45 protein-coding genes are annotated in these 46,531 nt (G+C 54.6%); 17 read left to right on the top strand and 28 right to left on the bottom strand.

The window, feature by feature from the left end:
• Positions 1 to 51 precede the first annotated feature (51 nt).
• Together GOB83_RS12635 and GOB83_RS12630 are read right to left on the bottom strand one after the other, a co-directional pair.
• On the bottom strand, positions 52 to 420 hold the full coding sequence (locus tag GOB83_RS12635; protein WP_165926294.1) for a hypothetical protein: 369 nt from the start codon (positions 418 to 420) through the stop codon (positions 52 to 54).
• 167 nt (positions 421 to 587) lie between these two features.
• The gene (locus GOB83_RS12630; RefSeq protein ID WP_165926332.1) at positions 588 to 2,555 is read right to left on the bottom strand and encodes a ParB/RepB/Spo0J family partition protein; all 1,968 of its coding nucleotides are present in this window, start codon (positions 2,553 to 2,555) and stop codon (positions 588 to 590) included.
• A gap of 341 nt (positions 2,556 to 2,896) precedes the next feature.
• On the opposite strand from GOB83_RS12630, the gene GOB83_RS12625 reads away from it, so the two are divergent.
• Both GOB83_RS12625 and GOB83_RS12620 read left to right on the top strand, forming a co-directional pair.
• Positions 2,897 to 3,142: a type II toxin-antitoxin system CcdA family antitoxin gene (locus tag GOB83_RS12625; RefSeq protein WP_165926331.1), complete on the top strand. Its 246-nt coding sequence runs from the start codon at positions 2,897 to 2,899 to the stop codon at positions 3,140 to 3,142.
• Positions 3,143 to 3,448 (top strand): CcdB family protein, encoded by a 306-nt coding sequence (locus tag GOB83_RS12620; RefSeq protein WP_165926330.1) that lies wholly within the window; start codon positions 3,143 to 3,145, stop codon positions 3,446 to 3,448.
• A gap of 296 nt (positions 3,449 to 3,744) precedes the next feature.
• Here GOB83_RS12620 and GOB83_RS12615 read toward each other — a convergent pair whose 3' ends face one another.
• The 6 genes from GOB83_RS12615 to GOB83_RS12590 all read right to left on the bottom strand — a co-directional run bounded on the left by GOB83_RS12615 (position 3,745) and on the right by GOB83_RS12590 (position 14,926).
• Positions 3,745 to 4,323 carry a hypothetical protein gene (locus GOB83_RS12615; protein WP_165926329.1) on the bottom strand — a complete coding sequence of 193 codons (579 nt, stop codon included), beginning with the start codon at positions 4,321 to 4,323 and terminating at the stop codon, positions 3,745 to 3,747.
• Between the two features lie 596 nt (positions 4,324 to 4,919).
• Entirely contained in the window at positions 4,920 to 6,038 is a 1,119-nt protein-coding gene (locus GOB83_RS12610; RefSeq protein ID WP_165926328.1) for a hypothetical protein, read from the bottom strand.
• Positions 6,039 to 6,611: 573 nt separating this feature from the next.
• On the bottom strand, positions 6,612 to 7,367 hold the full coding sequence (locus GOB83_RS12605) for a hypothetical protein (RefSeq protein ID WP_165926327.1): 756 nt from the start codon (positions 7,365 to 7,367) through the stop codon (positions 6,612 to 6,614).
• A 335-nt stretch (positions 7,368 to 7,702) separates the two neighbouring features.
• A complete protein-coding gene (locus GOB83_RS12600; protein ID WP_165926326.1) occupies positions 7,703 to 8,371 on the bottom strand; it encodes a hypothetical protein in 669 nt (222 codons plus the stop codon).
• Between the two features lie 367 nt (positions 8,372 to 8,738).
• Positions 8,739 to 9,713, bottom strand: coding sequence for a phosphoadenosine phosphosulfate reductase domain-containing protein (locus tag GOB83_RS12595; protein ID WP_194301394.1), 975 nt, complete (start codon positions 9,711 to 9,713; stop codon positions 8,739 to 8,741).
• 83 nt (positions 9,714 to 9,796) lie between these two features.
• Entirely contained in the window at positions 9,797 to 14,926 is a 5,130-nt protein-coding gene (locus GOB83_RS12590) for a DEAD/DEAH box helicase family protein (RefSeq protein ID WP_165926324.1), read from the bottom strand.
• Between GOB83_RS12590 and GOB83_RS12585 the strand changes: the two genes are divergently transcribed.
• Positions 14,925 to 15,206 carry a hypothetical protein gene (locus tag GOB83_RS12585; RefSeq protein WP_165926323.1) on the top strand — a complete coding sequence of 94 codons (282 nt, stop codon included), beginning with the start codon at positions 14,925 to 14,927 and terminating at the stop codon, positions 15,204 to 15,206. The two genes, GOB83_RS12590 and GOB83_RS12585, sit on opposite strands and share 2 nt — an antisense overlap.
• A 98-nt stretch (positions 15,207 to 15,304) precedes the next feature.
• Here GOB83_RS12585 and GOB83_RS12580 read toward each other — a convergent pair whose 3' ends face one another.
• The 4 genes from GOB83_RS12580 to GOB83_RS12565 all read right to left on the bottom strand — a co-directional run bounded on the left by GOB83_RS12580 (position 15,305) and on the right by GOB83_RS12565 (position 20,083).
• Positions 15,305 to 16,171 carry a ParB/RepB/Spo0J family partition protein gene (locus GOB83_RS12580; protein ID WP_165926322.1) on the bottom strand — a complete coding sequence of 289 codons (867 nt, stop codon included), beginning with the start codon at positions 16,169 to 16,171 and terminating at the stop codon, positions 15,305 to 15,307.
• Entirely contained in the window at positions 16,164 to 17,201 is a 1,038-nt protein-coding gene (locus GOB83_RS12575) for an AAA family ATPase (RefSeq protein WP_165926321.1), read from the bottom strand. Before GOB83_RS12575 ends, GOB83_RS12580 begins: the two co-directional genes overlap by 8 nt.
• Before the next feature lie 110 nt (positions 17,202 to 17,311).
• Entirely contained in the window at positions 17,312 to 18,262 is a 951-nt protein-coding gene (locus tag GOB83_RS12570; protein ID WP_165926320.1) for a replication protein RepA, read from the bottom strand.
• A gap of 357 nt (positions 18,263 to 18,619) precedes the next feature.
• On the bottom strand, positions 18,620 to 20,083 hold the full coding sequence (locus GOB83_RS12565; RefSeq protein WP_165926319.1) for a site-specific integrase: 1,464 nt from the start codon (positions 20,081 to 20,083) through the stop codon (positions 18,620 to 18,622).
• Positions 20,084 to 20,374: 291 nt separating this feature from the next.
• On the opposite strand from GOB83_RS12565, the gene GOB83_RS12560 reads away from it, so the two are divergent.
• Genes GOB83_RS12560 through GOB83_RS12550 form a run of 3 tightly spaced genes read left to right on the top strand, consistent with a single transcriptional unit; the run spans position 20,375 to position 21,698 of the window.
• Entirely contained in the window at positions 20,375 to 20,788 is a 414-nt protein-coding gene (locus GOB83_RS12560; RefSeq protein ID WP_165926318.1) for a hypothetical protein, read from the top strand.
• Positions 20,785 to 21,492 (top strand): hypothetical protein, encoded by a 708-nt coding sequence (locus GOB83_RS12555; RefSeq protein WP_165926317.1) that lies wholly within the window; start codon positions 20,785 to 20,787, stop codon positions 21,490 to 21,492. The genes GOB83_RS12560 and GOB83_RS12555 overlap by 4 nt, the downstream gene beginning before the upstream one ends.
• Positions 21,489 to 21,698 (top strand): hypothetical protein, encoded by a 210-nt coding sequence (locus tag GOB83_RS12550; RefSeq protein ID WP_165926316.1) that lies wholly within the window; start codon positions 21,489 to 21,491, stop codon positions 21,696 to 21,698. Before GOB83_RS12555 ends, GOB83_RS12550 begins: the two co-directional genes overlap by 4 nt.
• Here the strand turns inward: GOB83_RS12550 and GOB83_RS12545 are convergent.
• The 5 genes from GOB83_RS12545 to frmR all read right to left on the bottom strand — a co-directional run bounded on the left by GOB83_RS12545 (position 21,691) and on the right by frmR (position 26,890).
• Entirely contained in the window at positions 21,691 to 23,484 is a 1,794-nt protein-coding gene (locus GOB83_RS12545; RefSeq protein ID WP_206752418.1) for a GmrSD restriction endonuclease domain-containing protein, read from the bottom strand. The genes GOB83_RS12550 and GOB83_RS12545 overlap by 8 nt on opposite strands.
• Before the next feature lie 666 nt (positions 23,485 to 24,150).
• Complete coding sequence (gene fghA, locus GOB83_RS12540) at positions 24,151 to 24,978, bottom strand: S-formylglutathione hydrolase (RefSeq protein ID WP_003618986.1); 828 nt, start codon at positions 24,976 to 24,978, stop codon at positions 24,151 to 24,153.
• Positions 24,979 to 25,002: 24 nt separating this feature from the next.
• On the bottom strand, positions 25,003 to 25,404 hold the full coding sequence (locus GOB83_RS12535; protein WP_003618982.1) for a VOC family protein: 402 nt from the start codon (positions 25,402 to 25,404) through the stop codon (positions 25,003 to 25,005).
• Positions 25,405 to 25,463: 59 nt separating this feature from the next.
• Positions 25,464 to 26,573: an S-(hydroxymethyl)glutathione dehydrogenase/class III alcohol dehydrogenase gene (locus GOB83_RS12530; RefSeq protein ID WP_165926314.1), complete on the bottom strand. Its 1,110-nt coding sequence runs from the start codon at positions 26,571 to 26,573 to the stop codon at positions 25,464 to 25,466.
• 41 nt (positions 26,574 to 26,614) lie between these two features.
• Entirely contained in the window at positions 26,615 to 26,890 is a 276-nt protein-coding gene (frmR, locus tag GOB83_RS12525; protein ID WP_025829448.1) for a formaldehyde-responsive transcriptional repressor FrmR, read from the bottom strand.
• A 689-nt stretch (positions 26,891 to 27,579) separates the two neighbouring features.
• Between frmR and GOB83_RS12520 the strand changes: the two genes are divergently transcribed.
• The 4 genes from GOB83_RS12520 (at position 27,580) to GOB83_RS12505 (ending at position 29,598) form a co-directional block, all read left to right on the top strand.
• Positions 27,580 to 27,870 (top strand): hypothetical protein, encoded by a 291-nt coding sequence (locus tag GOB83_RS12520; RefSeq protein WP_165926313.1) that lies wholly within the window; start codon positions 27,580 to 27,582, stop codon positions 27,868 to 27,870.
• 72 nt (positions 27,871 to 27,942) lie between these two features.
• On the top strand, positions 27,943 to 28,185 hold the full coding sequence (locus tag GOB83_RS12515) for a type II toxin-antitoxin system RelB/DinJ family antitoxin (protein WP_165926312.1): 243 nt from the start codon (positions 27,943 to 27,945) through the stop codon (positions 28,183 to 28,185).
• Positions 28,182 to 28,472 carry a type II toxin-antitoxin system mRNA interferase toxin, RelE/StbE family gene (locus tag GOB83_RS12510; RefSeq protein WP_165926311.1) on the top strand — a complete coding sequence of 97 codons (291 nt, stop codon included), beginning with the start codon at positions 28,182 to 28,184 and terminating at the stop codon, positions 28,470 to 28,472. The genes GOB83_RS12515 and GOB83_RS12510 overlap by 4 nt, the downstream gene beginning before the upstream one ends.
• A 1-nt stretch (position 28,473) precedes the next feature.
• Complete coding sequence (locus GOB83_RS12505; RefSeq protein ID WP_165926310.1) at positions 28,474 to 29,598, top strand: hypothetical protein; 1,125 nt, start codon at positions 28,474 to 28,476, stop codon at positions 29,596 to 29,598.
• 44 nt (positions 29,599 to 29,642) lie between these two features.
• Here GOB83_RS12505 and GOB83_RS12500 read toward each other — a convergent pair whose 3' ends face one another.
• The 5 genes from GOB83_RS12500 to GOB83_RS12475 all read right to left on the bottom strand — a co-directional run bounded on the left by GOB83_RS12500 (position 29,643) and on the right by GOB83_RS12475 (position 33,738).
• Positions 29,643 to 30,092, bottom strand: coding sequence for a hypothetical protein (locus GOB83_RS12500; RefSeq protein ID WP_165926309.1), 450 nt, complete (start codon positions 30,090 to 30,092; stop codon positions 29,643 to 29,645).
• Positions 30,093 to 30,995: 903 nt separating this feature from the next.
• Positions 30,996 to 31,427: a hypothetical protein gene (locus GOB83_RS12495; protein WP_165926308.1), complete on the bottom strand. Its 432-nt coding sequence runs from the start codon at positions 31,425 to 31,427 to the stop codon at positions 30,996 to 30,998.
• A 278-nt stretch (positions 31,428 to 31,705) separates the two neighbouring features.
• A complete protein-coding gene (locus tag GOB83_RS12490) occupies positions 31,706 to 32,107 on the bottom strand; it encodes a type II toxin-antitoxin system VapC family toxin (RefSeq protein WP_165926307.1) in 402 nt (133 codons plus the stop codon).
• Positions 32,104 to 32,376, bottom strand: coding sequence for an AbrB/MazE/SpoVT family DNA-binding domain-containing protein (locus GOB83_RS12485; RefSeq protein WP_165926306.1), 273 nt, complete (start codon positions 32,374 to 32,376; stop codon positions 32,104 to 32,106). The genes GOB83_RS12490 and GOB83_RS12485 overlap by 4 nt, the downstream gene beginning before the upstream one ends.
• 813 nt (positions 32,377 to 33,189) lie before the next feature.
• Positions 33,190 to 33,738 carry a hypothetical protein gene (locus GOB83_RS12475; protein WP_165926304.1) on the bottom strand — a complete coding sequence of 183 codons (549 nt, stop codon included), beginning with the start codon at positions 33,736 to 33,738 and terminating at the stop codon, positions 33,190 to 33,192.
• Positions 33,739 to 34,066: 328 nt separating this feature from the next.
• Between GOB83_RS12475 and GOB83_RS14835 the strand changes: the two genes are divergently transcribed.
• From GOB83_RS14835 to GOB83_RS12465, 3 genes are all read left to right on the top strand, one after another.
• A complete protein-coding gene (locus GOB83_RS14835; RefSeq protein ID WP_206752417.1) occupies positions 34,067 to 34,354 on the top strand; it encodes a hypothetical protein in 288 nt (95 codons plus the stop codon).
• A 60-nt stretch (positions 34,355 to 34,414) separates the two neighbouring features.
• A complete protein-coding gene (bamE, locus tag GOB83_RS12470) occupies positions 34,415 to 34,801 on the top strand; it encodes an outer membrane protein assembly factor BamE domain-containing protein (protein WP_165926303.1) in 387 nt (128 codons plus the stop codon).
• 96 nt (positions 34,802 to 34,897) lie between these two features.
• On the top strand, positions 34,898 to 35,524 hold the full coding sequence (locus GOB83_RS12465) for a hypothetical protein (RefSeq protein WP_165926302.1): 627 nt from the start codon (positions 34,898 to 34,900) through the stop codon (positions 35,522 to 35,524).
• A 29-nt stretch (positions 35,525 to 35,553) separates the two neighbouring features.
• Here the strand turns inward: GOB83_RS12465 and GOB83_RS12460 are convergent, their stop codons facing one another.
• Both GOB83_RS12460 and GOB83_RS12455 read right to left on the bottom strand, forming a co-directional pair.
• Positions 35,554 to 36,525 (bottom strand): Fic family protein, encoded by a 972-nt coding sequence (locus tag GOB83_RS12460; protein ID WP_165926301.1) that lies wholly within the window; start codon positions 36,523 to 36,525, stop codon positions 35,554 to 35,556.
• A 6-nt stretch (positions 36,526 to 36,531) separates the two neighbouring features.
• Positions 36,532 to 36,747, bottom strand: a complete 216-nt coding sequence (locus tag GOB83_RS12455; protein WP_095350041.1) for an antitoxin VbhA family protein — start codon at positions 36,745 to 36,747, stop codon at positions 36,532 to 36,534.
• Positions 36,748 to 36,980: 233 nt separating this feature from the next.
• On the opposite strand from GOB83_RS12455, the gene GOB83_RS12450 reads away from it, so the two are divergent.
• The 4 genes from GOB83_RS12450 to GOB83_RS12435 are packed head-to-tail and all read left to right on the top strand — an operon-like array spanning position 36,981 to position 42,582.
• Positions 36,981 to 37,769, top strand: coding sequence for an ImuA family protein (locus GOB83_RS12450; RefSeq protein WP_165926300.1), 789 nt, complete (start codon positions 36,981 to 36,983; stop codon positions 37,767 to 37,769).
• Positions 37,753 to 39,183, top strand: a complete 1,431-nt coding sequence (locus tag GOB83_RS12445) for a DUF6504 family protein (protein ID WP_165926299.1) — start codon at positions 37,753 to 37,755, stop codon at positions 39,181 to 39,183. The genes GOB83_RS12450 and GOB83_RS12445 overlap by 17 nt, the downstream gene beginning before the upstream one ends.
• Complete coding sequence (locus tag GOB83_RS12440; RefSeq protein ID WP_165926298.1) at positions 39,159 to 39,434, top strand: GNAT family N-acetyltransferase; 276 nt, start codon at positions 39,159 to 39,161, stop codon at positions 39,432 to 39,434. The genes GOB83_RS12445 and GOB83_RS12440 overlap by 25 nt, the downstream gene beginning before the upstream one ends.
• Positions 39,427 to 42,582 carry an error-prone DNA polymerase gene (locus GOB83_RS12435; protein WP_165926297.1) on the top strand — a complete coding sequence of 1,052 codons (3,156 nt, stop codon included), beginning with the start codon at positions 39,427 to 39,429 and terminating at the stop codon, positions 42,580 to 42,582. Before GOB83_RS12440 ends, GOB83_RS12435 begins: the two co-directional genes overlap by 8 nt.
• Positions 42,583 to 42,586: 4 nt before the next feature.
• Here GOB83_RS12435 and GOB83_RS12430 read toward each other — a convergent pair whose 3' ends face one another.
• The 4 genes from GOB83_RS12430 to repC form a co-directional block, all read right to left on the bottom strand.
• Complete coding sequence (locus GOB83_RS12430) at positions 42,587 to 43,078, bottom strand: MucR family transcriptional regulator (RefSeq protein WP_198912011.1); 492 nt, start codon at positions 43,076 to 43,078, stop codon at positions 42,587 to 42,589.
• Between the two features lie 375 nt (positions 43,079 to 43,453).
• Positions 43,454 to 43,885 carry a hypothetical protein gene (locus GOB83_RS14800; protein WP_198912010.1) on the bottom strand — a complete coding sequence of 144 codons (432 nt, stop codon included), beginning with the start codon at positions 43,883 to 43,885 and terminating at the stop codon, positions 43,454 to 43,456.
• Between the two features lie 25 nt (positions 43,886 to 43,910).
• The gene (locus GOB83_RS12420; RefSeq protein ID WP_165926296.1) at positions 43,911 to 44,690 is read right to left on the bottom strand and encodes a hypothetical protein; all 780 of its coding nucleotides are present in this window, start codon (positions 44,688 to 44,690) and stop codon (positions 43,911 to 43,913) included.
• Positions 44,691 to 44,734: 44 nt separating this feature from the next.
• Positions 44,735 to 46,063: a replication initiation protein RepC gene (gene repC, locus GOB83_RS15195; RefSeq protein WP_165926295.1), complete on the bottom strand. Its 1,329-nt coding sequence runs from the start codon at positions 46,061 to 46,063 to the stop codon at positions 44,735 to 44,737.
• Between the last annotated feature and the right edge of the window lie 468 nt (positions 46,064 to 46,531).

Raw genomic sequence — 46,531 nt, 5'->3', positions numbered from 1 at the left:
TATTCTGTTTTTTCTGATTGCAGGCAGGCGGTTGTGCCTCCCTGCATTGGCTTAGGCAGCAAAACGGCGGGCTGGAGGCGCACCACTCAGCACCGCGCGAGCGTGGAGTGTGCGGCTCAGAGAAAGCTTCAGGGGCTTGTCGTGGCGACCATCCCAGCTCAGCCCTTCACAGGGGATCAGCACCCCTGCCCTGCGCGCATCCTGATCACGCTGGAAGCACACACGCTCGTTCCCGCCTTCTGGACGGCAGCAGGGTTGGCCCACAGGCGCCCCGCAGCCGCGACACGCCATCTGGTAGGCCGGATCACCATCAGGCCATTCGTGATGGCAGCGCCGGCACGTTACGGAAGCATCGACACAGGCCCAGCGTGACGGAGCCTGCAATTTGTGCGCAGGAGGCAGGAAGGTAATCGGACGCATGGCATTCTCCTTTTCTGAATACCTGCTGCCTGCCGGGACGGCGGACACGCGCTCAAACGCGGCGCGCAGCGCCGGGCGCGAAGCCCCACCGTTTGAACGCGCGGCCCCGTTCTGGCAGGCGCGCTGTTCGTCTGTGTTTTTGAGTTTTGGTCTGAAGCCGACCGCCGTCAGGCGGCGATCCGCACCACCTCAAGGTGACTATCCAGATGGGCTTTGACCGCGGCCCGCGCGTCAGGGTCGGCATCATCGGGCACCAGAACCCTGCCTGCCTGTTCAAGCAGGGCGTCTTTCACCTCAGCTGAGTCTTCTTCCCGTTCTTCTGGGTCATCGGCCTCGCATGCGTCAGCGGTTTCTCTCGGCGTTGTTTCAGCCTCGTCCGGCCCTTCCTGACCAGTTTCGTACAGTTCTTCTTCAACGGTAAGCAGGTGATCAAATTCACCCTCTTCCTCATCGTCGGCCTCATGACCACCTCTCAGAGAGGCCAGCCTTTCAGCGTTACGCACCATAGCGGTCAGTTCCGCTTTCCACTCATCGATCGCAGGACCGAACCCTGCCTGTTCGGGCACCCAACGACCGTCCGCTCCCACATGCGCCATGATGGCAGTCCGCATCTCCTTGCCGGTGTTGCGAGGCAGGAGTTTCAGTGCCTTGCCTGCCTCCATGATGGCAGGTTTGCTGAAGCATTTGAGGAAGTCGTCGAACGCCATATTGGGCATCTGCGCATCGGCGTCGAACAGCAGCCCCATGAGCTGGGCCGTTAGACCACTGCCGCTGTGCTGGCTGATCGTGCAGTTTGCGACGTTCTTGAGCACGGCCACCGCTTCCTGTCGTAGGAGTGCAGGCTCGCGGATCAACACACCTTCGGGAAAGAGCGTGGCCAGGGCGGTCTCCCGCCGGGTCATCTGACCATAATGTTCTTGTTCAGGGGTATGCACTTTGACATTCTGCCCCCCAAGGGCGAGCAGCAGGGCCGCAACCAGATCCCACGGGTCTACGTCCTGAGCAACCGCATCAAGTGCCGCATGCAACGCCTGTGTGCGGATCAGACCCAGCATGGTCAGGCCTGTGCCAGAAATGGCCGCACGCTCTTTGGGAGCCACAACGCTAGCAGGCACAATGCTGCGCGGGGGCACAGTCCCTTCCTGTTCTTCCAGCGCCTGCGGCCGCAACGGGATTTCGTCGATCTTCAGGGTGTTGGGGTTGAGGAAATACCCCATCACATCGGTTTCCTCTGCCGTCATCCAGTTCAACACCCGTTTATAGCCATCTGGCGCGGCCGCCTGCCCGTACTCGCCGGTCTCCATCCTGACCCCACCCTCGGGCAGACAGTCGGCAAGCCACTGTTCCTGTGCTGCGGCATAAGCTGAACCATCCTCGGTAAAGCGGTTATCCTTCCCACCCTCGGCAAACAGGTCTTCGGTCCAGACCACGCCACAGGCTTTGGCCATGGCCTCATCAAAGCGGGCATCCACCGCCATATAGCGCGTCTGTTTCAGGAACCGGGCAAGATCACGCCAGGGCACAACGTCCTCGGGGTCTTCGGCATTCAGACGATACTCGGCCGGGTCAGCATCGTCCTCGACCATATCCTCAAACATTTCTGCCCATGCCGCGCGCTGCTCTTCCACTGGAGCGGCGGCGATCACCTTCAGGTCGTTGAAGTCCGGACCACGGCCCATGTCGATCGCGTGCAGGATCGGTTCGTGCAGACCCGCCAGAAGCGACAGCCGTTTCAGATAGGCTGGTGTAACCATCAGCGCGCGGGCAATCTGTGCGTCTGTATGCGATTTATCGCGGCGGGCCTTATCGACAAAGCGCCATTGTTCGCTCTGGGTCATTGCTTCGCGGATGATGTTTTCGGAGCCGGCCGCCAGACCATCCAGTTTTTCGTCGGCAGACGTAACAATAACGTGCATTTCACGCATTTTCGCGAGGACACAAGCGCGACGGCGGCGATGGCCTGCCACGATCATCAACTGGCCGTCGGGCAGTTCGCGCACCAACGGGGCATGCAGAAGCCCCACCACCTTGATATTATGGGCAAGGCGTCGGTCGGCCTCGACATTGGGGGCTGAGGTGCGGGGGTTTTGGGGATTGTCGAGAAGGGTTTTCGGATCGACGACGCGCAGTTCCATGGAGAGGCTCCTGATCATGGGGAAAACTGGCAGGCGATTGCGTCTGAGCTGATCTGCTCTTTTTTCAATCTCCTGATATTTTCCGCGCGGTCGCAGCTTGGGCGGGCGGGCAAGGCCGCGCCGTCAGGCGCGCAACGCCTGGCGCTTGCGCGCCCGCCCAAGCTGTGGCAGCCGTTCCTGTCTTTTTATCTTTCGGTTATGTCTGCTTACGCCCTTATGTCAGACGTAAGAGGAATTGCTTGAGTTTTCGGAAAGCGGCCATATATCGGGATGATAATATGCACATGGAAATGTGCATACGCATGTGCTAAGCTCCGGTTTCCAGGACATGGAGTAAAGCTATGGTTCGCCTGCATTCCACCAGCCCATCACGTCGTCCGACTAATGTGACGTTACCGGTTCAGTTACTCGAAGAAGCCAAATCGCTTGATCTCAACATATCGCAGGCCTGCGAACAGGGGTTGAAGTCAGCGATCGCTTCAATCCGTGCTCAACAATGGCTCGCAGAAAATCGCTCCTCCCTTGAAGCATCCCGACAGTATGTCGAAGAGAATGGTCTTCCTCTCGCGGATTATCGGAACTTCTGAATGGCCCGTTTTGATGTATATCGTTTGGCCGGACGAGGTGAAGCGCGTTTCGTTTTAGATGTGCAGGCAGACCTGCTTGACGAGTTGGGCACCCGCATCGTGGTGCCACTTTTATCACAGAAAGTGGCACCCAGGCCGGCAAAGAGACTGAATCCGGTTTTCGTAATCGATGACCAGTCGTTCGTTATGATGACACAGTTTATGGCTGCTGTGCCTGAACGTGATCTGAAGAAAGTCGTGACTACATTGTCTCTTTATCAGGATGAAATCGCCCAGGCTATTGATCTGCTTTTAACTGGTTTCTGAGAGACAGCCTTAGTCGGTTTTCGCCTCATGGTAGACGCTCAAGCTCTCTTGAGCCTATCTCAAAAGCGGACTTTCGTTTGCGCCCGGCCACCCAGCGTCGCTGCGACCATCATAAACGAATTCGGGATATTGGCGAGCACCGTCCGCATTACTTTTTTTGCCGAGAGGAGGCGCACATCCTGCTGTGATCTATTACGTTTCCTGACGCTAGTCTTAGGATTTTGGTAGCGTATTGACCTTGTGCCCCAGTCATCAGTGATTTTGGCCCGCAGACGAAGACATAATACCTTTTCCTCCTAGCCATCTTCGGCATTAGAACTGACAGTCAAAGTGTGATCACGAACGAAGCGTATCTCCGACATGCTTTGCACTTGTTTAAAGAGACGTTTTCTAGTCGCCGATATAAGGGTGCTAAACCACGCAACCAACGCCTCCCGCTCAGCAAAAAATGCCAGCGCATCGTCGAAGTCCAAACGTGGCATCATCACCTGCTTGTTTTCCCAACTGAAGCATTCGGTTGTGAAGCTAATGCGCTGCCGATCAGCGTCGGAGTGAGCTACGACCTTGTTACGTCGCTCTAACAGTCGCTCATGCAGAGCACGTTCGTCAGGGTTAGGGCTAATATTGATCTGTTTAAAACTGAGCATAGGTAAATTGTTAGCATTTGCGAAGGCGCGCCCATAGGCAATTACAGCAGTGTCTTCAAAACATCGGTAGCGCCGTCGCTCGACGCGAGTGACGAGGCGATCCTCGTCAAGTTCACACATAAATTCTACGGCGCTGTATGCCATCTGGAAATCAGCGAGAGACTGAACCAACCTGATCTGCCGCGGCAGTAGTTGTTCTGCGACGCCGTCTCTTATATTTTTTTCCAATTACATTCCCCATCTAGCACCGATAGAATAGATCTTCTTATAGGATTTAAGGAATAAGACCGGAAAGCCAATGGGAATAATTCACCCGACACCAGACTGCCCAGATCAATGTGAGATGGTTTTTTCCGCCCTCATGGCTGACAACCAAGCGGGGGTGACGGTTTCCTGAAAACCGACATTTCCCCAAGCAAACCGTTCTTGCCACGCTATATGCGTGGGTGCAGCAAGAACAAAAAGTGTTGCAGCGCCGCCTAGGCCGCCAATCGATTCTAATTTTGTTGGTCGCCTGACTGAATAGGAGTAACTCTCACCGGTAAGCGGCGGATCCATCTGTCGTCGCACCGTCAAGATAATTGGTGCACCGCGAGAGTGGAGAACCTGCAAGAAGCAAATTCAAGAATAACGACTATCATGGAGCCTGTCGGGTCGCTTGCAGGATCGCCTTGCCACGTAAAGCATTTGTTTCAGAAAGAAGGCGCGGTGGATCGTGTTCTATCCCTCAATGATCAGATGATTACAGAAAATAGGAGGACTGTCCAGATTTCCGTTTTTGATGCCTCAAAATACAAATAACATTATATCTCAATACCATACCTTTATGCGCAGTTAAAGCCAAACACGCACGGGGCATCATTCAACCCTCCATCCCCCGCCTTGGACACAGCCGCACGTAATGTTTCCTGCTGTTCTAGGGGCATACTTTTGAAGTATTTTGGATTTAAATACCAGCAATCAGCTTTACTAATAGTAAATTTCTCGATAAATTCAATGCACTGCGCGTCAGAAGCAAGGTCACCGATAACCGTATTAGCTTGACTCACATCACCACTTGTGCATACAAAAATCATCTCCTGCTTTCCATTGTTTGGAATGGCAACAACAAGCAAAATTTTAAAATCACCTTTATGATTTGGACCCCAAATAAATATCCCACTTACAGCAATAGGTAGCTGCTTGTTGATGGTTTTTCTTGAAACAAATAAGTTTTTTGGAGGTTTTTTAACGTCAGAGTCTGCATACTGACGAAGTTTTTCACATATTATAGATATTTTATTCGAGATTCTAGGAGATTCCCCAAACGTTTCAAGACGCAGTCTCGCGGAATCGGAATCAATCCAGAACTTCATATTATTGGCACGTTGTTCAAACCACGAAAGTTCATCAAGTGTGGGAGCGAAAGTATCAGTAAAATCAAGTTTTAATTTTCTTATAATGTCTTCCCTTATCTCGGATACGGCATTTTTCATAGCTAAAGATGCATTGTCTCGAATAGATAGTTCTCGGCACGCACATCGGTAAGCTTGTAAGATGAAGTGTTTTTCATCAGATAGAGTTCCATGGTCTTCAAACTCATGAAATAAACGATCATGTTCCTCGCAAAAACCTGCAAATGTTGCCTGTGCTCCATTAGATATTTCTTTCAAACATACGTGCCCTTTGGTTTGATCAAAGTGAGGTATCATAGTTAACCCGTCACAGGACACTGTATTCATTACAGCACCTATCGTCTTATTGCCCCTCTGGAATATGTGTGACCGTATTGCATTATGACGACATCCTGGGAACAGGCATTCATAATTCTCTTGAAATCTTGCTCGCGAAAAGTGTGTTCCCAATAGATATATTTGTCTTTTTTTTTCACCTTCGGATCTGTTTTCCTTCTTTGCTTGGCCTGTTAGCCATCTATCTATCTCATCAAATCTGCTGCTAGCCATACTGCCTGACCTTATCCTACGATTTCGGATTAACACCGCATCCATGTCGTCATGCTATTACGAAGATTATATGGTTAAAAGAGAGATACTTACAAACTTTGACCAATGGCGTGTCACAACCTGATACGGCCAGCATCTGCGCTCGACACTGCTGGACGCACGCCCGATGAGGCGTATCTCAGGGGGCCGTGCCGTCAGAATAGTGGTATAACGACAACCGGGTATAGCTTATTCATTCCCAAAAACTGTCCGAACGGATGGGGCCACCTCTCTACCTCATTGGAGGGGTTTCGTGGGCCAGGCGGTTTTGCTCGAATCCCAGTCGTTCAGGGACTTTGGCCGAGTACTCTAGGACAGACATTCCAATAGTGTGATCGTCTCTTGATCACGGGGCGAGTGGGTGCCCACGGTTGCCATGTAGCTGCTTCTAAGTTCAATCCTGTAAGCGACATTAACCTGCGCAATAAAGGGTTCTTATGGAACATGATCCACGGCTCGCGTTCAAACCCAATGAACGGAATAAGAGAGCACTTACCACTTGCAAAAGTTGTCGCTCAGCACTCAGGTCCGTTTCTAATTGTAGCGAGACGGCCAAAATAAATCATGCATGAGAAAATATCGTGTGCGAGTTATGATCGTTCGAAGATGACTTGCGGAAATTGAAAAATGAGATGGATCCAATGAGAGCCCCATCTCCATAAATGTCTCAGTGAGGGCCTTATCAAATGATTGTCTATTATGCGGATATTGAAAGGCTTTTAATTTGGCCGTAACTTTGAGCAATTCCTCATACTTATGCTCAAGTATTTGATTTCTTGTCGTGGCTGGTGGGGTATTTTTTACTTTACAATTAACAGTCGTAACAAAATCTCTCTTATAGAGAGTTCGTCTGAGAGATCCTGGTGAAATATGTCCATTCGAGGAATTGATTGGCAGTTTTATTGTCTCTTCAAGTATTTTGAACACCAATTGCGAGCAATAGCTGCCGGTATCAAGCGGTCTTTCTTTCACTAACTTACCAACAAGTTTTTCCGCTAAACGAGGAAAGCGTCTCAGACCGATCATCAACGGGAGGAAGTCAACTAATTCAGGATATCTGAAAGCAATATGGTTACTTATCGATGCTAAAATCTGTACTGTCGTAGGAGGATTATCGAGTCGTAATACATCGAATTTGATGTAGGGTAGCTCAGCTATTATCTCACAGTGACCTGTCAGATTGCCATAGGCTTTCACACTTTCAATCCGTTTGAATCCGGAGCCCGCACCGTCGGTTTCAAACCAAACATCCGGGTACACTACCAACATCGCATGGGAGAACATGCTCATTGTCAACGCTGATATCGCTAGCGACGAAGGAGCTGGATAAAGGGAGAATATTACGTCACCGGGCCTCAATTTCGTAATGTCTATTGAAATCATCTTCGCCTTCAAACTCTCTAGAAAATACCTACTATAATGAACATTGAATTTTTACGTCAATTTTATTCACGACCGAGGATCACCGTCACGACTCTGGCCTCAGAGGCATGAACGAGTGATCATTCTGGGCGGATACCACCTAAGCCCACCTTGATGGTCTATTTACTAGCAAGTAGGCTAGGAATGGTTCAACGGGAGGTAAAACCCTCAAGCCCTTTGCAGACACCGCAAATCGAAAGATTTCATCGGCGCTCGACTCGTACGACGCTATCCGTCTCCAAAATCCTTTTGAACGAGGACATACGTACTACAAGGTCACGGACCTTAATGCCTAAATCGGGCGAAGCTGCGCTATTGACGATCTCATCCTGCCAATTAGAGTTTTCGTTGCTCCATTGCAGGAATTGATCAAAGTTTAGAACTCCGCTTATTGGCTTGTAATTGTTGATGAGGAGACCAGGAAGATGACGCGAGACATAATTAGCAGCTCCCTCGCCATGAATTTTAAAATACATTCTGCATGCTATACTTACGTTGTCGATTTTTCCCTCTTTAATGAAGGCTCGCAGAACATCCAGAATTGATCCGGATGGCGTAATCCACCTCTTGTCTCCACGCTCAAACATTGCCACGAGAATCTTGTTGAATTCCTCAGCACGGATATTTTCACGATCCGACAAATCAAAACCGAATTCCGTCAGACGATCGATTTCGTTGAGATTTGCGGCCAATATTTTGTGTAATTCTTCTTCGATACCGTGTGGAATGGAGGACTCACCGTTCAGCCAGCGTCGCATTGTCCGATCGACAACGCCTAGTTTTGTCGCAAGTGCGGTCTGCCACCGTTCCCCATAGAGTGCACGTCCCAACTTGGCGAGTTTGTCGGCCGACATCCGGTGATCTGAGTTCATGTATCAGAGCCTCCTGCCCAATCTAGCCGAACCCAAGCGCCCGCACTATGTCCTAAATCCAGGACATAGTGCGGGCGCTGTCAACACACGACGCGATTCAGACGAAATGCGTGGGACACAAACAAAAGAAATTTGAACCGTGTAATGGCCTGAAGGACCACACCCCCTGAAAAGAGCGAAAAGATCCTGAAGCAGGCCTCCATGGGATCAGAACCAGCAGAATGATTCGGGAGAAACAAGCGGTAGGTCTCAGTCCACCGTTCTTCAATGTAGCAAGTCGGCTTTCGGCCATTCTTACCGGATGCCCATGTCCGGCTTTTCGTGATACGGCCCGGAACCGGACGGACGGCTTTCCCCCCAAAGCCGCTTATCCCGGCCCCACGCTTTCCCCAAACGCTCCAGCGGGCAACGCCCAGCGTGACGTAACAACCGGCCCGTGCCACTGATTTTCCAGTGCACAGGCGACCAGATCCGGCCTCGCCAGTGTCGCCGCGTAAACCCGTCCCCTGTCTGCAAACTGATGAAGCCCACACTCGCGTTTCATTGTGCATCCAAACGTCTGCTCCAGCACAGCCAGTGCGTCAAAACGCTTGGGCATGATGTGCCGCAAGGTTGCAGCCTGATCCACACTCATAAACACGCAGAGCGCACAGGAGAGCCTCCCAAAACCAAGCTGGTAAGGAAGGGCCGGGATCACGCCATACCTTTGCAGGATGGCCCAGATTTGTGCCTCTCTCCATGCATGTACGGGCCTGTAATGATCGACATGCCTGCACCTGCGCCGACTGTCGCGCGTGTCCGTGCGATGCGCGCCAAACACTGCGTAACGGGCACGGTTCGGACTTTCCTCGGCCCGCTCCCCTGTCACGAACAGCGTGCGGTTCCCGAGAAACCGATCCTGCGCACGCAAGGCCATGTCGGCCACATCGATCTTGGCGGTCGCACTGCAATAGCGCGTGCTGAGGCTGGCACTCACCTGCGGGAACCGCAGGCGGGTACCAACAGGACCTGCACCGCCCCGGCGCACCAGCCCTGCGGGGGTTTCACACTGCACTGCAGCGGTGGGCACACCATTGCGCAGGATCTCGCCTTTCAGGCCACCTTCGCGCCATGACAGGTAACAGGGAATTTCAAAGTGGTTCGCCAAGGCGTGGACATAGGACGTGGTGGACGGCCAGTCCATGAAGGATGGTCCCTGCCCGTCCACATCGTGGTGCCATAGCTCCATACGGTTTACCGGCGCACCGCACTCCAGAAGATGCAGCAAGGCAGCGATACTATCCTTACCACCGCTACAGGCAATAATAATCCGGTCATAGCTGGTGAAGTCGATCCGCTCCATTCTCCGGCTCCTTTGAGGGCTTATGATCCACATCTGTTTCCAGTGTGCCGCCCGACGTTGTGACGCCGGACGGCCCGCGTGGCTCAGGCTGCGTCCCTGAGCGCGTTGGCGGCATCGTCCTCTTCTGTTGTGGGCGGGATGTCATCGTTGGCCGGGGCCTCTTCCTCCCCTTCCCTGCTGGTTGCAGCAAGATCGGCTTCCAGCTCGGCCAGCGCGTTGCGTTTCTCATCGAGCAGCGCCTGATCGCGGAAGGGTGCTCCCAGCCGGGCCTGATAGGCGGGCAGCCGTCGTGTGGCCTCATCACGGGTTTTCTGGGTGTCGGCCAGTTCCCCATCAAGACGCAGCACGAGGTTTTCGATGCGGGCCACCAGTCCCAGAGGCTTCGTGTCCTGGTCCACGGGAATGTCCACCGTTCCATGCGCGAATGCCACGGACAGCCCCGCCTCTGTCACCACCTTGTCCTCGGTGAAACGCTGGCGGCTGACGGCATCCAGCGTGATGGCAAATCCGCCGATACGGCCCAGCGTCCACTGGCCTTCCTGCGCATTCCTGACCGCCAGACGGTGCTGGGCCAGCAGGAACGCCCCCGCCTTCTCACGCTCGGTGATCACGCCACGTTCAGTCTCGAAGCGGAAGGCCTCACCGCGCGTGGCCACCCGGGTCCCCAGATCAGCTTCAATCAGCGGGATGCGCGTCTGCGCCCAGGCTATCTCGCGCTCGGCCTGCTGGACAGCCCGGCGCACGGCGAACTGATCATCGTAATGGGCGGCATAGAGGCGTTCGAGCCGTGCGAGTTCGGCCTCCAGACCGGCCTTCTGCATGAGCCGCATATCACCCGAGGCCAGCGCCTTGGCCATGGCGAACTGGTTGCCATCACTATCCAGATCTTCCACACGCCGGATGGACCGATCACCGGACATGGCCATGGCGATGAAGCGCAGTTTGCGTTCAAGCAGCTGCCAGTTGGTGGCATCGACCGAGCCTTCCTGCGCGTAGGCGTAAATCCGTATTTCGGGGTTCTGGTTGCCCTGACGCTCGATACGCCCTTCGCGCTGGATGATGTCAGAGACCAGCCAGGGCACATCCAGATGGTGCAGGGCCAGTAACCGCTGCTGTGCATTGACGCCCGTGCCCATGGTCTGGGTGCTGCCAATCAGGATACGCTTGCGGCCTGCATTGAGGTCGCCGAACAGACGCTGCTTGGCTTCAGCCTTCTTGTAATCCTGCATGAAAGCGATCTGCTCGCGCGGCACCCCCATGCGCACCAGCTCGTCACGCATCCACAGATAGGCGGAGAAGCCCCGCTTACCTTGTGCTCCCACGGTGCCCAGATCGGAGAAAATCATCTGCACGGCACCGGGCTGGGCGTAAGGCTGGCCAGTCTCGGGATTGGTGTACCGGTTCTGCGCACTCTCTTCCCAGATAGCGAAGACATTGCGGATCATCAGATCAAGCTTGCTGTCCTCCCCCTCCCCTGCCCTGCCCCAGCCGACAAAGCGCAGATCAAGAGCCGCATGACGGGCGTCCCCCATGACCGAGAGCAGGATGTCGTCGCCCCTCTGGGGTTTGCCCTTGCGGCGCTCGATGGCGGTGATCCGCTCCGCCAAAGTCTTCTGGTAGGCGCGGAAGCGTGCATGGACTGGTGCTACGACGATCTGGCGGTGGCCTCCACGCACGGCTGGCAAATTGACATAGCGGCGCAGATCGTCCTGCTGGACCACATCGGCGAAGTCACGATAGAGGGCCATGAGGTCCGCAACATTGACGAACTCGGTAAAGCGCGTGACGGGCTTGTAGAGGCCACTGGGCTGCAGTTCGAGTTCGGTCCGGGTCTCCCCGAAATTGGCGGCCCATGCGTCGAACTCGTGCAGGCCGCGGCTACGCAGCGCATCGAGCGCCATATAGCGCTGGACCGAATACAACTCGCCCAATGTGTTGGTAATCGGACTGCCAGACGCCAGCACCAGCGCGCGGCCGGGATTGACCCGCTCAAGATAGCGGGCCTTGACGAACAGGTCCCACGCGCGCTGGGAGCCCTCTGGGGCCACCCCCTTGAGGTCGCCCTGATTGGTGGCAAAGCTCAGTTTGCGGAACTGCTGGGCCTCATCCACGAGGATCTGGTCAATCCCCAACTCCCCCAGATGCAGCAGGTCATCCTTGACGCTCGCCAGCCCTTCGAGCTTCGCTTCCATGATTTCCTTCATGTGCTCGATACGCTTGCGCGACAGCCGGTCGTCTTTATCCATGTCGCAGAGCAGCGTGTCATAGGCGTCGATCTGTTCATCGATCATGCCGCGCTCAAAGGCCGCCTCTACGGCAATGAATTTGAAGGCGTCATGGGTGATGATGATCGCATCCCAGTTCCCCGTGGCCGCGCGGGCCAGAAACCGCTGGCGTTTGGCCTTCGCGAAATTCGTCTCATCCGCGACAAGGATTTTGGCAGTCGGATAGAGCATGAGAAACTCACGGGCCATCTGGGCCAGACAATGCCCTGGCACAACGATCATTGCCTTGCTGATCAGCCCCAGCCGTTTCTGCTCCATGACGGCGGCACACATGGAGAAGGTTTTGCCCGACCCCACGGCATGAGCGATGTAGGTGCTGCCCGCGGCGATGATCCGCCAGATCACCCGCTTCTGATGTTCGCGCAGGGTGATGACTGTGCTTGCACCGGGCAGACGCAGATGATCGCCATTGAAGGTGCGCGGCACGAGATTGTTGTAGGTATCGTTATACAGCCGCACCAGACGGTCAGCCCGCTCGGCGTCCTGCCAGACCCAGTTCTGGAAGGCCTGACGGATAGCGGCCAGCTTCTCCTTCGCCGCTTCGGTTTCCTGCGTGTTCAGCACCCGGCTATCGCTACCGTTGGAATCCCTGATCGTGTCCCAGATTTTTGGGGAGGCCTGCGTGAGCGCGTCTTCGAGCAGTTCACCAGCGTGTCGGCGTTCCGTTCCCCAGACTGACGTCGCTTCGGCCCGCCCAACAAAAGCACGTTTCTCGACACTCCAGCAGGCCACCTCGGCGGTATGGTGGATGACAGCCTCAACCCCCAACACCTCGCGGGTGAAGGCCATGATGTCGCTCACTGGCAGCCAGGGCGCACCCAGGCGGGCCGTAATGTCAGATGGCCTCAGATCCTCGGGCTGGGCCCGTTCCAGCGCTGCCGCCGTGCGGGCAAAACGCGGGTCGTTCTGTGCTGCGTCACGGGCTACCACGAGTTTGGTGCGCACGGCCCCTGAGAGCAGCTCGTCCGCCGCCACCCACACATCGCACCCCGGACACGAAGCCTCGGGATCGAGATAGACGGCCTCGCCCAGTTCGTTCAGGGCCTCATCCACGCTACAGCCGGTCAGCTCGGCGATCAGGGGTAGATCGACACGCCCCGCGTCATGCAGGCAGACCGCCAGCGCGTCATGAGCGGAATGGATTTCGGGCTCGACCGGCGCATGGATGACGCGCTCGGTAAACAGCGGCCCCGGCCGGGCTGTCTGGGTCGCCTCGTCATACTCTTCAATGGAGGAAACCAGCCAGACATCGGGATCATCATAGAACGGCTGAAGGTTGGGCCTGCGGCGGCTTTCGGTTTCCTCACCAGTGGTGGCGTTAACCCGGACCGTGGTGTTGGTGAGATTGATCGGCCCGAACTGGCGGGTAAAACTCTGCCACGCCTGCCGCAGCCGATGCTGGTGCCGCCCAAAGGGCTGATTGTCCATCTGCGCGCGCAGCACGGCCTTTGCCGCGTCCCGCACCGGGATCAGCGCTTCAATAATGCGCGCATGTTTCTGGAACAGACCTTCTTTTTGGTCACCCTTGCGGATGGGCACTTCCTGGCCGGCACCACCAATGATCTGATGCAGGATACGGTTGTGCAGATAGTAGCTGCCTTCCTTCAGGTCAGCGCCTGATGCCGCGGTGCCCACGCGCAGGCCATCCAGTTCTGGCCGCGTAATGCGCTGCTCAACAGGCGGAAGAAACCGGCTCTCGGGGGCAATACGGGCCAAAGCTTCCGGCAGAGCAGCGTGAAGGTCCACGCCCGATACCGGCAGGCAGCAGTAATCAAGTCCGAACTGGCTGCTAGCCCAGCCATGCCGCCCCAGAACCTGAGCGGGATTGTCGAGGAAATAGCGGTTAATGCTCAGCGGACCACGACCTTCATCGCTGTCTGGCACGGTCCCGGTTTCCAGCCAGCCCTGATCACCGGGCAGATCGCCGATGATGCGTTTGCGGAACACCAGCAGATCAAGCACAACCTCGGTACCGGCATCCGCACTCATTGCCCCTGCGGGCAGACGCACGGCCCCCAGCAGGTCAGCGTCTTCGGCGATATGCTGACGGGCCTTCTGGTCAGCCTTGTCCAGTGTATGGCGGGACGTGACAAATGCCGCGAAGCCGCCTGGGCGCAGGGCAGCGATTGAACGGGCGATAAACCAGTCGTGGAGACTGAACCCCCGCAGCTCACGGTGATCCGCTGCATTGACCTGGCGGTTGGAGAAGGGGGGATTGCCGATCGCCAGATCATAGGTGGTCGCCAGAACTGCCTTTGTGAAGTCTTCGTGCCTGATCCACTGTTTAGGGAAGAGCTTGCGGGCAATCCGTGCGGCAATGCTGTCCATCTCAATGCCCGTGAAGGCGATCTGACCTTCGAGACGCTCGGGCCTGAGGGCAATGAACTGGCCAACACCACAGCCGGGTTCCAGGACTGACCCACCCTGAAAGCCACGCTTCATGAGCATGTCCCAGATGGCAGTGACGATATATTCCGGCGTGTAATGGGCATACTGGGTGGAGCGGGCGAGGGCGGCATGATCCGTCTCGCTGCAGGCAGCCTCCAGAGCCTTGCCGAGACTTTCCCATCCTGCGCGGTAAGGTTCTCCCGCACGGGGGAAAAGGGCGTTGGCCAGTTCACCCGCCCCAAAGCCAATGAAACGGCTCAGCACAGCCTGCTCGTCGGGGGTTGCATTACGGTCTTCGGTTTCAAGCGTTCCCAGCAGCTTGATTGCCGCAATATTGTCCCGCGCACGGTCTTTCCAGCTGCTGGCAAGGCCACGGGTGCCCATCAGGCGGAAATCGGTCTGGGGGATGACCAGTGGGGTTTCTGCGACGGGGGAGGGGAGGGGGCTGTCTTCGCCTTCAAGCTCACCCCAGAACAGGTCTGCAGCACCACAGAGGGAAGAGGAAGAGAACAGGCTGAGCTGATCATCGAACAGGGACATGGAAGGCTCCGGGCAAACGCCGAACGCCGCCTGCGTCTGGGACGAGGCGGCGTTCGGTAAGGATGGACAACAGCAGGGAAGGGGACTGATCGCTGTGTTGCGTCAGATTTTCTTCTGCATGCTGTCTCCGGAACCGGGCCTGGGTGGCGCGGGCAAAGGCGGCGCCTGCGCCGGGATCGGGCTGGCGTCAGACAGACCGACCCACCCTTTGCGCGCGACGCTCAGGGCTGGTCGGAGTTTTATTTTTTGCGGATATTTTGTTGTTAAGTTTTCAATCTAATTTCCTATGTCACGTGACATAGATAATTAGGTTGGAGCTATGTCACGTGACATAGGTGACATCTGGGCTATGTCACGTGACATAAATAGATGAGGAAACTACTTACCGATCGTTGCTAGAATATCGTTAATTGCGTCCATACTTTGATGTAGCAGAGCAATTTCCTCATCCGTAAGGCTTTGGGACCTTTCCTTTATAACGCTGATATTTTTTATAAATTTCTGAGCCGTATTAACGTAGCTTTTCGAAAACTTATCCTCATCACTCAATTGAGTACGATACTTTTTTTCTGTTCTGGCCGCATGTGCTGCGAGAACAGTTAGACCGCCCACAAGCGCTTTAGCCATCATCTCATCCCGAACCTGCGATTGGGTTTCACGAGAGATCGCGACCAATGTATTGAGAGGTAACTTTTTTTCAGCGGCCTTCACTAAGAAATCTTCTGGAAGATCAAGTATATGAATCAGCTTATTAACACGAGACTGCGGAATACATAGCTGTCGCCCCGCTTCGCTTTGAGACCATCCATTGTGGGAAATTAGCTTTTGGACCCCTTGCGCCTCCTCTACCGGGGACAAATCTTCCCGCAACAGATTTTCTACCAAATTGGCACTGATGTAGTCCCCATCATATTCTATTGCGGGGATATGCTCCCATCCGAGCGTCGAAACTGCACGCCAGCGTCGTTCGCCTGCCACAATTATCCAGCCATTTGGCCGACTATCATCCTGGCGAACAAGGATTGGTTGAAGCAGGCCTCTTGAGTCTATTGATCGGGCAAGTTCAACAATTTCATCGTCGTCGAATATCTTCCGCGACTGCTGCGGGTCTGGCTGGATGTCAGCTACTATAGCTTCAAAAGTGTGTTTGAACTGACTGTCACGCAGGAACGGCGTTGCTAAAGTTTTTGTTGCTGCAGCCTGCCTATCTAGAAAAGGTGACGTTCTGGGTTTGAATTTAGCCATTACCCTCTCCCACATTCCCAAGCTGTTCTATAATTTGTGCGGCGATAACAGGTTGGCTCTTTGTAGAAATAGCTTCAGCTAAACGGATGTAAGGCTGCACAGCGGGATTACGCGGCGCAACCTCTACCGGTATTTTCGATTCCCATGCAGCATTACTGTATGCGGTGCTATTGGGTACAGGTTCAAGAATTTCAGCCCTCCCAGCTAGAGCCGAAATCAAGTGATTAACAATACCAACGTCAACATACTGGGTGGCTGAAAATTGTGTGGGGATGACACCACCGACGCGCAACCTCGGGTTTGAACGACGGTTAACTTTTGCAATTGTATCCAAGATTAAATTGACGCCCATTACATCGTAAGGCTCAGTTCTTACTGGTATGTAAACAAGATGCGCCGCAGTAAGAGCCATCCAGGTTAAGAAGCCGAGGTGAGGCGGACTATCAATTATGATATAGTCATAGTCAGTCTTGATTTTAGCTATCGCTTCACGAAGCAGACCTTCGGTTCCCGGTTCTCGCCGAACGTCCACTTCAGCAAGATCAATATGACTACTTATCAAAGAAAATGGGAGCGTGCGGCCATCCGATAATTCATAATCTTTTGGCAGGATTATATCGGTTATTGGCTCATCCTTAAGAAGAGCAGCGTCCAAAGTTTTCTTATTTCGATACAAGGATACGATGTCAGAGCCGACTAACGCCGACGTTGCACTCGCTTGTGGATCTGCGTCAATTAGAAGAACACGAAAATTCAAACGTGTCAGAGCAAAAGCGATGTTTAAAGCGCTGGTAGTTTTGCCGACGCCACCTTTTTGGTTCGCAAATGAGATCACTGTAGTTTCGCGAGGATCTCGATTTATCAATAGTTCCAGTTCGGTTGCTACTTCAGCCGGGATTGGCTGCTTTCCATTTTCCCAACGGGAAATGGTGTGTCTGTCGTAGTTCCGGCTCAAACGTTCGTTTAGAAGGTCTTTTAACTGAGATTGGGAAAGGGACAGCCGATCTCTATATTCTTTGAATCTGTGCATGATGATGCTCCAACCCGTGAGTCTGGTCCAAAGCTATACACACAACTATCAACAGTCAACACCCAACAGCAACACTCAACAGGGTAAGTGCTGGACTTTACTCACGCTGTTCAATCTAGCGCTCCAAGTTGAGGCCGAGCTGTAACCGCGTAGAGGCGGGGTTGAACCGGGGAAGGAGACGGGTGGAGAGTAATGCCCGTTTTTTCGTCAATTTGGACGATTGCTTCTGGATAGACAGACAACGCCAAATTCAATGACGGCATAATATCACGTCTAAAGAATCTGAGTTCCTTGTATTCTGGTCCGAATTGGCTTTTCAGAGCTGCCCACGATATATGTAAAGGCTTCATAAGAATATGTAATCTGTATGCCAACCAAATATACAAGTCTATTGCTAGGGACCGCGTGGATATTTGTTTAATAGCAATTTCCCTAAGTGGTAATGGATGATCAATGAGAGATTGGTAAAAAGATTCGTCAAGCCGCACAACATCAAGCCAGAGAGACTTCTGGTCCGTTTTTGAGTCGTCGATAGGAAATATTGCATCTCGAACGAAGGCGCCGTTACTTACAAACTGCGTTCCACCTTCAGTTCGGAAAAACGTAAGTCTGCAGCGACTGATACGCCGACTTTGCTCACGGACTAGTTGATATGTTTTTCCGCCCACAGACAAGTTCATTGCCGCGAGCCAGGCGTTCATTGAGGCGCCTAATTCTATTTCTCTGCTTTTGTTTTTGACTGCCTGCGTTTGTAGATAAAGTAGTATGAGGCGCGCGACGGATCCATATGGTACCCCGATGGGAGTTTTATTGGAGTCCAGACCACTTTCTACTAGCAATTTAACGGGACCACCGTCTTTTTCCCAGACTGGGGAAGCTGTTTTCTTATGCGGCAAAGCAGCCATTGCAAACCCTGCATGAGCGATACCGATGTCTTGTTTCTCATCGGTTAGGATTGCGTGAGCTGCATCCACGCAGCTTCTATCATTCTTACTTGAAGCAAGAATGCGTCGCGTCTCTTCTACGCCATACTGCAGGAGCATCTGGTGGATTTCAGCCATAACCAATGGTGAGCTACTATGCGACCTCGCGTCAACTTGGACTTTCCTCACGCTACATTGTTGGACGGTTGGACTTTTCTCACGCTCTGGTTGGACTTTCCTCACACAGCTATTTGTTTTTTTATTTTGTTTTTGTTTATTTGCTTAGTGAGAAGAGTCCAGTGGAGAATGCCGATTCTCGTGAGAGTGGTCCAGAGATCGCCGTTAGAAGAGTCCAGTAGATAATTCTTCCTTTGGTGGGTCGATTTGCGGGACCTTGTGAATAAAAAATATCGGCTGACTGCCCGTGAGGAAAGTCCAACCAACCCGAATCGGCACACGACATCGACGCTGGCATTCGCTTGTTACTCTTCGCCGTTAGTCTGACAGGGAGGTTAGTGGTGGTGTGCCCCTATGTAGAGCATGCCCATCAAAGGGGTCTCCCAGTTCGAGGTAATCGCCCAGCGCAGCATACGTTGCGTGTCGTGCAAGGCGCTTGAGTTTGACGGGGTGTGCGCCAGCATCCATTCCGGTTGTAAGCGCACCCCTTTTCAGACTGTGCCCCCCAAAGGTTTTTCCATCCAACCCGGCAGCACTGGCACGGCTCTGGATGATCCGGGCGACCGAGCGATCTGTCAGGGGCTGCGGTCCAATTTCACGACCGTTCCCGTCAGAGGCAGCTGTGCTTTCCTTACGAACGCGCCGGAAAATAGGGCCAGCCTGTATGCCAGACACCGCTAGCCAGGCTCCGTATGCCTTTACCGGACAATACTGATCATGGGTGTAGGGGAGGGCGATCTCCACCCCCTTGCCTTGTCTATCACCCTTTGACTGGGGAAGAGTGACAAGCAGTCCTTTACTGACCAGGGTTACGTGGCGAACATCGATGCTGGCCAGCTCAGAACGCCTGAAAGCACCATAGAACCCCATAAGGAGCAAAGCCCGATCACGCATTCCAGATAACTTGCTCAGGTCTATCGTATTGATGATTGTTGCCAGAACATCTTGTGTCGCCGCGGCCTTACGGCGCGGTGTAAAGCCATCCTTTGCAGCGGTGCGCCTGATCCCGGTCATGGTTTCGCCAATAGTGGCGTCAGCAGTCGGAACGGCGCAACCTGCCAGACGATGAAGATAGGTGATTGCGGCCCGCCGCAACTCCAATGTTGAGGGGGCAAGGCCCCGACCTCTTTCGTCTGCCAGAAATGCGGCAATGTCGGCCGAACGCGCGGGGAGGCAGGGAAGGGCATGACGATCCGCCCAGGCACACCATGCCCGGACACCGGCACGATAGGCTTTGCGTGTGTTATCTGCCTTGGCCTGCAAAGCGTAAGCTGAGGCGCTATCACGCGCGGTTTCAAGCGACCCATCGCGTTGTGGAACGGCCCTCCCAAGAGAGGCGTCAAACCATCGGATAATGACGCTTGGCGTCTGGCCCGCAGGAGAGGGTAGGGGAGGGAGCGCGTCAGACTGTGCAATAGTGTCTCTGCGTGCTTGTCTGTAACGCGCCAGAAAGTACGGAACTGAACTGAGATGCAGGGCGAGTGTCAGTAAGGGATCATCTGGAGCTACACCGATCCGCTCTGCAGCCAGTGCACGGGCACGGGCGGCGAACGGCACATCATGAGCAATCACCAGATCGTCAGTCTTATTTCCTGGTAGTCTGATACCAGACAAGCGGAGCTCCAGTCCCGGGGACAGGCGGGCCGTGGCAAGAATTCCCGGTAGAGTGTCAGATGCTGAACCTGCCTCGGTCAGACGGTGCCGGGTGGTCCGGTCACACCGCTCGAACAGAGCAGCAAAAACCCGATCTTTTCGGCCGTGGACAACAACTTCAACCTGCATGAATGGTGCCTCGAGCTTGCTATTACCCTAAGTATCTAACTCCCAGTGTAGTAGGTCATGGCGCTGAGCGAGAACCGTATTTTTCAGCTCATACTGCTTTTTGTGAAGACCGATATGCGGGAAAGCTGAATGACGGTTATCGAGCAACTCACGCTGTTGGACTTCATGGCTGGATCCCATCAGCCGTTCAGACGATGAAATATCGCGACAAGGTTCTTCCAGCTAATGCACAATAGAGGTAAGACTTAGGCTCTATTGTTGTGGAACAGCACGGCGAATCAGGAGGATGGTGTGGGTGAGGACGACTATCGCGCGGTGATCGATGCGCTGGTGGCTGAGCTACGCAATATCGGTGCGCCCGACATCGCCGACCAGCGCCACTACAGCGAGGAAGAGTCGGAGAGAAGCGAGCGCCGGCTGATCTCCCCGCAGCGGCGGCTCGTCGAGATGTTGCGCGGGTTCGAGCGGTTTCTCGCGATCCAAGACCGCCAGACCTACGAGGCGGCAATGGGGCGCATGGCCAACGCACTGCGAGGCGAAGGGCCAAATGCCGTCAGCGTGATCCAAACCACCGATGGCGAGCCACGAGAGTATTTTCTCTCCGAGGCACCCAATTTGCGAGAGGTTCGAAACGACGTGCAGGCACTTATCGACCGATTGCTTGATGGCGACCTGCGTCCGGGTAGTGAGGGGGGGCACCGATGAATCCGACCGCGCGCGCTAACGCAATCGCCGAGATCCAGCGGATATTCGCCGCCTATCGTGCTGCGCAACCGACAGACGCTGCGAACTTGGCGGCGCTAACTAACGGCAAGCTTTACGAGCTGTTCGTACTATCCGACTTGCTGGTCGATCTCGCTAGTCGCGGCTTCGCCTTGGTCTTCGTAGGTTCGAGAGCGCCGTCGGGTAGCGCCGCGACGTCGCACTCAACGCTTAAATTCAAGGCCGGACCTGGCAAAATCAAATTGACCGATTCGCATTTCGAGGTGCGATCGCCTCAGTCGACAACTGTCGTTTTCCGGATATTCGTCGACATCGAATTCGATACGCTCGGCCACAGCCGGAGCACTGTGGCCGACAACAGCCGACGCCACGAGCTCGACATTATCGTGACGACGGCGACTAACGACTATCCCGCCCATGACGAGATCGCGCTCGGGGTCGAATGCAAGGCGGTCGCCAATTTCGGGAAGGGGATAATAAAGGAAGCACTGGGTGTGCGCCGCGAGCTGAGCCTGCTCCATAAGCCGGTGAACTCGATGCTAACTGCGGCAGGCGGATCACCGGCCTTACGCGTGCCAGCCTACCCGCCGTCCGAATTCCGACTTGTATTCATCGATCCCAAGGGAAGCAATTATGCCCAGAGCCCTGGGGTCTACGGTATCGAATTCAAGCATCTCGAGCCTTGAGCGACGCTGTGGGTGAAGATATTTCTCTTATCGACGCGATGATTAAGCGTGCGCTCACCCCGATCCTCGCGCTCGAATGGATCAGCCAGGCAGCAACCGTCCTCAACTCGACCGCTCTGCGCAGCCATCAACAAGCGAATGAATCGCCGCGAACTCTCTGCGGACAAGCGGACGGCCCCTTGCCCTATACAGGTCTATTTACATAAAGAGCTTGGTCACTGCAGCGATCTGAGGACCAGTTGCCGTATGGGTGGCAGTGCCAATTCGGACAAAGCACTCATTCTTTATAAAAGACACTGTTGTTTGCTTCGGTATCCGCACCCGCAGAACGGAATGCCCTTTAAACTTTACGAGGTCCAAGGAGCTTAGAATTTGGGTTTTGAGCGGATCGCTCATCTCTGAATTGGTAATAGCATCCTCAATTTTCCGGAGGTAATGATCGAATTTTAGCCCTAATACCTTCGCTTCACGGTCGAGGCCTACGATCTGAACATGCTCAAAATTAACGGGCTCAATCCCATCGAGCTCTTTGATTCGCTCTGCATCCCTCGGTTTGTCAGCGATGCCGAGAAAAAGATAACCATCGGCACCCGGTCCTGTATTGGCTATCGCACACATGGTTTCCACCATTGATTTAAGCAAAACATCGTCTACACCGCGAGTGTTGTCGAGCCGGACAATTCCCTGCTTGAATTCGTAACGGGGCGTCTCAGTCTTAGACCTGCGAATGGAATTTTCCAAATCGAAACTCATTCCCGGGCCGTGCGTCAAGGCCGTCACATCTTCCTTTACGAAGGATCTGCGGAGAAGCCCATTGACGACAGCGATGTTTTCTTTCCGGTCTTCCGACTTGATGTGCTTCTGCCCTACTTTGATCCGATCAGTGAGATTGTTTAGGGATTTTACGATTGCATCTCTGTTTGCCGGAGTCATACGTTCTTTGATGATAAGCCAATAAAATGCCATGAATACAGCAAAAAAAGGGGACTTTTGCGCGTTCGAAGTCGGCTTTGGGTAAACCGTTGAGCGGAAGAAAAAACGCTCAGTGGACGTAGCTTCCAGCGTCTCTCGGATCATCGAAAAGACCGTTTTCACATGCTGGATAAGGTTCTCTCGTCCATAGACATTCAAACGAGTGTTAACATCTGTGTGCTCCGTGGTATCAGGGTTGTAAAGCTTGTCCAGAAAATCTCCTGACGCCTCGACAGGCTCTTCGAACAAGATCGATGCACAGATGTCAGCTAGAACCTGCTCATCATCGCTGTCACGCAGATCCCCGGTACGAAGAATGCCTTGGTAACACCAAAAAATGTCCTCAGCTTTGAGCTTATACCCGTGAGAGTTGCGGCTGGTCTCGATGCTAATCTCGGGCATCTGGCTGAGGACAAGGGTCTCCTGAGATACGTCTCCACGAATTTCAGCTGCCAACGTCCTGATCGTCTCGGCAAACGGGGTAAGAATACCGGCTTGGCGCCGTTCCTGGTTGCTAAGTTGCTTGCCTCCGGAATTAATTCGGCCGAAGACCTGTGTGATACGTTCCGGTTGCTCGCCAGGGAACACCGTTACTGCCAACTGATAGTCCAGTAAATTGGCGCAGGACTTGCCCCCCAAACGCTTCACATCGTCGCCAAAGGGAATAAAGAGGCCTGATTCTGCTGCCTGCCGGGCCCGGGTAAATTCCGCAATGTCGAAAGCTTGATCTTCCCAAGTAAATCCGTGTTCAATATAGCTAAAGATGGCATTTAAGCGCTGCATACCGTCGATGATTTCCATCACGGCCTTCCCTTCCGGGGTCGTAATTTCTGCGAACAGGAACAGAGGAAGCGGGTAATCTTTGAGCAGACTGTCGATCAAGCGCTGTTTCTCATTTACAGTCCATACTAGCTTGCGCTGATATTGCCGGTTCACAAGCAAACTTTGATCGCGATAAAGCCGATATAGGGATTGAATGCTTATCCCTTGTGGCGAAACAGTCATTTTTTGCTCCAGCATGACAATCGAGTTGCGTGGTATTACAAGGAGTAATCTTCCGGCTATCTCCTGGTACCCCAACATCGTCGGAAACTCGGAAGCCTTGCCATACTATAACCTACATTTTGAAGTGCGCCAAAAATCCGGCCCATAGCGAGAAGTGGTTGGTCACACTTTTCGGCGGCCTCATGGCCAGAAGCAGACTGTCGGCGATCCCCCCAAGATGAACATGGAGCGAATCCTCGGCATGGAAGCCAGTCCGACTAAGAACGGGCTTTTAACCTAATTAAGGGACTCCTTGTAACCTGATTAAGGTTACTTTTGGTGGCGTTGGGCGGCGTAGAAGCCGGGATTTTTCTAATTAAGGAATTTCGACATTTGTCGAAAACCAGCAGATAATGATAATTCGAATGCTGTTTTATCAGTGAGTTATGAATCCATTTAATATGGATAATATTCTATTTGGCCGAGAAAAAACCACTGATTAGTGATAAAAACAGCAAGTGAAATTTGAGAGTTTATCTCTTTAGCGTTTATGTCAACAATGGGGGGCAAACGGAATGTCTGCTTCCGGACAAAAGATGCAGAAAGCCGCCAGTTAATTCCACAGTTTCAAAGACGCCCCTAACAGATTTCGTCTCCACCCGAAGCCAGAAAAGCGCGGATCCAAAAAATCTGACAATCTGTTCATCGTAGTTTACTCACGAAATATCTAAGATGATCTGCAATAAAACTGGCTACAAAATAATAGCTGTGATCGTAATCAGGACGAAGATTCAGGATGAGTTCCTGCCCTGCATTCTGTGCGGCTTCCTGGAACAGTTCTGGTCTGAGCTGTTCTTTCAGAAACTGGTCCGCCAGACCCTGATCTATCAGAACAGGCAGTCTTTCCTTCGCTGTCCGCACAAGTTCAAGCGGGTCATAGGCTGCCCAACTGGCACGATCCGGACCCAGATAAGCACTGAATGCTTTTTCACCCCATGGTACCTGCGTTGGCGCCACAATGGGTGAAAAGGCTGACACAGAACGATAGCGGCCAGGATTACGCAGCGCGATCATGATGGCGCCAAATCCACCCATCGAATGTCCCGCAATGCCTCGCTGCTGCGTAACCGGAAAGCTCGCCTCAATCAGCGCAGGAAGTTCCGTGACGACGTAATCATACATCCGATAATGCGCAGCCCACGGCTCCTGCGTCGCATTGAGGTAAAATCCGGCACCCTGTCCAAGATCGTACGCATCGTCATCAGCCACACCCACGCCCCGTGGACTGGTATCCGACGCGACAATGGCGATGCCCAGTTCTGCGGCCACGCGTTGCGCGCCAGCCTTGCCAATGAAATTCTGCTCCGTACATGTCAGACCGGAGAGCCAGTAAAGAACGGGAACCTTTTCAGTTTTTGCCTGCGGCGGCAGGTAGATCGCGAAGTTTGCTTCCACACCCAACGACACGGACTTGTGTCGCCAGACTTCCTGCACACCCCCAAAAGAGGCGTGTGTTTCCTTGCGTTCCATGGCTCTCACTGCCTTTTGCGCATGTCAGTTACCGTCCGTGAAGGTATAACTGCAGATCTTGTTCCCTGCCGGATCCCGGAGATAGGCAGCGTAAGCGCCCGGTAAGTGGCTTCGCGGGCCGGGTGCGCCTTCATCGGTTCCCCCATTGGCAAGACCTGCGGCATGAAAAGCCTCCACTTCGGCGGGTGTCGCTGCTGCAAAACCGATGGTGACACCGTTGCTTGAGGGCGCTTCACCGTTGCCTGGACGTGCAATGATGAAGGCTGGCTTTTCGCGGCCATACAGAATCCACCCATGCCCGAACGGCCCCAGGTTTTTTATGCCCAGAGCCGCAAGCGCGGCGTCATAGAATTTCGCGGATACCGCAGTATCCACTGCCCCAAGAAAAACGTGAGAGAAAACACCGTCACCGGAAATAACTGCCATGATCGTTCTCCTGTAATTTCCAACCATTGGAAATGATGTTGCGCGGTGAGACGCAGACCTTAGAAATGAATGACGGAACGGATGGATTTTCCTTCATGCATCAGATCGAAGGCCGTATTGATGTCTTCGAGCGGCATGGTGTGGGTTACGAAAGGCGCAAGTTCGATATCGCCACGCATGGCATCTTCGACCATGCCGGGAAGCTGGCTGCGTCCCTTGACCCCACCGAAAGCCGAGCCGCGCCACGAACGCCCCGTCACAAGCTGGAAGGGACGGGTCGAAATTTCCTGACCGGCCCCTGCCACCCCGATGACGATCGACTGCCCCCACCCACGATGCGCGGCTTCTAACGCCGCGCGCATGACGTTGACGTTTCCGATACATTCAAATGTATGATCAATACCCCAGCCGGTCATTTCCACAAGAACCTGCTGAATCGGTTTGTCATAATCCTTGGGGTTGAGGAATTCCGTGGCGCCGAATGCTTTGGCAAGTTCAAACTTTTCCGGGTTGGTATCAATAGCGAAAATCCGGCCAGCCTTTGCCTGTCGCGCTCCCTGAATGACCGCCAGACCGATCCCGCCCAGACCGAAGACGGCAACCGTATCTCCCGGCTGCACCTTGGCCGTGTTGTGTACCGCACCAATCCCTGTGGTGACGCCACATCCCAACAGACAGACATGCCCTGGATTGGATGCGGGATTGATTTTTGCCAGAGAAACCTCGGCGACAACCGTGTATTCGCTGAACGTCGAACACCCCATGTAATGATGGATCGGCTGACCTTTGTAGGAGAAGCGTGTCGTGCCATCCGGCATCATACCTTTACCCTGTGTGGCGCGCACTGAAATGCAGAGATTGGTTTTTCCCGACTTACAGAACAGACATTCACCGCATTCCGCCGTGTAAAGCGGAATGACATGGTCGCCGGGGGCAACGCTGGTTACGCCTTCTCCGACCTCGATGACAATTCCCGCGCCTTCGTGACCCAAAACGGCTGGGAACAGTCCCTCGGGATCATCCCCTGACAGGGTAAACGCATCAGTGTGGCACACACCCGTATGCGTGATCTGCACGAGCACCTCACCAGCACGAGGAGGCGCTACATCGATCTCGACAATCTCAAGGGGCTTACCCGCCTCGAAAGCAACTGCGGCCCGTGATTTCATGATTTTTTCTCCAAATAACCTATCAGCCAGCATCGAGGGCATTACCGGAGATAGGATCGAACGAGTGACACCACATTCTCGATCGAACCACTGGCAGCATCACGATCACCGGCACACTCAACAAATTCTTCCCGCAGATGGCTTTCGAGGACACCGGCCATTAATCCGTTGATCGCTCCCCGGATAGCCGCCACCTGTTGCAGCACCGGACCGCAATCAGTTCCCTTCTCCAAAGCCTGTTCCAGCGCATCAAGTTGCCCGCGAATACGGCGCACGCGGGTCAGAACGCGCTTTTTCTCAGCTGGTGTGTGCGGCACGAACGCTTACTCCCGAATATACTACCCTTGAGTATCCTTGTCATACTATAGGGCAGTATGACAAGGATATAAGGGCGTGCTTGTCATATGATCCGATCACAATTCCGTATCGCTGAAATTTTCATCGCAACGTCCATGGGTTGCCCGTCTGTGTCTTGGGATCATTCAAGAGGTACAATTAGTGAGATCCAGACAATCTCTGCAACGAGGCTTTAAAGCGCTGATGTCCGCTATTTGGCAAACAACCTTGTGGTCCAAACGACCGACATGAGGCGATACCCGACCGTCTCCCTCCTACGAGACTGACTAGAAGACGTTGCGCTGCATTACTTTCCCTTATGATGGGAACGCATATGTCCGCTTTACGAAAAGACAAAGCCTTACCCTGTGTCCGAGAAGCAGGCGAATGCAGCGTAGTTGTTTTCGCGCCGTGTGACAGCATAGTATGGAGGACAGCCGCCATTATATTGGATGCAGGAGCAGTCTGATTGGAAAGCAGCGTTTCATTATACACCCGCCATGCTGCCTGTAGCACTGGCCGCTGGCATCCTCATGCTGGCTTCGATCCTATTGTCCGATGAGCAGTTTTTTGAAGAGCTTGTTTTCTGGGATCCTCTAGAATCCCAGATTCCGAATGAACCGCTCACGGCTGATAATTATGTGGTCTGGCTACACCCTAAGGTGAGGACATGGGGACGACAAATCGTCACGGCACCGTTTGGCCCGTAGCAGCTTGTGCTTCTTTATCATCAATCAGTGGATTTTTATCATTATCTTCTGCATTTTTATCGCGATTAAGTGGTTTTTTCGGCGACAAAAACGGCAGTCAGCGGCGGATTATCATTATCTTCTGGTTTTCGACAATCGATTGGTTTTTTGCCCGGTTTGGTTACGTCCGACAAGGGAACTTATCGGACATAAAAACGGGGGAGGGGGCCAAAAACGGAAAAAGACGTGTTTTCAAGTTACCTGCTATTTAGCTTGACTCGGAAAGTCTTGCCTTCACGTTTGTGAAGGCGTATTTTTAGCATGTCTGGCAAGGAGCAAAGAGTATGGCGTCCATCAATCTGAGGATCGACAGCGTCCTGAAGGATCAGGCCTATGCTCGTCTCGCGGAGCTCGGTGTGACACCGTCCGACCTGATCCGTCAGACGTTCGAATATGTGGTGGAAACTGGAAAACTGCCGGTGGCGCGGCGTGTCCTCTCCAGCGAGGATGCGGATCTGCTGCAGATCGTGCGCGAACGCCTGGCCGCACCGCAAGCGCCCGTGACGGTGACGCTGGAAGACCTGTGAGCCGCTATACACTCCAGTTTGACCCCCGCGCCCTGAAGGAGTGGCGCGGTCTTGATCGCACGATTCAGACGCAGTTCAAGAAAGTTCTCGCCAAACGGCTGGAAATGCCCCGGATCGAAGCCTCCCGCCTGTCAGGACCGCTGAGCGATTGCTACAAAATCAAGCTCAGGGCCAGTGGCTACAGGCTGGTCTATCAGGTGATCGACAGCCGGATCGTCGTCCTGGTTCTGGCGATCGGGGAGCGCGACAAATCCAAAGCTTACGAACAGGCCGGGAAAAGGCTCTGACATGCGTGGGGAACGTCTTGCAGCCCGTCCAGAAGACGTCGTGCCCGCACTGACCCGCACGGCTTTGGCTTTTGGTGCCCTGGACCAACAGCTGAGGCGCCATCCTCTGCGCGAGGCTGTGCTGTTTCGGGTGCGGCTGGAAGCGGCCCGACAGTGCGCGGCCATGGATGGTTTCCTGATCGACCCCTGGCAGCTGGCCGCGAGCCTTGAAGGGCTGCGACCGCGTATCCGCGGTCATGACGCCTATGAGCGTGGTAGCGAAGTTGATGCCCTGCGCTATGCCTTCGAGCAGTATCAGTGGCTTGCCAGGGCGACGACTTCGCAAGAAGAGCGGATCACTCAGGCGCTCGCTGTCGCCGCAGGGCCTATAAGCCGCATGGGCGTTCTGTGGGGCAGCGCTCTGGCCTTTCGGGAGTGGATCGAGGCCGGTGATGCCCGTGCCCCCTTCCGTGGAGCTCTGGTGCGTCTGTGGCAGAAGGAAGGAGTTTTTAGCGGCCTGTATCCTGTAACCGGAGCAGCGGCATTTCGTTCCGGCACGTCCTGGGATGAGCGGCGCTGGCTCCGGGCATGGCTGAGGGCATTGGAGCAGGAAGCGGCCGGGATCAGGGATATGGTCCACACGCTGGAACGGGCCTGGCGCGATGCGCGTGCGCAGGCCGGCAATCAGCGGCGCAATTCCAAAGCAGCCCTGGCCATAGACATCATTGCCGCCCATCCGGTGATTTCAGCTACGACCCTGGCCGCCCGGCTGTCCGTATCCGTGCAGGCCGCCTGTGTCCTGCTGGAGCGGTTTGTGGAGCGTGGACTGGTCATCGATGTCACGCACCGCTCCGCGCGGCGTCTCTTTGCCCTGAAGGATCTCGTGCCTCTCCGGGAAGCCGTCAGGCAACCGAAAAAACCCGTTCCGGGGCGTAAGCGGGGGCGGCCTCGTTTGGGAGAGGAGGCTGATCCTGATGGTCAGAGTGTTGCTGTACCAGAGAAGATGTTTCCGCCGATGCCGCGATGGAAGCCTGACTACACGGCGTTAGAAACGGCGATAGCATTTGCAGATGGTCTCATCCTGAGCACTGGGAAGGCGTCAAAGATCAGCGTTGATGCGCGGCGTGAGTCTTCCTCAACCGGGTAGGCATCATGCAATGATTGCAGCAGCTTATGGAGAAGTCCGAGTATTCACCACAAGTGCCAGATTAGCCCACCAATTATAAAAGCTCCTACTATCAAATGATTATGCTTTGCCCAAATGGTCTTCGTAGCAAACCAGACAGGATGGTCAAACGCATGAGTTATCTCTGAATATAAATTTTCAATTTGTCTTTGGTGCGCTCTTTGATCGAGCTGTGTCTTCGCCAAACATTCTTCCTGCTCATCCAAGAACTCGTCCAGCCTCATGACGCAGAGGTTGTTCGGCAATTGGGTCCATGGTGTCAGGGAGCGGGCTTGCATCGGCCGAGCAATACCTTCGGCGTGAGTATTGTCCTTGTAATCGAACCTGATTCCGAACTGCTCGTAAAATCGGTTGCGGCGCAATTTATTCTCGCCGCGTCCCTGATGGGCAAAAAGTTTGATCTGATTGATTTCGGCATCTGGCCAATGGGTCGCCCATTCAACAATTTTATTCATAATGAACGATCCGACTCTATTCCCTTGGAGGCTGTCCGGCTCCAGAAAGACAGCTCCCTGGAAAGGGCTGGATCCTGTAAGGCATATCCTGCCACCCTCTCCGCAACTTCGGACGTAGCATGCCGGGAATTCGTATGTCTGTTTTCTTCCTCCCGATAAGGCCGCTTCGATAACGCGGTAGCAGATGCGTAAGTGAGCTTCCTCAACTTCCCCGTCGGCACCATATTTTTGGGTTTCGTTAAGGTTTATCAGAAGCTTTGTGACTACTCTCCCAGATGGATCGAGCCGCGAGCGCACAATGAGAATATATGATTCCATGTCTGTAAACTACGTACTAACGGGCTGGTGGGAAAGATAATAACAGCTAATTTGGTCGTTTGCTTATCAGTCATCGTTAGCTCCATTCAAACTGTGTGTGGCCGCTTTGATGATTCCGCGGCGTCCACGTCGCAATAAACGAGTTCAGCGCGCTAAAATGTGACGCGAGCGCGAACAAGGTGATGTCGAGCACCACGCCCGCGAGCCAGGTCCCCATTGTTAGACTGCCTTTCCCGGTCGGCTGCACGTCATTATCCAGCCTTCCTCTGAAAGAGGGGTACTGTTTCAGATATAAGCAGGAAGTACCCCCGTTGACCCGAAAAGTGCACACAACACAATGTTGATTGTCGTGGTTTTCTCCACAAAAGGGGAGCGGTAATCAAACCTCGGTCGTGTGATTGTTAGGAATTTGTAGTTACTCCTATCGTGAGGAAATTTGATCCAGCATGAATTGGTTCGGGATTTTTGCCATAAATCCAATAAACGCCCGTCTTTCACTCCCAGCCAATGGGCCAGTTTCTTTACAGTCGCAGGATATGAACCAGATTAAAGTTGAGGCGCTCTAGTTCAATTATGTCTATGGACTCATGGCCAATAAACTGCGGCTTTGACAAGAATTTTGAGATTACCCCTCATTGTAAATTGTTTCTGAAAGGTAGTGATTTGTTTGATCCTGAGGTTTACCCATCCGGATGGACAGTGAATTTTAAGAAATTTTATTAGGTCTTTGTATGATTTTGATTCCGCGGCATTATCAACATCAAATGTCACCTCACCCTCTCGTGTCATTGCTGCATCATTATAGCCTACAACAGCTGTAATGCTTGAGAAGGTGCGAATTTCTACCTCCCCAGGAAGTTGCAAACCGTCTATCGACATTTGAAACCCTGAAAGCGGAAGGCGTTTCCGTTTTATAGGGTATTCCCAATGGCTACCATCGTGAAAATAGATAACCAAGGTTTCAGGATCTTTTTCAGATTCTGTGCGAAGAGCGGATTCGAACTCATCTTGTGTCATTTTTCATTACCCATTCGTACTATTTATACACACTATTTTCTCGGCTTCATGATAGCTCGTCAGTCATGCTCTATCTCCTTTTGGGTGCCGCTGCTGATAGCGTGGGCCGCACTGATCGCTGTGTCCGCTTCGACCTGCATTTCGGGAGGCCAAAACTCGTCTTGCAAGAGCCGTCTGGTCCTCTTTCTATAGTGGCATGCTTCGTCTAAAATTGGCCGCAGAGCTTCTTTAGGCGGTCGTTTTGATGTCAGCGTTCATGTTAAAATTCGCTCTGTCGGTTAGCTGTGAAGCAGCCGCGTCTTTTCGCCCCGTTTTTTCAGCAGTGAGACTGCCTTTTTGTCGAAGGAAACGAACGTTTCTCCGCCCAGCCAGGCGCCTTCGTGTGCGATGATGCCATCGGCAAAGTCGCCGCCGGCTTCGAAAAACGCGAGGCCGGCTTCGACCGCCGGGCGGTTCATGACCACATTGCTGGTCTCAAGGAGCGCACGGATTGTCGCGGCCACGTCTTCTTTTGGCAGCTTGGCTCCCTGCCGGAGTATCCACACCAGTTCACACAGGGAAGGCAAGGAGACCGCGATCAAAGATGCGTCGGTGAGAGCCTTTCTGGCCGCCTGGCACTGTGCGGCGTCGTCTTGGAGGACGGCGCGCGCGAGAACATTCGTGTCGGCGATAATTTTCATTGCTCGGCCAGTTTTCCTGCCCAACCGGCCGCCGTGATCTCGTTCATCTCCTCGATCGTCAGCGGCGTCTTCGCAGTCATCTTGCCGTCCAAAGCATGCAAAAATTTGTCGATGCTACCAACGGTCCGGGCAGCGCGAACTCTGACCTCACCGCCAGGCATCTTCTCAAAGGCGACGCGATCGCCAGGCCGAATACCGAGGTGGTCAAGCAGCTCTCTCTTGAGGGTTACTTGACCTTTTGCGGTAACAGTTAATGAAGCTGACGCCACGGGCACCTCCTATTGCAACGCCACCAATGTAAGGCATATTTACCTTACATTCAACGAAAATTAATCGCCCTCATGGTCGTATCGTTGTCAGATATTTGTGATGTTTTTTCTTTTCTTGTACAATTATTCACTTCACGGTAACTTCCCGCAAGAGCATCCACACTGGAGCTTTACCCCCCTCAATCCGACAAGAAAAAGTGGTGTCCGCTGCTGTTTGAACGATGTTGACCTCGTTCTCTCGTGACAGTCGTGAGCCTTCCGGTCCCGAGATAATGATCCCCCCGTATCGGTTGTCTGCCTCCTGAGGATGAACACAGTTTGCATCGGAATACGCCTCGTCAAGCAGCCTGTGGAAATAATCTTGTCTGTGGGTGCTGATGCAAAATTTTTGCTTCATTTCAAAGCTCCATGATCGTTTCGTGTTGGGATCGTAAACCCAAAGATCACAGCGCCCCCACCTATGAGGCCGTCCCCGGCCCGGCCCACGTTTAGTGGTGATATACTCGTTTAGCGCCAATAAGCCCGCACGACTTGCCGAAGAGGCGAGCAGACCACAACTGGTTGTCTCATTGTACATTAACGGGTCGTCATCCATATGTGAAATGAACTCGTCGCGCAGAACGGGGATAAGACCGAACCATTTTTTCCATACTGACGCCTCGATCCGCCGCTGATCTGATTTTAGCCATTCGACACGATGCGGAGCATGCACGGCTACCACCTTCTTCTGAGTGCCTTTAGTGGGAATGTCTGGTTAAATTCGAACCAATTTATAGAGCAGGCTTAATTATCGTCTGGTTGTCAGTCATGGCTCTACCCCGTCACGTCATTCGTAAGGTTATTCTTGCAAGAATAAGTATTGATAATCAGTTTGTCACCAAATAAGATTAAAATAAATGCGGAAATTAAAATAATTAATATTCCTGTTAAAGAATTATTCTTATCGCTAATATGGTTTATGTATAATCCAATTTCTCCAATGCTATAGATCGTACTAATTCCTCCAATTTCAACTACTCTTTTTCCAATCCAGTTCCCAAAAACATTCCGTTTTCCTAACAACCAAATAGGTAGCGGATCAATAAAATAAGCGAAAAAAAGGTATAGAAAAAAATTATGTGAAAAGGTGTGGGTTACCAAGGGAATAGGAAATTTGTTCAATAATTCTTCTATAATTGGCGCGCCCAGATTCAATTTAAAGTAAAAAATAATAAAAACTATTAGGCCCATTAGGTAACTTTTGATGAACCAGCTTTTACAATATTTTGACCGGGGGTAAAAAAAAGAATAAATTAATCTGCGCACTGAAGCTGATTTCCACTTATTTGTGACAGTATTGGTCGTTGTATGTTTGTCAGTCATTGGCGCTATTCTTTCGCATATTCCTAGCTCTCCGATAGATGGCTTGCCGGGTCACCCCATAATCTACTGCGACCTGTATAAAATCATCAATCTATCTTGATGTGGTTCATGCCGTAAATATCTGCAAGATGTTTGGCCTGTTGGAATTGGCTCCAATAATGACGACACCGATATAACAAGTGAGGCCGTTTCATAAGTAACATTCTAACCCCAGATTGGAAGACATCGTTATACCCGATGTATATTTATCTTTTGATCTGACCTTTAAAGTCTCATGATCAAGTAGCTTAAACGTCTCAACAAACGGAAAGCGCCCCAAAAGGAAATTTTGGATGACTACTATCATGACGCAATCGTTAAAATGCTCAAACGATCTGATGAAAACCTTTCATCCCCTCCATATGTTTCCTTCGTTCAAAATGGGCATTACGATGAATTCGATGCTTGGCGCCGAAGGCGTAACGTCATGCCAAGCGAGAAGAAAATGTATGATTACGAAATTACCAAGCGTACCGGACTAATGTATCGAGATATGGCTACTGACGGGCAGAAATGGCCGAAAAACATTATCAAAAGTAAGCTTATTATTCACAGAAAATCCATATATGTGCTATAAAATTGCGGTGGTTCTGCCTGCGGAATCTTTAATTAGAAATTATGCATTGAAGGTAAGTTTATGAAAAATACTACCCTGGCTGGATGCCTGACTGCTCTTCTGGCTCTGTCAGCCTGTGCTTCAAGCGGGAATGAATCCATCAAGAACGAAACTGGCGCGACAGTCGACCAGAAAATTCAGGATGGCGTTACAACCAAAGATCAGGTTCGTGCTCTATTTGGTGACCCAATGGATACCAGCTTTACCGATAGTGGTCATGAAGTTTGGAAATATGCGTTCACCAAATCTAAAGAGGACGGGACAAATTTCATCCCTTACTATGGCATGTTCTCCTCTGGCTCCCACGGAACTGAGAAACAGCTTTCCATAATCTTTAATGGGAATAAGGTCTGGCATCATTCCCTGTCGAATTCCGCAGTGAAATCGCACGGCGGCCTCGGTAGCTGATTTCAGGACTATAAAATCCAGCCTGATGACATCAGGCTGGTTCCCACTGTCGAAATATAACTGCGAGTTGAAGGTGATTGCAGTCGGAACTGTGAAATGAGCGTAGATAATCCTGTTCAGGTCGGTGCGGGTCTGTCTACTCCAGTCCGCCGCCTCGGTCGTGAAAAACTGGCGGAGCGGACGGTTGAAACAGTCCTTCAGCTCACCCCGGACACCGAGACTGTCGCCGTAACACTCCATGGCGCTGGACTACGTTTTTCCCGCAAAGCCGAGACTGTCAGGCGGGAAGCTACCCGTACTGTCCGAACCGAAGCAAAAGGGTTCGATTTTTCGATATTCGCAGATTTAGACGAACTCCAGGAACAGGCGCGGCTTTCCCTGCAGGAAGCGGTCGATACTTTTCTGCACCTGCTGGCACAGGCAGAGGATGAGCGGTTTCAGATTGAGCAGATCACGCAAAATACAACCGTGGAGCAAAGACTGAATGATCCAGCTTTCCGTGCCAGACGGGAAGCGGCGGGCAGGGTTTTATACCAAGTCTGGCATGGGGGGCACTGGATAACAGGCGCATGGGAGGCTTTTGGCAAGGTGTTCGATGCCTACCGTAAAGCCAACCCTGCACGTCCGGCCGCTCTTGCCAGCAACGACACGGGACATGCCCGTCAGGATTTGGTCGCGCGCAAGATCGTTTCTCTCGATGCATGGAAGTCGGCCGATCGGTGAGACAGTCATAAGGGTGTCAGACAGGACTGTTAATCGGGTTCTGGCGTAAGCCCGCTACGGGACGGCCGTTGCGCCTGAGCTGACAAGTGCTCGTGCCGCTGATCTATTGTGGCCGACCGACCGTGATCGGGCAGGGCACCTGGTGGGGACCAGGACGCTTCAAAGGCAATAAATCGCCCCGGTGCAAGATCCTTGCCATGCTGGGGAAGGTCTCTGGTCCAGCCAACGTATAGGCCATCACTAGACGCGAACAGAAACTCCTGTCCACTTTTCCCGATCAGCTGACCTTCGTAAGCCTGCCCGGGTGCTGTTGTTGCGATGAACCGCTCCTGCCAGTCAACCGGACTTCCCTTTTTACGGGCGTTCTCCAAAAACGTGATGGCCCTTTGCAAGGCAGTGCGTCTTACTGGTTCAATGGCGTCAGAAAGCATGTGGACTACCGATGCGGTGTTACCCAGTTCGTCTGCGATCGACACCGCAATCATGCGTTCACGTGAAATCATCGAAAAGGACAGATCATGCCCGGCATCCCGTGCAATTTTGCGCCAGAAGAGTGTCTGTGTACGGCCATTCCCTTCCCGGAAGGGATGAATATGATTCAGGGTTACGAAATGCGGCGTCAGCCGCTCGACAAAGAGAGCTGGGGGAAGATTTTTCAGATTGTCCTGAGCGGCAAGCCGTTCGAAAAGCTGCCCCAGTTCCAGCGCCAGCCGTGAGGGAGGCGAGAAGGTCGTGGCGTCGTCACTCTGGGCAAATGCCTGTTTCGAGAGATTGACCTGCCTGAATTCGCCCGCCCACTCATACACATCCTGATAAAGATGCCGATGAATGGCCTTGAGAAGCTCAACGCCCTGCTTGTCGGGATAACCAGTTCGGCGAATTTCAGCTTCACGAGAAATAGCATAATCGGCTTCGACTTCAGCAAGGAGTTGTGGGTTGCCAACGATACCAAGCTTGTTGGTTAACGTCGCTCCATCGGACTGAAGGTAGAGATCAGCCACCTATGGCTACGCTGCTTTGGTGGCTTTTTTATAGCGCGGGTCAGCGTGCAACCTTGCCAGAATGCGACGGCGAACTTCGTCTGTGGTTATTTCACCCCGCGCATACGCTTCCATATCAGCCTCAGTTTTCGGAGAAGCTGGTTGTCCTTCTCGTGCAGCGCTGGCCAGAGCATCCTGAACGTCCTGCTGCCGGCGCATGATGTCTTCATGAGTGAGCGTCATGATCGAGAGTTCCCCTGATTACAGAACGCAATTTACCACATCTGCCTCACTCTGTCACCGATATTGCTGCCCGTGCAGACACCTAAAGCACCCGCATCGAGTCACTCAGGGCATGCTGTATCAGTTTCCCCGGCAGATCAGACGGATAGCGACATCGGGCCTCGCGCGGACCGGAATTTCCTTGCGTTCCTTTTTTGTTCTGTTGTAGCCATTAGGGGTAAAGGAGCGACCCCATGCACCAGAACAAGACTGATACGCTGGATCTTCTGCGCGAGAAAATCCGCCGGATGGAAGCCCCCCAGCCCACGTTGGCCGACCGGCTACCAACCGGGTTTACAGCCATCGACACGCATCTGGACGGCGGCCTTGCACAAGGCTGCGTGCATGAAGTGTTCAGCGCCGGACGCGATAGTGCTTTCTCTTCCCGCTCAGCAGCCTTCGTCGCTCATGTGCTGGCCCGCACCACTGGGCCGGTGATCTGGGCCAGTGAGGATTACCCTGACCTGTCCGCACCGGGCATCCGTCAGTCCGGCCTTAATCCCGGTCGCCTGCTCTGCGTCACCACCCGCAAGGGTGGTCTGGAAGCTTTGTGCGAGGACGTGCTGAACGAACGCGGGGTCTGTGCCCTGGTCGCGGATATCCGTACACCGCTTACGCTCACCCAGTCCCGCCGCCTCGTGCTGGCTGCCAGTCGAAGCCATGTCAGTGGCTTCCTGCTCTGTCGCACGGCAGGGGCTCAGAATGACCCGCCAGCCAGCGCCAGCATGACCCGCTGGCGGATCGGGGGCAGCCCCTCAACACTACGCACCGATCTCCCCTCTCTTTCTCCGGTTGCCGGCGCAGAGCGCTGGGCTGTCGAACTGCTGCGTCATCGCGGTGGACCTGGCGGCACCTGGATCATTACCCCGACACGCCATGACCCGACGTATTCTCTCCCTGTGGCTGCCCCTCTGGCCGATCGAGCGACACCAGAAACAGCAGCCATCCCCTTCACGCAGCGGACTGGTGCTCTACGCGCCTGAGCGTGGCCGGCTTCTGGTGACAGCAGCCGATCCCATAGCCCTACGACTGGGGATCTGCCACGGGATGCCATTGGCACAGGCCAGGGCCATGCACCCAGAGCTGCACGTGGCGCAGGCCGAACCTGCGACCGATCAGGCCGCACTGAAGGCGCTCACACTGTGGTGCCAGTGGCTGTCGCCCCTCACAGCCACCGATGGCGCCGATGGCGTGTGGGTGGAGACCACTGGCTGTGATCATCTTTTTGGAGGTGAGGACCAGATGGCTGAACACCTGCTGACCCGTCTTGCAAAGGCCGGTTATTCGGCCCGGATCGCGATCGCAGATACAGCGGCCATGGCGGCGGCTGTCGCCCGCAGCAGCCACCGGTCCATCACTCTCATTCCCCCGAGGGGGCAGGAGAGTGTCCTGCGCGAACTACCTCTGGCCAGCCTGCGACTTGAACCTGAGACACTGGCGACCCTGCGCCGTCTGGGCCTGGTGCGTGTCGGCCAGCTGCTGGATATGCCTCGCGCGCCTCTGGCACGCCGCTTTGGGCAGGCCCTACCCGACCGGCTTGATCAGGCGATGGGACGCCTACCTGAACCCCTTTCCTTCAGGACAGCACCACAGGCTTTCCGTGCTTCCGGCACACTGGTTGAACCAATCAGCACGGCCCCAGCCATTGCCCGCGCTCTGGAAAACCTCGTGGCGGAATTGGCAGGCACCCTGAGCCGGCGGGGGCACGGCGCACGCCAACTGCAGGTGCAGTGCATGCGGGTCGATGGCACACTCCAGAGCCTTCAGATTGGACTGTCGAACGCCAGCGCCGATCCTGTCCGGCTGAACCGGCTTCTGGCCGAGCGGATCGAAACCATCGAACCGGGCTTCGGGATTGAAGCCTTTACCCTCAGTGCGACAGAAACAGCCCCACTGGACGCCCCGACCAACCGGGACTGGCTGACACCCGCCACCGATCCCGCAGGCCTGCCTGCCCTCCTTGAGCGTCTTGGGGGACGGGTCGGGATTCAAAGCCTCTCGCGCCTGCACGATGGAGCCAGCCAGTTTCCTGAATGCGAACAGGCTTATAAGGGGTGTGAGCGCGTGCAGGGTATGGCGGAACACTTCTCAGTCGGTCCTCATGGGCCACGACCTGCCCGATTGCTGCCGACCCCCGCTCCCCTTACCGTTACGGAGCTCTGGCCTGACGGTGCGCCCAAAGCCTTCCGCTGGAGGCGTGCCACGCACACCATTCGCGGGTTGATCGGCCCAGAGCGGGTGTGGAGCGACTGGTGGCATGACCCCCAGAGTGCTTGCGCGCGCGATTACTGGGTAGCCGAGACGGCAGAGGGCGAACGCTTCTGGTTGTTCGTCGCTCATGATGGCACGGGTCCGGCTAAAGGGCGGGCCGTATGGTTCCTGCATGGGCTTTTCTGATGCAGCGCCCGCCAGACCTTCCCGGCCTGCGTCCGGCCCGTACAGACGACATCGCCGATGCCCTCATGCACGCGCTATGTCATGATGGCCGCCGCCGGGTGCATGATGCGGACGAGCTGATGGCCCGGCTGGTTGCTGAGCGGTTGGTCGCCCATCTCGAACGCTGTGGCTTCATCCTGTGCCGTGCGCAGGATACAGGCAGCCACACAGCTTCAGCCCATCCGCACCCGACCGAGGCCCGCTGTGAGTGAGGCAGGCTATGTCGAGTTGCAGGTGGCGACCTGTTTCTCGTTCCTGCGCGGGGCCAGCCATCCCGGTGAACTGATGCAGCAGGCCAGAGCGCTGGGCTACACGACACTGGGTATCACCGATTACAATTCGGTGGCCGGGCTGGTGCGTGCCCATGACGCGGCGACTGAGCACGGTATCCGCCTCATTCCGGGGACACGGCTGGAGCTGGAAGAGGGCGTGAGCCTACTCGCCTATCCACGGGATCGGGAGGGTTGGGCTTCGCTGTGTCGGCTGTTGACGCTGGGTGCGCGCCGTGGCCCGCATGATGCGTTCCAGCTCCGCTGGCAGGATCTGACGCGCGAAGCTCGTAATCTGATTCTGATTCTGCTCGCCACGGATAACCAGCGCCTGCCGGGTGACATGGAACGGCTGGCAGAACTGGCCCGACAGAAAGAAGACGGCCCGGCCTATGTAGCACTTACACGCCGTTTCGAGGGGCATGAGAGCGAACGATTGGCGTGGATTGCGCGGCTCTGTGTCCAAAATGGCGTGCTCCCCGTCGTCACGGGAGATGTGCTGTGGCATGCCCCGTCCCGCCAGACCCTTCATGATGTGATGACAGCTATTCGTTGCCACCGCACTCTCGAAACACTGGGAGCGGAACGCACCCGGCATCTCTCCCGCCACCTGCGCGGCCCGAGCGAGATCCGTGCCCTGTTCCCCGGCTATGAGGACGCTCTGGTGCGCAGTCAGGAGATTGCCGCCGCTTGTCGTTTCTCGCTGGAGGATCTGCGCTACCAGTATCCTGATGAGACTGACGGAAGCGGTGAGACACCGCAGGCCGTTCTAACCCGCCTCGTCAGGGCCGGCGTGCCTTATCGCTATCCAACCGGCACACCTCTCGATGTCCGTCAGCAGCTCGATCACGAACTGGCCCTGATCGAACGTCTTGGCTATGCGCCGTATTTCCTGACGGTAAATACCATTGTCGCCTATGCCCGCTCCCGCGGCATCTTATGCCAGGGCCGCGGTTCGGCCGCCAATTCTGCCGTGTGTTACGTGCTGGGGATCACGGCCATTGATCCCGTCCGCTCAGGCCTCCTGTTCGAACGCTTTGTCTCCGAAGAGCGGCAGGAGCCACCTGACATCGATGTGGATTTCGAAGCCGACCGGCGCGAGGAAGTCATCCAGTGGATCTATCGGCGCTATGGTCGCTCCCATGCGGCCCTGTGCGCCACTCTGATGCGTTTCCAGCCTAAAGGGGCGCTGCGGGAAGTCGGCAGGGCATTCGGTCTGCCAGAGGACCTTCTGGGCCAGATGTCGAAACATCTGGCCAGTGTCCTGCACGACGAGGCCCTGCTTGCCGAACGGCTGGCACAGATCGGCCTGTCTGCTGGCGACAGGCGACTTGGCATGGTCCTGCAACTTGCCCGTCTACTGGTGGGCTTTCCGCGCCAGTATGGCACCCATCCCGGCGGGTTCGTGCTGACCGCTGACCGGCTCGACGAACTGGTGCCCGTGCGCCCCGCCGCCATGGCGGAACGCCAGACCCTGGTCTGGGACAAGGATGACATCGACCGGATGCGGATGATGAAGGTCGATGTGCTGGGCCTTGGCATGCTCGGCTGTCTGCGGCGCTGTTTTGACCTCATCCAGTCAGGCTACCACCGCACGCTCGACATGACGGCAATCCCGCCCGAGGACCGCGCGACCTACCAGATGATTGCCCGGGCGGACACGCTGGGGACGTTCCAGATCGAGAGCCGCGCGCAGATGGCCATGCTGCCGCGCACAAAGCCCGCCACCTTCTACGATCTGGTTGTGCAGGTCGCCATCGTGCGCCCTGGTCCCATTACTGGCGACATGGTCCATCCCTATCTGCGGCGCCGGGCGGGAGAAGAAGCTCCGGACTGCCCCAGCCCCGCCCTACAGCGTATTCTGGGCAAGACACTCGGCATTCCGCTGTTTCAGGAGCAGGCCATGCAGGTTGCGGTGCATTGTGCGGGCTTTACGGGTGGGGAAGCAGACCAGCTCCGGCGCTCCATGGGGACATTCCGCTCCACGGGTGGTGTCCACCATATGAAGGCCCGTTTGCTGGGCGGCATGATTGCCAATGGATATGATCCAGCTTTCGCTGCGCGCATTTGGACACAGTTGGAAGGCTTCGGAGCGTATGGTTTCCCCGAAAGCCATGCGGCGAGTTTCGCGCTGATTGCCTACGCCTCGGCCTGGCTGAAATGCCATTATCCCGATGTGTTCTGTGCTGCCCTGCTCAACAGCCAGCCCATGGGGTTTTATGCCCCGGCCCAGATTGTACGCGACGCGCGCGAGCACGGGGTGGAAGTCCGGCCGGTCTGCATCAATGCCTCACGCTGGGACTGCACGTTGGAAACAGGACGCAATGGAACGCGGCAGGCTGTGCGTCTGGGTTTCCGACTGGTGTCGGGCCTATCGTGTGACGCCATAGCTCGGCTGACCCTCGCCCGCGGGGCGGGGTATGACAGTCTGGACGATGTCTGGCGCCGCTCGGATGTACCGCTATCTTTGCTGGAAAAGCTCGCCGAAGCGGATGCCTTTCGCGCACTGGGGGCCGACAGGCGACAGGCCTTGTGGACGCTCAAGGGTTTTGGCGCAGCCCCGCTACCTCTTTTTGAAGCGGCCGACCGGGGGCGGAATGCACCGACCCCCGAAATCTGGGAGCCTGACCCGCAATTACCCGAAGTCTCGGCAGGCAACGCCGTGGTGGAAGATTACCATACGACAGGACTGAGCCTGCGTGCCCATCCGCTCAGCTTCCTGCGCGACACCCTCGCCCGTCAGGAGATTATCCCCATTGCGGATCTGGCGCAGGTCCGTGATGGTGCTTACGTGCGGGTGGCTGGTCTGGTGCTGATGCGCCAGCGGCCCTCTACCGCGAACGGGGTCATGTTCATGACGATTGAAGATGAAACCGGCACGGCCAATCTGGTTTTGTGGAAAGATCGCGTGACAGCGCAACGGGCCATTATTGTTGGATCGGGCTTCATCGCGGCTTACGCGCGCCTCCAGCGCGAAGGTGATGTGACCCATCTGGTCGTGCGCTTTGTCGAGGATCTCCAGCCAATGCTCTCCCGCCTTAGCAACGGAAGTGGGCGCGATATTGCGATCAGTTCACGGGATTTTCGCTAAAACCTCAGTCGGGACGTTTACGTTTTCGGTTGGATTTGGGTAGTACACCTTTCAGCATAGGAGCCTGATTCGGGTCCTTCTTGCGCCGGACAGGCATTTTGCGTCCGTGCTTCCGTTTGTACTCATTAGCCGCGCATTTCTCAGAATAGGCTTTGGGGACCATAGGATAATCCGGTGGCAGTCCCCATTTTTCCCGGTATTCGTCGGGTGTCATATTGTATATCCGCCTGAGATGGCTCTTCAGAAGCTTCATGTGCCGACCATCTTCAAGACAGACAATATAATTATGGAAAACGGATTCTTCGATTGGCACGGCCGGAATTTCCGGTTCTGGTTCCTCCACCGGGATGTGTGCTTCTTCCAGCGACCTATAAACAAGCTTGATCAGCGCGGGGAGTTTTTTCAAATCCATCGGGTTCCCGGCAAGAAAGCCCTTAACGATGGTGGCTGTCATCCGTTTGAGATCGTCAGGTGTTGGTCGGTCGGTAATGGACATAAGTCGAAATATTCCCTGAACATCTGGCGCGAAGCGCGTAAGCAGAAGGCAGGGTCTGTGGCAGGATTCCATGGTTTTTGAAAGGCACCCTGTCAGGGTCGTCTCGGGAAAATACTGCCGCCAGTCACCACTACTGGAGGAATGGTGTACCAGACGGTGCTTGCGCCGCATAGAAAAGCGCAAGACACGCCCATGACAGTAGTGTGAGTCCTAGCCAGATTCTTCTGTTGGACACAAGAAAACCGAGGACACAGCACGACACCAGACCCGCGATCACGAGTGCAATCTGGAACTGTATCAGCTCATACGGGTTGTAAAAAATGTCCATCGGTTCAAGGCCAAACAGCAAAGGGATTGAGGTGATGGTTTGGCATGTCAGAGACTTTCATGGTCAGGGTCGCCGCCAAATTCTTCAATGGCAGCAGACAGCATGCGGTCTGCCCACTTTCCCAGTAGGGCAGAAAGATGCTCGCAGTCGTTTGCGAGATCGACTGGATCGCAGTTCATGGAGCTCCAAAGGGCGCGCTTAAGCCAGTAAGAGGTGCTCGGGTCGTTGAGGACAGTTGCGATGTCCCTGTTTTCCGGGCAGTTGGTTAGTGCGATCACAGTGTCCGGTATACCTTCTGGCAGACCAGCCACATCCAGGTCGCTCGTTGCCCTTTGAGATGTTGACGCCCATTCCTCCAGTCGAGTAGCCAGATCATCTGCACGTCTGGCCAAAGCCAACATTTCTGGAAACCAATAAAGATCGCTGTCTACGGCCGCATGGATTGCGTCTGTGTTGTCAACGAATGTGCTTGATGTCATTGAGGGGGAGAGCGGCAAACTTATCTCACGCCCGGTGACCGGACGGACCAGAAACTATCTGCTTTACCTGCGCTGGGAGTTGCTGCCGGGAAAAGATGAGCCTGATCGACAGGTCGGTGTTGTCACCAAGTTGAAGATCAACTGTTTCTGCATGATCGGGAGACAATATTACCGTACGGCGTGATTCACGACTGACCGTTGTTGGACATTGTGCGTCATTGCAGTCTGGCATATCTACCAATTTGATGTCCGATACCATGACATCAATTTTCACGCCGTCATTGGGAAGGCGTGTAGCAGTGCTGATGCCAAGGATACCTGTCTCGATCGTGCCGGGCACGAGGTCAATATGGGTCAGACCCGTTTTCTTGTCTTTCGTGTGAATTGCTTTGGAAAGGTAGGTAATGTTTTCGCCTTTATGGAGAAAAACTAATTTCTCGCCGTCTATTTTCATATAACCATGGAACTCTAAAACCTCAGTGCGGGGAAGCACTATGGATGCTCCATCCACCTCTTTATTTGTTAGACCCAGAAGCTGCATCCCCTGGGCCGTCATGGTGATCACGTCTTTGCCGTTCAGGGACTGTTCTGAAATATGACCGTCTGTAGACCGGATATTGCTGGTGTCTGTCGCATGAGCGATGCGCTGATAAGAGTGGATATTTTCCGCGCAAACCGTCGAACTGACAAAGCAGGCCAGCAGACCAAGAGCCGGCATTGTCCTGCGCCCCCATAACCGCACGTTCAACGCCCGGGTATTTCGACCATCAGGTGCCATATATGTGCCTGCGGGTTTGCGAACCATGAGGTAAATCCTTTCTGTTGAGCCGAACCATCCGGCTCCTTCCCTCATTGTATCCGCACCCGTTGTGACGCTGTTTTCACCCGGCCTGTCGCACGTTCTGGGATTTGCGACATATCCTGTGCCAGCGTGTCCTTCAGGGCGTAAAGACTGCGGTCGAGGTGGAGTGTTCCACGCACCCCGCGTTCGACCAGGGCCTGGAAATACGCATCGGGGTGACGGATCTGTTCGCCCTGATCCTTGCGTGTCGCCATGACGATGACCGCCACAGCAGCTTCAAACCGCCCCAGAGCGATGCAGCCGGTTTTCCACGACTGGTAGCCAATGCCGATCCGGCCGGAAAGCAGTTCAGCGGCGTCTGTCAGCTGGGCACGGTCGGGCGAGGCTGAGCCACACAGATCCCGCAAGGCTGGACACACCGTCAGAAAGAACGTGCTGGTGCCCGGGAAGCCCCGCAGAATGGATGCTTCCAGCCCCTCGGATGGTTCACGCTGAGACACCTGCCCTGCACGCCGCATTGTCTCAATGCGATTGCGCCCCTCGGGCGCTACTACAACAACCTCTTTAGGTTTTTTGTTATTTCTTTCTGTATAGTGGGTGCCAGATTGAGCATCCATGGGTGCCATTTCAGGGTTACACCGGACAGAAACTGGCGGCCTGTCGACACGGTTTTCCGCAGGCTTTTCCACAGGTTTCACACGCGCCCAGAGCGCTTTCATGATGTCGTGATAGCTGACCAGCGTATCAATCAGGTCCGTGCCGCGACGGAGCCGCATGATCCGTGCGGCTTCCAGGGCGGTTGCCTCATCGCCCCGCAGCTCGGCCGCCACGCGCACCTGCTCGTTCAGATCGGCAATGGCTTCACGCAGAAACGCTACTTCCGCGCGCTGTCGTCTGCCAATCTCGAGCTGCGCCTGCAGGTCCGGCCACCGATAGCGCAGGGACGCCAGACTGAATCCAACCTGCGACATGCCTTCCTGCCCCTGCCAGCGCCGTCCTCGCTGTCCGTTCCGGCCGTCACAGGGCACGATCATCCCGGCCTCGGCCAGCTCTCTGACCGCCCGCCTCAAAGCCGTAAGCGACAACCCCGTCCAGGACATCAGTGTCGCGTTATGGGCGTAGATAAAAGGGGTTGAGAGCATTTCCCAGCTCTCCGGCCGGGTTTTCTCGATCATCCGTTCCAGCAGCCCACGTGCGCTGCGCGTCAATGGAAAGGAGCGGGGCAAAGCCCTGATCGCATTCAGGACGGCGTATTTATCCGGATAGTCCGGTGGAAGGCCGAGCAGTTCATCACGCGCCTTGAGCATGGCGGGCGTGAGGGTGCGTTTTCCCCGTCTGCGGATCGGGCAGAGGTCATCAGTGTGTGTCTGGGGCACAGCTCAAAAGTTCCAGTGCTATGGGTCATGACAGACCTCTCGGCACAGGCATCTGGACAAACCTTCCCCGTTCGCAATTTGCTTGCGTTTCGAGCGGAAGCTGGCTATAGGGAAAGGGCAATTACTTTCCCCTATAGCTTATGGTTCGTTACAGGTGCCCTGGCTTTTCCGGTTTGCCGACCGGGAGAGGCAGGGTTTTCCTTTTTGTGGCTACGTCATTGGTGGGCCTCGAATGGGGTGGCACGGACTCGCAATCAGCCGCGTGTCCGGTCTGCCGCTCAACCTGCCCGTGTACATGTTTTCAGACAAGATCAAAAAGTGAAAAAACCACGTGTAAGACACTGTTTTTTCACTGAATTTGTGTCCAAAATTGCGCAACTTTTCCGCTTTTGTTCTCATCCCGTGACCGTTTCGGATGCACCGCTGCCCATGCGGGTCGAGACGGTTGAGAGGTATTGTCCCACTGTC

Origin of the sequence: Acetobacter fabarum (assembly GCF_011516925.1) — a bacterium.
In the GTDB taxonomy this organism is placed as follows: domain Bacteria; phylum Pseudomonadota; class Alphaproteobacteria; order Acetobacterales; family Acetobacteraceae; genus Acetobacter; species Acetobacter fabarum.
Note: the sequence above shows the minus strand (reverse complement) of the source record. Positions and strands in the feature narration are given on the sequence as shown.

What these genes read in the sequence shown, in the direction of transcription:
- fghA (WP_003618986.1), bottom strand. Translation starts at nt 24,978, where the DNA reads ATGGAACGCAAGGAAACACACGCCTCTTTTGGGGGTGTGCAGGAAGTC.
- GOB83_RS12605 (WP_165926327.1), bottom strand. Translation starts at nt 7,367, where the DNA reads ATGAGCATGTTCTCCCATGCGATGTTGGTAGTGTACCCGGATGTTTGG.
- GOB83_RS12505 (WP_165926310.1), top strand. Translation starts at nt 28,474, where the DNA reads ATGCGTGGGGAACGTCTTGCAGCCCGTCCAGAAGACGTCGTGCCCGCA.
- GOB83_RS12545 (WP_206752418.1), bottom strand. Translation starts at nt 23,484, where the DNA reads ATGCTGGAGCAAAAAATGACTGTTTCGCCACAAGGGATAAGCATTCAA.
- GOB83_RS12465 (WP_165926302.1), top strand. Translation starts at nt 34,898, where the DNA reads ATGAGCGTAGATAATCCTGTTCAGGTCGGTGCGGGTCTGTCTACTCCA.
- GOB83_RS14800 (WP_198912010.1), bottom strand. Translation starts at nt 43,885, where the DNA reads ATGACATCAAGCACATTCGTTGACAACACAGACGCAATCCATGCGGCC.
- GOB83_RS12610 (WP_165926328.1), bottom strand. Translation starts at nt 6,038, where the DNA reads ATGGCTAGCAGCAGATTTGATGAGATAGATAGATGGCTAACAGGCCAA.
- GOB83_RS12555 (WP_165926317.1), top strand. Translation starts at nt 20,785, where the DNA reads ATGAATCCGACCGCGCGCGCTAACGCAATCGCCGAGATCCAGCGGATA.
- GOB83_RS12600 (WP_165926326.1), bottom strand. Translation starts at nt 8,371, where the DNA reads ATGAACTCAGATCACCGGATGTCGGCCGACAAACTCGCCAAGTTGGGA.
- GOB83_RS12535 (WP_003618982.1), bottom strand. Translation starts at nt 25,404, where the DNA reads ATGGCAGTTATTTCCGGTGACGGTGTTTTCTCTCACGTTTTTCTTGGG.
- GOB83_RS12620 (WP_165926330.1), top strand. Translation starts at nt 3,143, where the DNA reads ATGGCCCGTTTTGATGTATATCGTTTGGCCGGACGAGGTGAAGCGCGT.
- GOB83_RS12530 (WP_165926314.1), bottom strand. Translation starts at nt 26,573, where the DNA reads ATGAAATCACGGGCCGCAGTTGCTTTCGAGGCGGGTAAGCCCCTTGAG.
- GOB83_RS12475 (WP_165926304.1), bottom strand. Translation starts at nt 33,738, where the DNA reads ATGACTGACAAACATACAACGACCAATACTGTCACAAATAAGTGGAAA.
- GOB83_RS12630 (WP_165926332.1), bottom strand. Translation starts at nt 2,555, where the DNA reads ATGGAACTGCGCGTCGTCGATCCGAAAACCCTTCTCGACAATCCCCAA.
- GOB83_RS12500 (WP_165926309.1), bottom strand. Translation starts at nt 30,092, where the DNA reads ATGAATAAAATTGTTGAATGGGCGACCCATTGGCCAGATGCCGAAATC.
- bamE (WP_165926303.1), top strand. Translation starts at nt 34,415, where the DNA reads ATGAAAAATACTACCCTGGCTGGATGCCTGACTGCTCTTCTGGCTCTG.
- GOB83_RS12495 (WP_165926308.1), bottom strand. Translation starts at nt 31,427, where the DNA reads ATGACACAAGATGAGTTCGAATCCGCTCTTCGCACAGAATCTGAAAAA.
- GOB83_RS12430 (WP_198912011.1), bottom strand. Translation starts at nt 43,078, where the DNA reads ATGTCCATTACCGACCGACCAACACCTGACGATCTCAAACGGATGACA.
- GOB83_RS12520 (WP_165926313.1), top strand. Translation starts at nt 27,580, where the DNA reads ATGGGGACGACAAATCGTCACGGCACCGTTTGGCCCGTAGCAGCTTGT.
- GOB83_RS12490 (WP_165926307.1), bottom strand. Translation starts at nt 32,107, where the DNA reads ATGAAAATTATCGCCGACACGAATGTTCTCGCGCGCGCCGTCCTCCAA.
- GOB83_RS12440 (WP_165926298.1), top strand. Translation starts at nt 39,159, where the DNA reads ATGGTTCCTGCATGGGCTTTTCTGATGCAGCGCCCGCCAGACCTTCCC.
- GOB83_RS12625 (WP_165926331.1), top strand. Translation starts at nt 2,897, where the DNA reads ATGGTTCGCCTGCATTCCACCAGCCCATCACGTCGTCCGACTAATGTG.
- GOB83_RS12455 (WP_095350041.1), bottom strand. Translation starts at nt 36,747, where the DNA reads ATGACGCTCACTCATGAAGACATCATGCGCCGGCAGCAGGACGTTCAG.
- GOB83_RS12595 (WP_194301394.1), bottom strand. Translation starts at nt 9,713, where the DNA reads ATGGAGCGGATCGACTTCACCAGCTATGACCGGATTATTATTGCCTGT.
- GOB83_RS12420 (WP_165926296.1), bottom strand. Translation starts at nt 44,690, where the DNA reads ATGGTTCGCAAACCCGCAGGCACATATATGGCACCTGATGGTCGAAAT.
- GOB83_RS12565 (WP_165926319.1), bottom strand. Translation starts at nt 20,083, where the DNA reads ATGCAGGTTGAAGTTGTTGTCCACGGCCGAAAAGATCGGGTTTTTGCT.
- GOB83_RS12590 (WP_165926324.1), bottom strand. Translation starts at nt 14,926, where the DNA reads ATGTCCCTGTTCGATGATCAGCTCAGCCTGTTCTCTTCCTCTTCCCTC.
- GOB83_RS12570 (WP_165926320.1), bottom strand. Translation starts at nt 18,262, where the DNA reads ATGGCTGAAATCCACCAGATGCTCCTGCAGTATGGCGTAGAAGAGACG.
- GOB83_RS12575 (WP_165926321.1), bottom strand. Translation starts at nt 17,201, where the DNA reads ATGCACAGATTCAAAGAATATAGAGATCGGCTGTCCCTTTCCCAATCT.
- GOB83_RS12450 (WP_165926300.1), top strand. Translation starts at nt 36,981, where the DNA reads ATGCACCAGAACAAGACTGATACGCTGGATCTTCTGCGCGAGAAAATC.
- GOB83_RS12515 (WP_165926312.1), top strand. Translation starts at nt 27,943, where the DNA reads ATGGCGTCCATCAATCTGAGGATCGACAGCGTCCTGAAGGATCAGGCC.
- GOB83_RS12635 (WP_165926294.1), bottom strand. Translation starts at nt 420, where the DNA reads ATGCGTCCGATTACCTTCCTGCCTCCTGCGCACAAATTGCAGGCTCCG.
- GOB83_RS12580 (WP_165926322.1), bottom strand. Translation starts at nt 16,171, where the DNA reads ATGGCTAAATTCAAACCCAGAACGTCACCTTTTCTAGATAGGCAGGCT.
- GOB83_RS12585 (WP_165926323.1), top strand. Translation starts at nt 14,925, where the DNA reads ATGGAAGGCTCCGGGCAAACGCCGAACGCCGCCTGCGTCTGGGACGAG.